Origin of the sequence: Pseudomonas sp. SK2 (genome assembly GCF_016772395.1) — a bacterium.
In the GTDB taxonomy this organism is placed as follows: Bacteria; Pseudomonadota; Gammaproteobacteria; order Pseudomonadales; family Pseudomonadaceae; genus Aquipseudomonas; species Aquipseudomonas taiwanensis.
Genome location: NZ_CP061944.1, coordinates 4,859,070 through 4,916,357, shown reverse-complemented (window position 1 = coordinate 4,916,357; position 57,288 = coordinate 4,859,070). Strand labels below are relative to the sequence as shown.

Annotated in this window: 53 protein-coding genes, 6 tRNA genes and 3 rRNA genes (2 of these 62 running past the window's edge); 52 read left to right on the top strand and 10 right to left on the bottom strand. The window is 59.0% G+C overall.

Features of this window, described 5'->3' with window-relative positions:
• The 9 genes from IF103_RS22255 to trpE all read left to right on the top strand — a co-directional run.
• Window positions 1-969, top strand: partial view of a PAS domain-containing sensor histidine kinase gene (locus tag IF103_RS22255; RefSeq protein ID WP_202675671.1) — the end only. The gene continues 1,419 nt to the left of window position 1, outside the view; only the last 969 of its 2,388 coding nucleotides appear in the window; its start codon lies beyond the left edge, outside the window; its stop codon occupies window positions 967-969.
• A 7-nt stretch (window positions 970-976) separates the two neighbouring features.
• Entirely contained in the window at window positions 977-1,609 is a 633-nt protein-coding gene (locus tag IF103_RS22250; RefSeq protein ID WP_177325270.1) for a response regulator, read from the top strand.
• 306 nt (window positions 1,610-1,915) lie between these two features.
• The gene (locus IF103_RS22245) at window positions 1,916-3,040 is read left to right on the top strand and encodes an ABC transporter ATP-binding protein (protein WP_023382665.1); all 1,125 of its coding nucleotides are present in this window, start codon (window positions 1,916-1,918) and stop codon (window positions 3,038-3,040) included.
• Window positions 3,041-3,080: 40 nt separating this feature from the next.
• Entirely contained in the window at window positions 3,081-4,115 is a 1,035-nt protein-coding gene (locus tag IF103_RS22240) for an ABC transporter substrate-binding protein (protein WP_023382664.1), read from the top strand.
• Between the two features lie 138 nt (window positions 4,116-4,253).
• Complete coding sequence (locus IF103_RS22235) at window positions 4,254-5,501, top strand: ABC transporter permease (protein WP_023382663.1); 1,248 nt, start codon at window positions 4,254-4,256, stop codon at window positions 5,499-5,501.
• A gap of 11 nt (window positions 5,502-5,512) precedes the next feature.
• Window positions 5,513-6,340: an ABC transporter permease gene (locus IF103_RS22230; RefSeq protein ID WP_023382662.1), complete on the top strand. Its 828-nt coding sequence runs from the start codon at window positions 5,513-5,515 to the stop codon at window positions 6,338-6,340.
• Window positions 6,341-6,472: 132 nt separating this feature from the next.
• Window positions 6,473-7,147, top strand: coding sequence for a ribulose-phosphate 3-epimerase (rpe, locus tag IF103_RS22225; protein ID WP_023382661.1), 675 nt, complete (start codon window positions 6,473-6,475; stop codon window positions 7,145-7,147).
• Complete coding sequence (locus IF103_RS22220; RefSeq protein WP_104883191.1) at window positions 7,144-7,962, top strand: phosphoglycolate phosphatase; 819 nt, start codon at window positions 7,144-7,146, stop codon at window positions 7,960-7,962. Before rpe ends, IF103_RS22220 begins: the two co-directional genes overlap by 4 nt.
• 70 nt (window positions 7,963-8,032) lie before the next feature.
• A complete protein-coding gene (gene trpE / locus IF103_RS22215; RefSeq protein ID WP_023382659.1) occupies window positions 8,033-9,514 on the top strand; it encodes an anthranilate synthase component I in 1,482 nt (493 codons plus the stop codon).
• A 99-nt stretch (window positions 9,515-9,613) separates the two neighbouring features.
• Here the strand turns inward: trpE and estP are convergent, their stop codons facing one another.
• Window positions 9,614-11,503 (bottom strand): esterase EstP, encoded by a 1,890-nt coding sequence (gene estP, locus IF103_RS22210; RefSeq protein WP_202675670.1) that lies wholly within the window; start codon window positions 11,501-11,503, stop codon window positions 9,614-9,616.
• A 381-nt stretch (window positions 11,504-11,884) separates the two neighbouring features.
• Here estP and IF103_RS22205 point away from each other — a divergent pair, with 381 nt between their 5' ends.
• From IF103_RS22205 to IF103_RS22190, 4 genes are all read left to right on the top strand, one after another.
• Entirely contained in the window at window positions 11,885-12,478 is a 594-nt protein-coding gene (locus tag IF103_RS22205; RefSeq protein WP_027907298.1) for an aminodeoxychorismate/anthranilate synthase component II, read from the top strand.
• A gap of 9 nt (window positions 12,479-12,487) precedes the next feature.
• Window positions 12,488-13,537, top strand: coding sequence for an anthranilate phosphoribosyltransferase (gene trpD, locus IF103_RS22200; protein WP_023382656.1), 1,050 nt, complete (start codon window positions 12,488-12,490; stop codon window positions 13,535-13,537).
• On the top strand, window positions 13,534-14,367 hold the full coding sequence (trpC, locus tag IF103_RS22195) for an indole-3-glycerol phosphate synthase TrpC (protein WP_023382655.1): 834 nt from the start codon (window positions 13,534-13,536) through the stop codon (window positions 14,365-14,367). The genes trpD and trpC overlap by 4 nt, the downstream gene beginning before the upstream one ends.
• Window positions 14,368-14,435: 68 nt before the next feature.
• A complete protein-coding gene (locus tag IF103_RS22190) occupies window positions 14,436-15,140 on the top strand; it encodes a lipoate--protein ligase family protein (RefSeq protein WP_027907297.1) in 705 nt (234 codons plus the stop codon).
• Here IF103_RS22190 and crp read toward each other — a convergent pair.
• Window positions 15,137-15,781, bottom strand: a complete 645-nt coding sequence (gene crp, locus IF103_RS22185; RefSeq protein WP_023382653.1) for a cAMP-activated global transcriptional regulator CRP — start codon at window positions 15,779-15,781, stop codon at window positions 15,137-15,139. The two genes, IF103_RS22190 and crp, sit on opposite strands and share 4 nt — an antisense overlap.
• A gap of 189 nt (window positions 15,782-15,970) precedes the next feature.
• Between crp and IF103_RS22180 the strand changes: the two genes are divergently transcribed.
• Window positions 15,971-16,393 carry an OsmC family protein gene (locus IF103_RS22180; RefSeq protein WP_004376171.1) on the top strand — a complete coding sequence of 141 codons (423 nt, stop codon included), beginning with the start codon at window positions 15,971-15,973 and terminating at the stop codon, window positions 16,391-16,393.
• Window positions 16,394-16,473: 80 nt separating this feature from the next.
• On the opposite strand, the gene IF103_RS22175 is transcribed toward IF103_RS22180, so the two are convergent.
• The 6 genes from IF103_RS22175 to hemJ form a co-directional block, all read right to left on the bottom strand.
• Window positions 16,474-17,514 carry a hypothetical protein gene (locus IF103_RS22175; protein WP_027907296.1) on the bottom strand — a complete coding sequence of 347 codons (1,041 nt, stop codon included), beginning with the start codon at window positions 17,512-17,514 and terminating at the stop codon, window positions 16,474-16,476.
• Window positions 17,515-17,524: 10 nt separating this feature from the next.
• On the bottom strand, window positions 17,525-18,172 hold the full coding sequence (gene coq7 / locus IF103_RS22170) for a 2-polyprenyl-3-methyl-6-methoxy-1,4-benzoquinone monooxygenase (RefSeq protein ID WP_023382651.1): 648 nt from the start codon (window positions 18,170-18,172) through the stop codon (window positions 17,525-17,527).
• A gap of 65 nt (window positions 18,173-18,237) precedes the next feature.
• A complete protein-coding gene (locus IF103_RS22165; RefSeq protein ID WP_104881176.1) occupies window positions 18,238-18,576 on the bottom strand; it encodes a histidine triad nucleotide-binding protein in 339 nt (112 codons plus the stop codon).
• 64 nt (window positions 18,577-18,640) lie between these two features.
• The gene (locus IF103_RS22160; RefSeq protein WP_027907295.1) at window positions 18,641-19,423 is read right to left on the bottom strand and encodes an SDR family NAD(P)-dependent oxidoreductase; all 783 of its coding nucleotides are present in this window, start codon (window positions 19,421-19,423) and stop codon (window positions 18,641-18,643) included.
• A gap of 67 nt (window positions 19,424-19,490) precedes the next feature.
• The gene (locus IF103_RS22155; protein WP_104883193.1) at window positions 19,491-20,447 is read right to left on the bottom strand and encodes an NAD(P)H-dependent flavin oxidoreductase; all 957 of its coding nucleotides are present in this window, start codon (window positions 20,445-20,447) and stop codon (window positions 19,491-19,493) included.
• A gap of 27 nt (window positions 20,448-20,474) precedes the next feature.
• Window positions 20,475-20,900 (bottom strand): protoporphyrinogen oxidase HemJ, encoded by a 426-nt coding sequence (gene hemJ, locus IF103_RS22150; protein ID WP_023382647.1) that lies wholly within the window; start codon window positions 20,898-20,900, stop codon window positions 20,475-20,477.
• A gap of 142 nt (window positions 20,901-21,042) precedes the next feature.
• On the opposite strand from hemJ, the gene argC reads away from it, so the two are divergent.
• Window positions 21,043-22,077, top strand: coding sequence for an N-acetyl-gamma-glutamyl-phosphate reductase (argC, locus tag IF103_RS22145; RefSeq protein WP_023382646.1), 1,035 nt, complete (start codon window positions 21,043-21,045; stop codon window positions 22,075-22,077).
• 145 nt (window positions 22,078-22,222) lie between these two features.
• On the top strand, window positions 22,223-22,573 hold the full coding sequence (erpA, locus tag IF103_RS22140; RefSeq protein WP_023382645.1) for an iron-sulfur cluster insertion protein ErpA: 351 nt from the start codon (window positions 22,223-22,225) through the stop codon (window positions 22,571-22,573).
• 57 nt (window positions 22,574-22,630) lie between these two features.
• Here the strand turns inward: erpA and IF103_RS22135 are convergent, their stop codons facing one another.
• Both IF103_RS22135 and IF103_RS22130 read right to left on the bottom strand, forming a co-directional pair.
• On the bottom strand, window positions 22,631-23,722 hold the full coding sequence (locus IF103_RS22135; protein ID WP_023382644.1) for an anhydro-N-acetylmuramic acid kinase: 1,092 nt from the start codon (window positions 23,720-23,722) through the stop codon (window positions 22,631-22,633).
• A gap of 4 nt (window positions 23,723-23,726) precedes the next feature.
• Window positions 23,727-25,148, bottom strand: coding sequence for a peptidoglycan DD-metalloendopeptidase family protein (locus tag IF103_RS22130; RefSeq protein ID WP_023382643.1), 1,422 nt, complete (start codon window positions 25,146-25,148; stop codon window positions 23,727-23,729).
• A 215-nt stretch (window positions 25,149-25,363) separates the two neighbouring features.
• On the opposite strand from IF103_RS22130, the gene tyrS reads away from it, so the two are divergent.
• The 36 genes from tyrS to rplP form a co-directional block, all read left to right on the top strand.
• Window positions 25,364-26,563 carry a tyrosine--tRNA ligase gene (tyrS, locus tag IF103_RS22125; RefSeq protein WP_023382642.1) on the top strand — a complete coding sequence of 400 codons (1,200 nt, stop codon included), beginning with the start codon at window positions 25,364-25,366 and terminating at the stop codon, window positions 26,561-26,563.
• 614 nt (window positions 26,564-27,177) lie between these two features.
• Window positions 27,178-28,714: ribosomal RNA gene (locus IF103_RS22120) — 16S ribosomal RNA — on the top strand.
• An 86-nt stretch (window positions 28,715-28,800) separates the two neighbouring features.
• Window positions 28,801-28,877 (top strand) — tRNA-Ile (locus IF103_RS22115).
• 26 nt (window positions 28,878-28,903) lie between these two features.
• Window positions 28,904-28,979 (top strand) — tRNA-Ala (locus IF103_RS22110).
• Between the two features lie 242 nt (window positions 28,980-29,221).
• Window positions 29,222-32,113 (top strand): 23S ribosomal RNA (locus IF103_RS22105).
• A 130-nt stretch (window positions 32,114-32,243) separates the two neighbouring features.
• Window positions 32,244-32,359 (top strand): 5S ribosomal RNA (gene rrf, locus IF103_RS22100).
• Together the 16S, 23S and 5S rRNA genes with 2 tRNA genes alongside form the textbook arrangement of a ribosomal RNA operon.
• 219 nt (window positions 32,360-32,578) lie before the next feature.
• Entirely contained in the window at window positions 32,579-33,538 is a 960-nt protein-coding gene (gene birA, locus IF103_RS22095; RefSeq protein ID WP_023382641.1) for a bifunctional biotin--[acetyl-CoA-carboxylase] ligase/biotin operon repressor BirA, read from the top strand.
• Window positions 33,528-34,277 (top strand): pantothenate kinase, encoded by a 750-nt coding sequence (locus IF103_RS22090; RefSeq protein ID WP_023382640.1) that lies wholly within the window; start codon window positions 33,528-33,530, stop codon window positions 34,275-34,277. Before birA ends, IF103_RS22090 begins: the two co-directional genes overlap by 11 nt.
• A gap of 7 nt (window positions 34,278-34,284) precedes the next feature.
• A complete protein-coding gene (locus tag IF103_RS22085) occupies window positions 34,285-34,710 on the top strand; it encodes a hypothetical protein (RefSeq protein WP_202675669.1) in 426 nt (141 codons plus the stop codon).
• A gap of 152 nt (window positions 34,711-34,862) precedes the next feature.
• Window positions 34,863-34,946, top strand: a tRNA-Tyr gene (locus IF103_RS22080).
• Between the two features lie 24 nt (window positions 34,947-34,970).
• Window positions 34,971-35,044, top strand: a tRNA-Gly gene (locus tag IF103_RS22075).
• Window positions 35,045-35,072: 28 nt separating this feature from the next.
• A tRNA-Thr gene (locus tag IF103_RS22070) sits at window positions 35,073-35,148 on the top strand.
• Window positions 35,149-35,228: 80 nt separating this feature from the next.
• On the top strand, window positions 35,229-36,422 hold the full coding sequence (gene tuf / locus IF103_RS22065; RefSeq protein WP_023382632.1) for an elongation factor Tu: 1,194 nt from the start codon (window positions 35,229-35,231) through the stop codon (window positions 36,420-36,422).
• Between the two features lie 54 nt (window positions 36,423-36,476).
• A tRNA-Trp gene (locus IF103_RS22060) sits at window positions 36,477-36,552 on the top strand.
• 44 nt (window positions 36,553-36,596) lie between these two features.
• A complete protein-coding gene (gene secE, locus IF103_RS22055) occupies window positions 36,597-36,965 on the top strand; it encodes a preprotein translocase subunit SecE (protein WP_008089117.1) in 369 nt (122 codons plus the stop codon).
• Between the two features lie 9 nt (window positions 36,966-36,974).
• Complete coding sequence (gene nusG, locus IF103_RS22050; protein ID WP_011531880.1) at window positions 36,975-37,508, top strand: transcription termination/antitermination protein NusG; 534 nt, start codon at window positions 36,975-36,977, stop codon at window positions 37,506-37,508.
• Window positions 37,509-37,627: 119 nt separating this feature from the next.
• Complete coding sequence (rplK, locus tag IF103_RS22045; protein ID WP_023382638.1) at window positions 37,628-38,059, top strand: 50S ribosomal protein L11; 432 nt, start codon at window positions 37,628-37,630, stop codon at window positions 38,057-38,059.
• On the top strand, window positions 38,059-38,754 hold the full coding sequence (gene rplA, locus IF103_RS22040) for a 50S ribosomal protein L1 (protein WP_023382637.1): 696 nt from the start codon (window positions 38,059-38,061) through the stop codon (window positions 38,752-38,754). Before rplK ends, rplA begins: the two co-directional genes overlap by 1 nt.
• A gap of 199 nt (window positions 38,755-38,953) precedes the next feature.
• Window positions 38,954-39,454, top strand: a complete 501-nt coding sequence (gene rplJ, locus IF103_RS22035) for a 50S ribosomal protein L10 (RefSeq protein ID WP_003257082.1) — start codon at window positions 38,954-38,956, stop codon at window positions 39,452-39,454.
• A 78-nt stretch (window positions 39,455-39,532) separates the two neighbouring features.
• Entirely contained in the window at window positions 39,533-39,901 is a 369-nt protein-coding gene (gene rplL, locus IF103_RS22030; RefSeq protein ID WP_011531883.1) for a 50S ribosomal protein L7/L12, read from the top strand.
• Between the two features lie 49 nt (window positions 39,902-39,950).
• Window positions 39,951-40,121, top strand: a complete 171-nt coding sequence (locus IF103_RS22025; protein WP_023382636.1) for a hypothetical protein — start codon at window positions 39,951-39,953, stop codon at window positions 40,119-40,121.
• On the top strand, window positions 40,121-44,194 hold the full coding sequence (gene rpoB / locus IF103_RS22020) for a DNA-directed RNA polymerase subunit beta (RefSeq protein WP_023382635.1): 4,074 nt from the start codon (window positions 40,121-40,123) through the stop codon (window positions 44,192-44,194). The genes IF103_RS22025 and rpoB overlap by 1 nt, the downstream gene beginning before the upstream one ends.
• Before the next feature lie 63 nt (window positions 44,195-44,257).
• A complete protein-coding gene (gene rpoC, locus IF103_RS22015) occupies window positions 44,258-48,457 on the top strand; it encodes a DNA-directed RNA polymerase subunit beta' (protein ID WP_023382634.1) in 4,200 nt (1,399 codons plus the stop codon).
• Window positions 48,458-48,668: 211 nt separating this feature from the next.
• Complete coding sequence (gene rpsL / locus IF103_RS22010; RefSeq protein ID WP_003186084.1) at window positions 48,669-49,040, top strand: 30S ribosomal protein S12; 372 nt, start codon at window positions 48,669-48,671, stop codon at window positions 49,038-49,040.
• 106 nt (window positions 49,041-49,146) lie between these two features.
• Entirely contained in the window at window positions 49,147-49,617 is a 471-nt protein-coding gene (gene rpsG / locus IF103_RS22005; protein ID WP_003246741.1) for a 30S ribosomal protein S7, read from the top strand.
• Window positions 49,618-49,647: 30 nt separating this feature from the next.
• Complete coding sequence (gene fusA, locus IF103_RS22000; protein WP_023382633.1) at window positions 49,648-51,792, top strand: elongation factor G; 2,145 nt, start codon at window positions 49,648-49,650, stop codon at window positions 51,790-51,792.
• Between the two features lie 30 nt (window positions 51,793-51,822).
• Window positions 51,823-53,016, top strand: coding sequence for an elongation factor Tu (tuf, locus tag IF103_RS21995; protein ID WP_023382632.1), 1,194 nt, complete (start codon window positions 51,823-51,825; stop codon window positions 53,014-53,016).
• 141 nt (window positions 53,017-53,157) lie between these two features.
• Entirely contained in the window at window positions 53,158-53,469 is a 312-nt protein-coding gene (gene rpsJ, locus IF103_RS21990; RefSeq protein WP_003186070.1) for a 30S ribosomal protein S10, read from the top strand.
• Window positions 53,470-53,549: 80 nt separating this feature from the next.
• Entirely contained in the window at window positions 53,550-54,185 is a 636-nt protein-coding gene (rplC, locus tag IF103_RS21985) for a 50S ribosomal protein L3 (RefSeq protein WP_023382631.1), read from the top strand.
• 12 nt (window positions 54,186-54,197) lie between these two features.
• A complete protein-coding gene (gene rplD / locus IF103_RS21980; protein WP_008089819.1) occupies window positions 54,198-54,800 on the top strand; it encodes a 50S ribosomal protein L4 in 603 nt (200 codons plus the stop codon).
• Window positions 54,797-55,096, top strand: coding sequence for a 50S ribosomal protein L23 (gene rplW / locus IF103_RS21975; protein ID WP_003255484.1), 300 nt, complete (start codon window positions 54,797-54,799; stop codon window positions 55,094-55,096). Before rplD ends, rplW begins: the two co-directional genes overlap by 4 nt.
• 14 nt (window positions 55,097-55,110) lie before the next feature.
• Entirely contained in the window at window positions 55,111-55,935 is an 825-nt protein-coding gene (gene rplB / locus IF103_RS21970) for a 50S ribosomal protein L2 (protein ID WP_023382630.1), read from the top strand.
• 16 nt (window positions 55,936-55,951) lie between these two features.
• Complete coding sequence (gene rpsS, locus IF103_RS21965) at window positions 55,952-56,227, top strand: 30S ribosomal protein S19 (protein WP_010486981.1); 276 nt, start codon at window positions 55,952-55,954, stop codon at window positions 56,225-56,227.
• A gap of 11 nt (window positions 56,228-56,238) precedes the next feature.
• Window positions 56,239-56,571, top strand: a complete 333-nt coding sequence (gene rplV / locus IF103_RS21960; protein WP_003103908.1) for a 50S ribosomal protein L22 — start codon at window positions 56,239-56,241, stop codon at window positions 56,569-56,571.
• A gap of 13 nt (window positions 56,572-56,584) precedes the next feature.
• Window positions 56,585-57,271, top strand: a complete 687-nt coding sequence (gene rpsC / locus IF103_RS21955) for a 30S ribosomal protein S3 (protein WP_003255481.1) — start codon at window positions 56,585-56,587, stop codon at window positions 57,269-57,271.
• A gap of 12 nt (window positions 57,272-57,283) precedes the next feature.
• On the top strand, window positions 57,284-57,288 hold the 5' portion of the coding sequence (gene rplP / locus IF103_RS21950) for a 50S ribosomal protein L16 (protein ID WP_003255479.1). It continues 409 nt past the right edge of the window; only the first 5 of its 414 coding nucleotides appear in the window; it begins with the start codon at window positions 57,284-57,286; its stop codon lies off the right edge, out of view.

Sequence of the window (57,288 nt, the reverse complement as noted above, 5' to 3'; positions counted from 1 at the left end):
GGCGACCTGGAGTTTCCCTACATCAGCGAGGGCAGCGAGGCGCTGGTGGGTTATACGCCCGCGCAGATCCAGCATCCGCAAATGGGCTTGCGTAACCTGGTCCATCCAGAAGACCGGGCGAATTATCATCAGGTGCAGGACCTGGCCATCGCCTCAGGGCAGGACTGGTCCTGGCAAGGGCGCATCCTGACCCGTGAGGGCGAAGAGCGTTGGGCTGACATCAAGGCCAGTGCCCGGCGCCTGGCCAGTGGTCGGGTGGTCTGGGACGGCATCGTCTGGGACATTTCCCAGAGCAAGCAGGCCCAACTGGCCCTGGCGCGGTCCCAGGAGCAACTGCGTGAGTTGTCGGCGCACCTGGAGAGCGTGCGTGAGGAAGAAAAGGCGCGTATCGCCCGGGAAGTGCACGACGAACTGGGGCAGATGCTCACCGTGCTCAAGCTGGAGTTGTCGATGTGCGAACTGGCCTATGCCGAACTGGACCCCGGCCTGAACGAGCGCCTTGCCAGCATGAAGCGCCTGATTGCCCAGTTGTTCCAGTTGGTGCGTGATGTCGCCACTGCCTTGCGGCCGCCCATTCTCGATGCCGGTATCGCCTCGGCCATCGAGTGGCAGGCCCGTCGCTTCGAAGCGCGCACGCAGATACCTTGCCTGGTGCAAGTGCCGGATAATCTGCCAGCATTGAGCGATGCCAAAGCCACCGGGCTGTTCCGCATCCTCCAGGAAGCCCTGACCAACGTCATGCGTCATGCCCAGGCGCACAGCGTGGAAATCGAACTGGTGCGCGAAGCAGGGCAGTTGCGCATGACGGTCAGTGACGATGGCGTGGGCTTTTGTCGCGACCAGGCCCGACCGACCTCGTTCGGTCTGGTGGGTGTGCGCGAGCGGGTGCTGATGCTCGGTGGCAGCATGACCCTGGACAGTGAACCGGGCGAGGGCACCAGCCTGAGCGTGGCCATTCCGTTGGAGTAGGAGAACGATCGTGATTCGAGTGTTGGTGGCCGAAGACCACACCATTGTCCGTGAAGGCATCAAGCAGCTCATTGGCCTGGCCAAGGACATGCAGGTGGCGGGGGAGGCCAGTAACGGCGAGCAATTGCTGGAAACCCTGCGCCATACCCCCTGCGAGGTGGTCTTGCTGGATATCTCCATGCCCGGTGTGAATGGCCTGGAAGCCATCCCGCGGATACGCGCGCTCAACGACGCCCCAGCGATTCTCATGCTGTCGATGCACGACGAAGCCCAGATGGCGGCGCGCGCGCTCAAGGCCGGTGCGGCGGGCTATGCCACCAAGGACAGTGACCCGGCCTTGCTGCTGACTGCCATACGCCGGGTGGCTGGAGGTGGGCGCTACATCGACCCGGCCCTGGCCGACCGCATGGTGTTCGAGGTTGGCCTGACCGAGACTCGGCCGTTGCACACGTTGCTCTCCGAGCGTGAGTTTTCCGTGTTCGAGCGCCTGGCTCAGGGGGCCAACGTCAATGACATCGCGCAGCAGCTGGCGCTTTCGAGCAAGACCATCAGTACCCATAAAGCGCGGCTGATGCAGAAGCTCAAGGTCAACTCGCTGGCAGAGCTGGTGAAGTACGCCATGGAGCACAAGCTGTTGTGACTGTTCTGGTTGCGACAGCAACGATCCGAGGTACGGCTGTGCACGCTGCAGGAGCGGTTTTACCGGCGAAAAGCGCCTGGCCTGCCGTGTTGTAGCGCTTGGGCTGGCGTCTTCGCGGGTGGACTCGCTGCCACACAGCGGTGGCATTTGGCCTTCGGGCTATCTCAATCCCGCCATCTTTGTAGGGCAATCCCTACAAGAAGTCTTCCATCCGGATGATGGCATTCTCTCAGTGCCCCCGATTTTCGGGGGCTTGCACCTTGTCTAGTCTGTATCCACGCAGTCATCCAACAAGAAGGTGCAGGCATGAGCGAGGCGAATTCGAACGCGGCCACCAGCGAGACGCTGGTCAGCTTCCGTGGTGTGCAAAAGAGCTACGACGGCGAGTCGCTGATCGTCAAAGACCTCAACCTGGACATCCGCAAGGGTGAGTTCCTGACCCTGCTGGGCCCTTCCGGTTCGGGCAAGACCACCAGCCTGATGATGCTGGCCGGCTTCGAAACCCCTACCGCAGGCGAGATCCAGCTGGCCGGTCGCTCGATCAACAACGTGCCGCCACACAAGCGCGACATTGGCATGGTGTTCCAGAACTACGCGCTGTTCCCGCACATGACCGTGGCCGAGAACCTGGCCTTCCCCCTGACCGTGCGCAACCTGAGCAAGACTGACATCAGCGAGCGGGTCAAGCGCGTGCTGAACATGGTCCAGCTCGATGCCTTCGCCAAGCGCTACCCCGGGCAGTTGTCCGGCGGCCAGCAGCAGCGCGTGGCATTGGCCCGGGCACTGGTGTTCGAACCGCAGTTGGTATTGATGGACGAACCGCTCGGGGCGCTGGACAAACAGCTGCGCGAACACATGCAGATGGAAATCAAGCACATCCACCAGCGGCTGGGTGTGACCGTGGTCTACGTGACTCACGATCAGGGCGAGGCGCTGACCATGTCTGACCGGGTAGCGGTGTTCCATCAGGGCGAGATCCAGCAGATCGCCGACCCTCGCACCCTGTATGAAGAACCCTGCAATACCTTCGTCGCCAACTTCATCGGCGAAAACAACCGCATCAACGGCACGTTACTGGGCAGCGATGGCAAGCGTTGCCAGGTGCAGCTCGGGCGTGGCGAGCGGGTCGAGGCGCTGGCGGTGAATGTCGGCCAGGCCGGCGAGCCGGTCACGCTGTCTATCCGTCCTGAACGCGTGCGCCTGAACGGCCACAGCGAACGCTGTGTCAACCGCTTCTCTGGCCGGGTGGCCGAATTCATCTATCTGGGCGACCACGTGCGTGTGCGCCTTGAGGTTTGCGGCAAGGCTGACTTTTTCGTCAAACAGCCGATTGCCGAACTCGACCCGGCGCTGGCCGTGGGCGATGTGGTACCGCTGGGCTGGGAGGTGGAGCACGCCCGCGCGCTCGATCCGATTGCCGAAGCCCATTGATGGAGTGTTTCACCAACCCTGTACTGTGGAGAGAATAAGAATGCGCAAGCAGTTGAAACTGACCGCCCTGGCCCTGGGGCTGTTCGCCGCCGGCCAGGCCATGGCGGCGGACCTGACCGTGGTGTCGTTCGGTGGTGCCAACAAGGCGGCCCAGGTCAAAGCGTTCTACGAGCCGTGGGAAAAGGCTGGCAACGGCAAGATCGTTGCGGGTGAGTACAACGGTGAAATGGCCAAGGTCAAAGCCATGGTCGACACCAACAGCGTGTCCTGGAACCTGGTGGAGGTGGAGTCGCCAGAGCTGGCCCGTGGCTGCGACGAGGGGATGTTCGAGGAGCTCGACCCTGCGCTGTTCGGCAACGAAAGCGACTACGTCAAGGGTGCCATCCAGCCTTGCGGTGTCGGTTTCTTCGTGTGGTCCACGGTACTGGCCTACAACGCCGACAAACTCAAGACCGCGCCGACCAGCTGGGCTGATTTCTGGGACACCAAGAAATTCCCAGGCAAGCGCGGCCTGCGCAAGGGCGCCAAGTACACCCTCGAGTTCGCCCTGATGGCCGACGGTGTTGCGCCGAAGGACGTCTATCAGGTGCTCGGTACCAAAGAGGGCGTGGACCGTGCCTTCAAGAAACTCGACCAGCTCAAGCCAAGCATCCAGTGGTGGGAAGCCGGCGCCCAGCCGCCGCAGTACCTGGCTTCGGGTGACGTGGTCATGAGCTCGGCCTACAACGGCCGTATCGCCGCGGTGCAGAAGGAAAGCAACCTGAAGGTGGTGTGGAACGGCGGTATCTACGACTTCGACGCCTGGGCCATTCCGAAGGGCGCCAAGAACGTCGAAGAAGCGAAGAAATTCATCGCCTTCAGCGTCCAGCCCGAGCAGCAGAAAACCTACTCCGAGAACATCGCCTACGGCCCTGCCAACTCCAAGGCGGTACCGCTGCTGGCCGATGCGGTGAAGAAAGACATGCCGACCACACCTGAAAACATCGCCAACCAGGTGCAGATCGACGTGGCCTTCTGGGCTGACAACAGCGAGCAGCTGGAGCAACGCTTCAACGCCTGGGCGGCGAAGAAGTAATCGACTTGGAGCCGCTGCGCGGCTCCTACAGGTCCGTAGGAGCCGGCTTGCCGGCGATGGGCTGCACCACAGCCTCAACCTGTCGCCGTTACCCGGCGGCGACAGCGCCCCCCGTTTTTCTGTTTCGCGGAGTTCGCCATGGCCATTGCAGTGCCCCTAAACGAAGGCGCAGGTCCAAGTCTCAAGCAGCGCCTCAAGCACGCCGAGCGGGTCAACCGCTGGAAGGCGCAGGCGTTGATCGCGCCGCTGGCGCTGTTTCTCCTGCTGGTGTTTCTGGTGCCGATTGCGGCGCTGCTGTACAAGAGCGTCGGCAACCCGGAAGTGGTGGGCGGCCTGCCGCGTACGGTCGAGGTGATCAGCCAGTGGGACGGCAAGAGTCTGCCTGGCGAGGACGTCTATAAGGCGCTGAGTCAGGACCTGGCCGAATCGCGCAAGAACCAGACATTGGGCGACCTCTCCAAGCGCCTGAACATGGAGCTGGCCGGCTACCGCAGCCTGTTGGCCAAGACTGCACGGGCACTGCCGTTCAAGGCCGAGCCTGCTTCCTATAAAGATGCCTTGCAGGCCCTCGACGAGCGTTGGGGCGACCCGGCCTACTGGCAGGCGATCCGTCGCAACACCAGTTCGGTCACCTCGTTCTACCTGCTGGCTTCGCTCGATCACCGTATCGATGACCTCGGTGAACTGGCCAAGGCCACCCCCGATCAAGCCATCTACCTGGATATTTTCGCCCGCACCCTGTGGATGGGTGTGGTGATCACCGCCATCTGCCTGGTGCTGGCCTACCCGCTGGCCTACCTGCTGGCCAACCTGCCGACCCGGCAAAGCAACCTGCTGATGATCCTGGTGCTGCTGCCGTTCTGGACCTCGATCCTGGTGCGGGTAGCGGCGTGGATCGTACTGCTGCAATCGGGCGGCCTGATCAACAGCGCGTTGATGGCGATGGGCATCATCGATGAGCCGTTGGAGCTGGTGTTCAACCGTACCGGTGTATACATCTCGATGGTTCACATCCTGCTGCCGTTCATGATCCTGCCGTTGTACAGCGTGATGAAGGGCATTTCGCCGAGCTACATGCGCGCGGCGATCTCGCTGGGTTGTCACCCGTTCGCCAGCTTCTGGCGTGTGTACTTCCCGCAGACCTACGCGGGTGTGGGCGCCGGCTGCCTGTTGGTGTTCATCCTGGCGATCGGCTACTACATCACCCCGGCGCTGCTGGGCAGCCCGAACGACCAGATGGTCAGCTACTTCGTGGCCTTCTATACCAACACCAGCATCAACTGGGGCATGGCCACCGCACTGGGCGGGCTGTTGCTGCTAGCGACCGTGCTGTTGTACCTGATCTATAGCTGGCTGGTCGGCGCCAGCCGTCTGCGCCTGAGCTGAGGAGCCTTGTCATGCTGAGCCCTTACATGTCGCCCGTGGAGCGGGTCTGGTTCTACAGCCTGCGCATTCTTTGCGGCCTGATCCTGCTGTTTTTGGTATTGCCGGTGCTGGTGATCGTGCCGTTGTCGTTCAACAGCGGCAGTTTCCTGGTCTACCCGCTGCAAGGCTTCTCGCTGCAGTGGTATCACGACTTCTTCGCCTCGGCCGAATGGATGCGCGCGCTGAAGAACAGCATCATCGTCGCCCCGGCGGCTACCGTGCTGGCCATGGTGTTCGGCACCTTGGCATCCATCGGCCTGACGCGTGGCGACTTCCCCGGCAAGTCGCTGGTGATGGCACTGGTGATTTCGCCGATGGTGGTGCCGGTGGTGATCATCGGTGTGGCCAGTTACCTGTTCTTCGCACCGCTGGGGATGGGCAACAGCTTCGTGTCGTTGATCCTGGTGCATGCGGTGCTGGGTGTGCCGTTCGTGATCATCACGGTATCGGCCACCCTGCAGGGCTTCAATTACAACCTGGTCCGGGCGGCAGCCAGCCTTGGCGCCTCGCCGCTGCTGACGTTCCGTCGTGTGACGCTGCCACTGATTGCGCCGGGCGTGATCTCGGGGGCGCTGTTCGCGTTCGCCACCTCGTTCGATGAGGTGGTGGTGACGCTGTTCCTGGCGGGCCCCGAGCAGGCGACCCTGCCGCGGCAGATGTTCAGCGGGATCCGCGAGAACCTGAGCCCGACCATTGCCGCGGCGGCGACCTTGCTGATTGCCTTCTCGGTAGTGTTGTTGCTGACCCTGGAGTGGTTGCGTGGGCGTAGCGAGAAGCTCAGAACTCAACAACCCGCCTGATCATGGGGTGGCGGTACCGACCTCTTCGCGGCGTTAGTTGTTAAGAGGTCGGTACAGGTTGATGCTAATCAGCCCCGATCCGTTTCCCTGAGTTACAATGCGCACCACCGTGATTCTGCCAACAGGTGCGCCATGCAGCCCTACGCTATTGCCCCCTCCATTCTTTCCGCCGATTTCGCCCGTCTGGGCGAGGACGTCGACAAGGTATTGGCCGCTGGGGCCGACATCGTTCACTTCGATGTCATGGACAACCACTACGTCCCCAACCTGACCATCGGCCCGATGGTCTGCAGCGCGCTGCGCAAGTACGGTGTGACCGCGCCGATCGACGTGCACCTGATGGTCAGCCCGGTCGACCGCATCATCGGCGATTTCATCGAGGCCGGCGCTACCTACATCACCTTCCACCCGGAAGCTTCCCAGCACATCGACCGTTCGCTGCAACTGATCAAGGACGGCGGCTGCAAGGCTGGACTGGTGTTCAACCCGGCCACCAGCCTGGACGCCCTGAAGTACGTGATGGACAAGATCGACATGGTCCTGCTGATGAGCGTCAACCCAGGCTTCGGCGGGCAGAAGTTCATCCCAGGCACCCTCGACAAACTGCGCGAGGCCCGTGCCCTGATCGACGCCAGTGGGCGTGATATCCGTCTGGAAATCGACGGTGGCGTCAACGTCAACAACATCCGTGAAATCGCCGCTGCTGGTGCCGATACCTTCGTTGCCGGCTCGGCGATCTTCAACGCCCCGGACTATGAGCAAGTCATCGCCACGATGCGCGCCGAACTGGCCCAGGCACGCCCATGAGCGGCTTCGAGCAGCTGTTCCCAGGGGCGCTGCCCAGGCTGGTGATGTTCGATCTGGACGGTACCTTGATCGACTCCGTCCCCGACCTGGCCGCCGCTGTGGATCGTATGCTGCTCGAACTCGGGCGACCGCCGGCTGGCCTCGATGCGGTGCGCCAATGGGTGGGCAATGGTGCCCAGGTCCTGGTGCGCCGTGCGCTGGCCGGCGATATCGAGCATGAGGGTGTGGATGAGGCACTGGCCGAGCAAGGGCTGGCGCTGTTCATGGACGCCTATGCCCAAAGCCATGAGCTGACGGAAATCTACCCCGGTGTGAAGGACACCCTGCGCTGGCTGCGCAAGCAGGGCGTGGAGATGGCGTTGATCACCAACAAGCCCGAGCGTTTCGTCGGCCCTCTGCTGGACCAGATGAAAATCGGTCGATATTTCCGCTGGATCATCGGCGGCGACACCTTGCCCCAGAAGAAGCCAGACCCAGCCGCGCTGTTGTTCGTCATGAAAATGGCCGGCGTTGCCCCCGAGCAGTCATTGTTCGTCGGCGACTCGCGCAGCGATGTGTTGGCGGCCAAGGCGGCAGGGGTGAAGTGTGTCGGCCTGACCTATGGCTACAACCACGGTCGGCCGATTCACGACGAATCACCCAATCTGGTGGTCGACGACCTGCGCGCCCTGCTGCCTGGTTGCGTAGACCCGGCCACTGGGATAACGTTGGCGGACCTTCAAGCCTCACAAGACAGAGAGTCCACCGTGGCGGTTACTGGCAAATTCTGGATGAAAGTCATCAAGGCCCTGGCCCGTTGGCGCTGGCGCGCCTGACTTCTGCCCACCGGCGCCTGCCGGTCCGTCCGCTTGCCCGAACCCATTGCTGCTTGCCACGAGGCTACCCATGACCCGCGAAGAATTCCTGCGCTTGGCCGCTGCCGGCTACAACCGCATCCCCTTGGCCTGTGAAACCCTGGCCGACTTCGATACGCCGCTGTCGATCTACCTGAAACTGGCTGACCAACCCAATTCCTACCTGCTCGAATCGGTGCAGGGCGGCGAGAAGTGGGGCCGTTACTCGATGATCGGTCTGCCGTCGCGCACCGTGATGCGTGTACATGGCTACCATGTGAGCATCCTGCAAGACGGCGTCGAAGTGGAAAACCACGATGTGGAAGACCCGCTGGCGTTCGTCGAAACCTTCAAGGACCGCTACAAAGTCGCCGACATCCCTGGCCTGCCGCGCTTCAATGGCGGCCTGGTCGGTTACTTCGGCTATGACTGCGTGCGCTATGTCGAGAAGCGTCTGGGCGCTTGCCCAAACCCAGATCCGCTGGGCGTGCCGGACATTCTGCTGATGGTGTCCGACGCCGTGGTGGTGTTCGACAACCTGGCGGGCAAGATGCATGCGATCGTGCTGGTCGACCCGACCGAGGAGCAGGCTTTCGAGCAGGGCCAGGCGCGCCTGCAGGGTTTGCTGGAAACCCTGCGTCAACCGATCACGCCACGCCGTGGCCTGGACTTGAGCGGCCCGCTGGCAGCCGAGCCGGAATTCCGCTCCAGCTATACCCGTGATGACTACGAGAACGCGGTTGGGCGGATCAAGGAATACATCCTGGCGGGCGACTGCATGCAGGTGGTGCCGTCGCAGCGGATGTCCATCGACTTCAAGGCCGCGCCGATCGACCTTTACCGTGCGCTGCGTTGCTTCAACCCGACGCCCTACATGTACTTCTTCAACTTTGGTGACTTCCATGTCGTTGGCAGCTCGCCCGAAGTGCTGGTGCGGGTAGAAGACAACCTGGTCACCGTGCGCCCGATTGCCGGCACTCGCCCGCGCGGCGCTACCGAAGAAGCCGACCGGGCGCTGGAAGACGACCTGCTGTCGGACGAGAAAGAGATCGCCGAGCACCTGATGCTGATCGACCTGGGTCGCAACGATGTGGGGCGCGTGTCCTCGACCGGTAGCGTTCGCCTGACCGAGAAGATGGTGATCGAACGCTACTCGAACGTGATGCACATCGTGTCCAATGTCACTGGTCAACTGCGCCAAGGCCTGACCGCCATGGATGCGCTGCGGGCGATCCTGCCGGCGGGCACCTTGTCGGGGGCGCCGAAAATTCGTGCGATGGAGATCATCGACGAACTCGAGCCGGTCAAGCGGGGTGTGTACGGAGGGGCGGTGGGCTACTTTGCCTGGAACGGCAATATGGACACAGCCATCGCCATTCGCACGGCGGTGATAAAGGACGGCGAGTTGCATGTGCAGGCTGGCGGGGGCATCGTTGCCGACTCGGTACCGGCACTGGAGTGGGAAGAAACCATCAACAAGCGCCGGGCGATGTTCCGGGCAGTGGCGCTGGCTGAGCAGACCTCTGCCAAGTAGTTCGTCGGCATCTGGGGCTGCTTTGCAGCCCTTTCGCAGTCTCCAAGCAGTTGAAGCGGCCTGATGTCGCAAAAGGGCCGCTAAGCGGCCCCCACCGTCCTAGAAGTCGACGCTGATCCCCAGGCTCATCCCTTGTTGCGTTAACTCATCGCTCTTGCGCCAGGTGTAGTTCCCTCGCAGATGCACCCCGGCCGTCAACTCATGGGTCAGTCCCACACTGGCCCGGGTGAGGTTACTGTTCGGCGTATACCCGGTCAGTGTGAACTCGTTCGCCGGCAAGCTGGTCAGGTGCATCGTCACCTCTTGCTGGTCATCCTCGAACTCATGCTCGCGCGCCACCTCGGCGAACAGCCGGGTGCTCGGCGATACCTGCACACTGCCCAACAACCCCAGCCCCAAGCGTCGTGAAGTACGTTCCTGGTCATCGAAGCCAAGCGCCGTCGAACGTCCGCTCTTCTCGTCGTAGCCGTCCACCTTCACCCGCGCATAGTCGGCGCTGAGGAAGGGTGACAGTTGCCAGGTGCTGCTGGCTGCTGCCAGGTTGTAGCCCAGGCGGCCGGTGACTGCCCAGGCCTCGCCATCGGTGTCGGCTTTCTCGCTACGGGCGTTCACCCCCAGGGCAAAGGTACGCTTGAGGTCGCGGTAGTCCAGGTGCCCCGCGCTCAAGGCGGTATCGGCCCACCAGCGGTCCTGTCTGAACTGGGCGAAGGCAGTGGCCAGGTAGCTGTCGAGCTTGTAATTGGAGTCCTGTGCACCTGCTTCCAGCTTTTGCCGATACACACCGCCCGCCAGCCCCAGTCGCCAAGCGTCATTCAACCGGTAGCTGCCGCCCAGCGTCAGGTTATAGCCATGGCCGTTACCGCTGGCAGCGCTGCCTTGCTCGTCGAAGTCCAGGTCCTGGGCACCGGTTGCAACGAACGGTTGCCATTGCCCTACGCCTTGCCAAGGCGTCTGCCACTGGTTGCGCAGCTCGTCCTGGTGTGCTCGGAGGCTGGAGTGAGCCATTTCTGGCAGCAGTGTCAGTTCCCATGGGGCGGAGAGAATCGAGTAGGCGTAGTCGGCGATCAGTAGCTGGCCCACAATGGTCGGATGGACTGAGTCGTTGAAAAGAAGCTTGGTTGGGTCGGGCGCTGTGCCGTTGGCGCCATACACGGGGTTTGCAACGCAATTGTTGCCGCTGTAGCAGGTGCCGATCAGGTTCTGTCCTGTGGCCAGGCCGAATTGGCTCGGGTCGGTGACGGCTTCTTGCAGTAGCACGGGAACATTCAGTGGGATGATCTCGGCGTCGATCTGCCCGAGCTGGCCGACCAGCGATTGGTTGAACACGCTCGACAGCTGTGACAGGGCGCCTTGCAAGGGCGATCCGCTGAAGTTCGGGGTCTGGCCGAGGTCTGGCAGTAGCCAGACCATGATGTAGCGTGCCCCTCCTTGCTGTAGCGCCTGGGCGCTGGCGGCCAGGCGTGCGCCGGCTGCCGCCGCGTCGGCGGGGGTGTTCACCAGGCCTTGGAGGAAGTCATTGCCGCCACCGGTCAGGTAGTAGAGCGCGTTGGGGTCTGCGCGCAGGCCATTGGCCAGGTAGCCAGGTCGTTGACGAATCACGGTGCCCGCTCCCAGGTTGCCAGGGGGAATGATCAATTGAGAGGTGCCGGTGATCGAATCCAGTATTTGCTGGGTCGTGTAGCCGCCAACCGCCCAGTTGTTACCATCCGGGCGAATTCCGAAGGAGGTGGAAGGGTTGAGGTCTGCTGGCGCTACCCCCAGTTGTCCTCCGAGGATCATCGGCGAGACGGGGGCGAAGTTGCCGTCGCCGTCACGGTTGGTGAAGCGCATGCCATCAGTGCCTCCCAGTAGATCGGGAAACTGGCCGGCATCGCTCAAGCTGTCGCCGAACACGATCATGGTGGAATATGGCGAAGGAGCTGCCAGGGCTTGGCTGCAGGCCAGCGCGAGCGTACAGAGGGTGAAGCGCAGGAAATGCGAACGTTGCATGGGTAGATATCCTTCTCATTGTTTTTATCGGAACAGCCCGATTGACCTTAACAAAGCAAAGGTCTTTTCTCACAAGTCCATTCGTTACCCCGTGTTTACGGGCATATTGCGCCAGGCGCCCCGGTAAGCTACTGTGCCGGGACGTATGAGCGAGACCTATCCTGTGTTGATCGTCAGCAAACTCTTGATGCGCGTAATCAAGGCCCACGCCCGTTGGCGTTGGCGCGCCTGACTTTATCTCCTGCCGGCAAGTCCGGCCCGCCCCCGTTTGTCTTCCTCTTTGTAACACCCGCCACCGCACGATGCGGCTGCATTTGCGCTTGTTCTGGCGTGTAGGAAGATTCGAATTCAAAAGTCAGTAGATTCAAGAGGTTCATCCCGATGTTACTGATGATCGACAATTACGACTCATTCACTTACAACGTTGTTCAGTACCTTGGCGAGCTGGGTGCCGAGGTAAAGGTCATTCGCAACGACGAAATGACCATCGCCGAGATCGAAGCCCTCAATCCGGAACGCATCGTCGTCTCGCCTGGTCCATGCACACCGAGCGAAGCGGGTGTGTCCATCGAGGCCATCCTGCATTTCGCCGGCAAGCTGCCAATCCTTGGCGTCTGCCTGGGGCACCAGTCCATCGGCCAGGCCTTCGGCGGCGATGTGGTGCGGGCGCGTCAGGTGATGCATGGCAAGACCAGCCCGGTGTTGCACCGCGACCTGGGTGTGTTCGCCGGCCTGAACAATCCGCTCACCGTGACCCGCTACCATTCCCTGGTGGTGAAGCGCGAAACCTTGCCTGACTGCCTGGAAGTGACCGCCTGGACCGCCCACGCAGATGGCGCGGTCGACGAGATCATGGGCTTGCGCCACAAGACGCTTAACATCGAAGGGGTGCAGTTCCACCCTGAATCGATCCTGACCGAGCAGGGCCACGAGCTGTTCGCCAACTTCCTCAAGCAGACCGGCGGCCGCCGCTAAGGACCGAACATGGATATCAAGAGCGCGTTGAGCCGTATCGTCGGCCACCTTGACCTCAGCACCGAAGAAATGCGCGATGTCATGCGCCAGATCATGACCGGCCAATGCAGCGAAGCGCAGATCGGCGCCTTCCTGATGGGCATGCGCATGAAGAGCGAGAGCATCGACGAGATTGTCGGTGCGGTCTCGGTGATGCGCGAACTGGCTGACAAGGTCGAGCTGCAAAGCCTCGATGGCGTGGTCGATATCGTCGGTACCGGCGGTGATGGCGCCAACATCTTCAACGTTTCCACCGCATCCTCCTTCGTCCTCGCGGCGGCGGGGTGCCCTGTGGCCAAGCACGGCAACCGTGCTGTCTCCGGCAAGAGCGGCAGCGCGGACCTGCTGGAGGCCGCCGGAGTCTACCTGGATCTGAATCCAACCCAGGTCGCCCGTTGCATCGACAGCCTGGGGATCGGCTTCATGTTCGCTCAGAGCCACCACAAGGCAATGAAGTTCGCGGCTGGCCCACGCCGTGACCTGGGGCTGCGTACCCTGTTCAATATGCTCGGCCCGCTTACGAATCCGGCCGGTGTGAAGCACCAGGTGGTCGGCGTGTTTACCCAGGCCCTGTGCCGTCCGTTGGCCGAAGTGCTGCAACGCCTGGGCAGCAAGCATGTGCTGGTGGTGCATTCGAAGGACGGTCTGGACGAGTTCAGCCTGGCCGCGCCGACCTTCGTGGCCGAACTGAAGAATGACCAGATCACCGAGTACTGGGTCGAACCGGAGGACCTCGGCATGAAGAGCCAGAGCCTGCATGGCCTGGCTGTCGAAGGCCCGGAGGCCTCGTTGGCGCTGATACGCGATGCCTTGGGTCGTCGCAAGACTGAGAACGGGCAGAAAGCCGCCGAAATGATCGTGCTCAATGCGGGCGCGGCGTTGTATGCCGCAGACCATGCAATGAGCCTCAAGTCGGGTGTGGAACTGGCCCATGACGTGCTGCACACCGGGCTGGCCTGGGAGAAGCTGCAGGAGCTGGGTGCCTTTACGGCGGTATTCAAGGTGGAGAACGAAGCATGAGTGTGCCGACGGTGCTGGAAAGGATCATCGCCCGCAAATTCCAGGAAGTGGCCGAGCGCAGCGCGCGCGTAAGCTTTGCCGAACTGGAGCGTCTGGCCAAGTCGGCCGATGCGCCCCGAGGTTTTGCCAATGCCCTGATCGAGCAGGCCAAGCGCAAGCAGGCGGCGGTCATTGCCGAAATCAAGAAGGCCTCGCCGAGCAAGGGTGTGATCCGCGAGGACTTCGTGCCGGCGGACATTGCCGTCAGCTACGAAAAGGGTGGGGCGACCTGCCTGTCGGTGCTGACCGATGTGGACTACTTCCAAGGCGCCGACGAATACCTGCAGCAAGCTCGCGCCGCCGTTTCGCTGCCGGTGATCCGTAAGGACTTCATGGTCGACCCGTACCAGATCGTCGAGGCTCGTGCCTTGGGCGCCGACTGCGTGCTGCTGATCGTGTCGGCGCTGGACGACGTGAAGATGGCTGAGCTGGCCGCCACGGCCAAGGAGGTCGGCCTGGATGTCCTGGTCGAAGTGCATGACGGCGACGAGCTGGAGCGTGCACTGAAGACGCTCGATACGCCGTTGGTGGGGGTCAACAACCGTAACCTGCACACCTTCGAGGTGAGCCTGGAGACCACCCTCGACTTGTTGCCGCGCATCCCACGTGATCGCCTGGCCATTACCGAAAGCGGCATTCTCAACCGTGCTGACGTCGAGCTGATGGAAATCAACGAGGTCTACACCTTCCTGGTGGGGGAGGCGTTCATGCGTGCCGAGCAACCAGGGTTGGAGCTGCAGCGGTTGTTCTTCCCTGATCAGGTCAAGAAGACTGTTCAGCAACTGGACTGATCGAAACGAAGCCGGCGTATTGCCGGCTTTTTTGTAGGCCTGCCATGGCTGCTAACAAAGGTGAAAGGATGACCGATCAACCCCTGGCACTGACTGTCGAACAAGGCCTGCACGCCGAGCAGGAACTGCTGGCGGCCGTCTGCCGCGGCGAGCGTGACGCTGGCGTGCTGTTCTGGCGCCCCACCGATCATGCCCTGGTGATGCCACGGCGCATGAGCCGGCTGGAAAACTTCGAGGCTGCATGCGCCGAGTTGGCGATTGCCGGATGGCCTGTGCTGCTGCGGGAAACCGGTGGTGAGCCGGTGCCACAGTCCCACGCGACGGTGAATGTCGCGCTGGTCTACGTCGCGCCGCGCAGCGAAGGCGACCATGGGCGAATCGAGCATGCCTACGAGCGCCTGTGCCTGCCTTTGTGCGATGTGCTGCGCGAATGGGGTGGCGTGGCTTCGGTGGGCGAAATCGACGGTGCTTTCTGCGACGGGCGTTTCAACGTCAACCTCAACGGCCGCAAACTGGTCGGCACCGCTCAGCGCTGGCGCCAGGGACTGGGTGGCAAGCGGGCCGTGGTGCTGGTCCATGGAGCCCTGCTGCTGGACAACGAGCGGGAGTCGATGGTCGCGGCCGTCAACCGTTTCAACGAATGTTGCGACCTGGAGCAGCGCTGCCGCGCCGACAGCCATATCGCTCTGCATGAAGTGGTGCCCGAAGCGCCCTGGTTCGAGCGCTTGTCGCAAGCCTATGCTGATGAGCTGGCGAAACTGCCCAGGGACTAGCGTGTTCCGTAGACCACCATGGTCTTGCCCTTGACCTGCACCAGGCTGCGTTCCTCGAGGTCCTTCAGGACGCGGCCGACCATCTCCCGCGAACAGCCGACGATGCGACCGATCTCCTGACGGGTGATCTTGATCTGCATGCCATCCGGATGGGTCATGGCGTCGGGTTGCTTGCACAGGTCAAGCAGGCAGCGCGCCACTCGGCCTGTCACATCGAAGAAGGCCAGGTCGCCAACCTTGCGCGTGGTGTTGCGCAGGCGTTGGGCCATCTGGCTGCCCAGGGCATAGAGGATGTCCGGGTCGTGGCGCGACAGTTCGCGGAACTTGTCGTAGCTGATCTCCGCCACCTCGCATTCGGTCTTGGCGCGAACCCAGGCGCTGCGCTGCTGATCGCTACCCACGGGCTCGAACAGGCCCAACTCGCCAAAGAAGTCGCCACTGTTGAGGTACGCGATGATCATCTCGTGACCTTCGTCGTCTTCGATCAGGATGGTGACCGACCCTTTGATGATGAACGACAGCGTCTCGGCCCGATCACCCGCGCAAATGATGTTGCTCTTGGCGACATAACGGCGGCGTTGGCAGTGGACCAGCAGTTTATCGATGTTCTTGATCTTGGCGGGTAGGGCTGAGGCAACCATCACGAAATCCTGTTCGATGTGAGGTATGAGCTTTTTCTAGGATGCCTGACGGTTGACGCCAGTCATTTGGCGCCAGCTTATCAGACACTGTGGGATGTTTCGGCACAATTGCGACACGTCTTGATCTTTTCCGACAGCCACACAAGGTCTAAGCTGACACCCTTTTCCGATATTTAGGAGTCCGGATAGATGAAGGCACGCATCCAGTGGGCCGGTGAAGCGATGTTCCTCGGCGAGTCCGGGAGCGGCCATGTCGTGGTGATGGACGGTCCGCCCGAAGCGGGTGGTCGCAATCTGGGCGTGCGCCCGATGGAAATGCTCCTGCTGGGCCTCGGTGGCTGCAGCAGCTTCGACGTAGTGAGCATTCTGAAAAAGTCGCGCCAGGCAGTGGAAAGCTGCGAAGCGTTCCTGGAGGCAGAGCGCGCCAGTGAAGACCCGAAAGTGTTCACCAAGATCCACATGAACTTCGTGGTGAAGGGGCGTGGTCTGAAAGAAGCCCAGGTAAAACGGGCTGTCGAACTGTCGGCGGAGAAATACTGCTCGGCATCGATCATGCTGGAGCGTGCAGGCGTTGAGATCACCCACGGTTACGAGATCGTAGAGCTGGGTTGATTTTCACCCTTTGGGCTGCTTTGCAGCCCATCGCCGGCAAGGAGGGTGCAAGCCTGTAAGGGCGGGCTTGCCGGCAGTCGTCAATTTCGCAGTGCTGGCAGGGCAGTCAGCAACCATTGCGGCAAGCGCCCCCGGACGGCCTGGCTCAGTTGTTCTCGCCGTTTCTGATACGCCAGACCCAGGCCGATCACTCCCAGCCCGATCAAGGTCAGTACTACCGGGAATAACAGGGATTCGGCAAACACGTCGTACGACAAGTAACCCAGGTATGCCGCCACGCCAAGCGCGCCGAACACCATGAAGACCGGTCGGCGCAGCAGCACCGCCATGCCCATCAGCCCAAGGTTGATCACACAGTACATCGCCCTGCCCAGTTCGCTCCCGCTGTCCAGCAATGTCAGCCCGCCCCAGAATGCCGCCAGCCCGGCCAGATAACCCCAGTGGGCATAATCCTGGCGGGTGCGTCCGTCCAGAATCAACACCGCCAGCAGCAGCCCAAGGCCAAACCACAGTGATACCGTGCGGCGTTGCTCCCAGCTCAAAGGCGAGCCGTAGAACCATTCGCTCAGGTCCATCGACATGAACCACAAGGCCAAGGCGATCGGCATGACGATGAACGGGTAGGGGATCAGGCGCAGCATGAGCAGCCCTGCCAGCACCGTGGCGGCCTCCATCAACAGCCAACCGCCTTGCACATAGCGGTAGTACTGGTGGTAATCCGTTTGCGTGTCGCCCATGGGCCACCACCCCGCCATACGCTCGATGGCGAAGACGGCCAGCGGCACGATGCTTACCGCGACCGCGGCCAGCACCCCGGCAGCGATGGGTTGATGGCGTCGTTGCAGGCCGAGCGCGAAGAGGGTCATTAGCACGATGTACAGCATGGCGATGGCCAGCAGGGCGCCGTCGCCAATACGCATCCAGGCTTCGGTCAGCAACCAGCCCATGGCACCCATGATCAGCAGGGCGCCGAAATAGAACGCCACGTGGGCCAGTTGCAGCGTGCCGCGTGGGACCGGAGGCTGTTGCAGGAATGCCAGCAGGGCCTGGTCCTGGCCCGGCTGGAGGATGCCGGCTTGCACGGCGCGCGCCAGGTCCTTGGCGTCGATGCGGTCCGTCATGGTATTGGCCCTAGATGCGATAGGTGCTCTTGGTCATGACTTTGGCCAGCAGGCTCATGCCAAAGCGCACAGGTGCGGGGAAACGGTAACCACCGGCTTCGAGGGCCGATTCGGCATGTTGCTCTTCGTCGACGCGCATCTGTTCGAGAATGGCGCGCGATTTCTCGTCCTCTTGCGGGATCTGTTCCAGATGCTCGTCCAGATGCTTGCACACCTGATGCTCGGTGGCAGCTACGAAGCCCAGGCTGACCTTGTCGCTGACCAGGCCGGCGAGTGCGCCAATGCCGAACGACATGCCATAGAACAATGGGTTGAGCACGCTCGGGTGGCTGCCCAGTTGGCGGATGCGCTGTTCGCACCAGGCCAGGTGGTCGACTTCTTCCTCGGCGGCATGCTCCATGGCCTTGCGTACCTGCGGCAGCTTGGCCGTCAGGGCCTGGCCCTGGTACAGCGCCTGGGCGCACACCTCACCGGTATGGTTGACCCGCATCAGGCCGGCGATGTGACGAGCCTGGCTTTCATCCAGTTCGACATCTGGCTGGACGATGGCCGGGGAGGGTCGGGAAGGTTGGCCGCTGAAAGGCAGCAAGGTGCGCATGGCGGTATCGGCCTGCAGCAACAAGCGGTCGAGCGGCGAGTAGTGACGTTCGGTAGCCATCGGGCACCTCCGCTAGAGTGTGCCCGACAGTTTACCGCAATCGGATCAGGGTCGCTTGCCCTGGATCAGCCCGGAGGCCAGTGCATCTGGCGTTGGCCAAGCACATGCATGTGGATGTGGTAGACGGTCTGTCCACCCAGTTCGTTGCAGTTCATGACCACGCGGAAGCCGTCTTCACAGCCAAGTTCCTTGGCCAGGCGCTGGGCGGTGAACAGGATGTGGCCGGCCAGGCCCTTGTCGTCTTCGGTCAGGTCGTTCAGGGTGCGGATGTGTTTCTTCGGGATAACCAGAAAATGCACTGGCGCCTGGGGGGCGATATCGTGGAACGCCAGAACCTGGTCGTCCTCATAGATGATCTTCGCCGGGATCTCCCGGTTGATGATTCTGGTGAATAAGTCGTCCACAGCTCTTGCTCCATGGTGAGGTTCCGGGCCGAGTTTACTCAGCCGGGCGCCGCTCGCCCAGTGGCTATTCCATGCCGATCGGGCAGTAGCGCCGATGCAGCACTCCTGCGAGCTTGCGTACCAGCCAGCGCGGCAGCAGGCGTGGGACGAAGGCCAGCCAGCGGTTGCGTCGGCCAGGGGTGATCAGCGCGCGGTTCTTGTCGAGGGCTCTTACGGTGTAAAGCGCAACTTCTTCGGGCGTCAGGCAACGGGATTTGCCTTCGAGCCTCGGGATGGGGCGCCTGGACGAACGCACGGGACCAGGATTGAGTACCGAGACCTTGATGCCCGTGCGCCTGAGCTCTTCGCGCAGTGCCTCGGAAAAACTCAGTACATAGGCCTTGCTGGCGGCATAAGTCGCCATCCAAGGGCCGGGGGCCGCGCTGGCCAGTCCCGCGACGTTGAGAATCTGCCCGCCACCTTGCACCGCCATCAGGTTGCCAATCGCGTGGCACAAGCGACTCATGGCCAGGATGTTGACCTCCAGCAGATCTTGCTCGTCGGCCCATTCATGGGCGAGAAATGGCCCATAGCTGCGCAGCCCGGCGCAGTTCACCAGCAGGTCGATGCGCCGCTCGCCTTCCTCAAGCTCTAATACGAAACCTGACAGTCGCAAGGGTTGGCTGAGGTCGCAGGCGCGGAACAGCACCTCGACGCCGAAGCGCTGGGTGAGCTCGATGGCGACCGGCTCAAGGGTCTCGCGCTGGCGCGCTACCAGGATCAAATTGCGACCGCGCCGCGCCAGGGCTTCCGCCAGGGCCAGGCCCAGGCCGCTGGAAGCACCAGTAATCATGGCGTAACGGGTCATGCAAGGCTCCTGGGGGCTGAAGAGGGCGCCTAGTGTACAGCTTGGTCAGGCAAGGTGTTGCCTTTTGCTACAGGGCCTTGTCACGCAGCGCCAGGCTGTGGTCCAGAGCCGCCCGGTACTCGCCGTGCAGGCGCTCGATCAGTGCCGCTGCACCAGGCACGTCCTGAATATCACCCACGCCCTGGCCAGCAGACCATACCGTCTTCCATGCCTTGGCTTCGTCGTCGATCGGCTTGAGCTTGCCTTGTTCGTGGCCGCGCTCGAGGGTGGCCATGTCGTACCCCGCCTGCTGCAGGCTTTGGCGCAGGAAGCTGGCAGGAATGCCGGACACCGCTGGGGTGTGCACGATATCCGCGGCACGGGCATCGAGCAGCATCTGTTTGTATAGTGGCTGCGCCTGGCTTTCGGCCGTGGCGATGAAGCGGGTGCCCATGTAGGCAAGGTCTGCCCCCAATAGCTGGGCGGCGAGGATCTGATGGCCATGATTGATGCAGCCTGCCAGCAGCACGGTCTTGTCGAAGAATTGGCGGATCTCCGCGACCAGCGCGAAGGGGCTCCAGGTGCCGGCATGACCGCCAGCCCCGGCGGCTACCGCGATCAGGCCATCGACGCCAGCCTCGGCGGCCTTTTCGGCATGGCGCCGTGTGGTGACGTCATGGAACACCACGCCGCCATAGCCGTGCACGGCATCCACCACCTCCTTCACCGCACCAAGACTCGTGATGACGATCGGCACTCGGTGCTCGACGCACAAAGCCAGGTCAGCCTGCAAGCGAGGGTTGGTAGGGTGGACGATAAGGTTGACGGCGTAGGGCGCTGGCGCGGCCATTGCTTGCAAAGCCTGCTCGATCTCTTCGAGCCAGCGCTTGAATCCGGCACTGTCGCGCTGGTTCAGGGCTGGGAAGCTACCCACCACGCCATTGGCACAGCAAGCCAGGACCAGGCGCGGGTTGGAGATCAGGAACATCGGCGCTGCGACCACCGGGAGGCGCAGGCGTTGCTCAAGCGAGGCAGGCAAAGGCATGGAGGGCTCCTGCGGGCAGGTTTGTCGTCAGAACGGTTTGACCACCACGAGAATCACGATGCCTAACAGGAACAACACAGGGACCTCGTTGAACCAGCGATAGTAAACATGGCTGCGGGTATTGCTGCCGCTGGCGAAGCGTTTGCGCTGGGCGCCGCAGATATGATGGTAGCCGGTCAGCAGGATCACCAGGGTGAGCTTGGCGTGCAGCCAGCCTTGGCTGAGCCAGCCCGGAGTGAGGTAGAGCATCCAGGCGCCGAACACGTACGTGGCGATCATCGCCGGGTTCATGATGCCCCGATACAGCTTGCGCTCCATGGTGATGAAGCGTTCCTGGCTGATGCTGTCCTGGCTCTGGGCGTGGTAGACGAACAATCTTGGCAGGTAGAACAGGCCGGCAAACCAGCAGACCACGCTGATGATGTGCAGTGCCTTGATCCATAGATAAAGCATGGAGGGAGTTCCTTCAGGTTTTCACGGTCGTCAGATAGTAGAGCTCAAGCGCCCAAAGGGGCACCCCAAGAGTTGTTACAGGCGGCGTGCCCCCCTATCATCGTGCGCTTTCCAGTCGGCTCGTTGATAAGGGGCAAGCGTTATGATCAAGGTCGGTATCGTCGGCGGCACGGGTTACACCGGCGTCGAACTGTTGCGTCTGCTGGCACAGCATCCACAGGCCGAGGTGGCGGTCATCACTTCGCGCTCCGAGGCGGGCGTGGCGGTTGCCGACATGTATCCGAACCTGCGTGGCCACTACGATGGCCTGTCCTTCAGTGTGCCGGACAGCAAGACGCTGGGTGCCTGCGACGTCGTGTTCTTCGCCACCCCCCATGGCGTTGCACACGCCCTGGCCGGCGAGTTGCTGGCTGCCGGCACCAAGGTGATCGACCTGTCCGCCGACTTCCGCCTGCAGGATGCCGTGGAATGGGGCAAGTGGTATGGCCAGCCGCATGGTGCACCCGAGCTGCTCAAGGATGCGGTATACGGCTTGCCTGAAGTCAACCGTGAGAAGATTCGCCAGGCGCGTCTGATTGCAGTGCCGGGCTGCTACCCGACCGCTACCCAACTGGGCTTCCTGCCGCTGCTCGAAGCTGGGCTGGCCGATCCGTCGCGATTGATCGCCGACTGCAAATCGGGCGTTAGCGGTGCCGGCCGTGGCGCTGCCGTAGGCTCACTGTTCTGCGAGGCTGGTGAGAGCATGAAGGCCTATGCGGTCAAGGGGCACCGTCACCTGCCGGAAATCAGCCAGGGCCTGCGCCTGGCGGCCGGGAAAGACATCGGCCTGACCTTCGTGCCGCACCTGACGCCAATGATCCGCGGCATTCACGCAACCCTGTACGCGAACGTCGTCGACACCTCGGTCGACCTGCAAGCGTTGTTCGAGAAGCGTTATGCCGATGAACCGTTCGTCGACGTGATGCCAGCCGGCAGCCACCCGGAAACCCGCAGCGTGCGAGGCGCCAACGTCTGCCGTATTGCGGTTCACCGTCCGCAGGGCGGCGACCTGGTGGTGGTGCTGTCGGTCATCGACAACCTGGTCAAGGGCGCATCCGGCCAGGCTGTCCAGAACCTGAACATCCTGTTCGGCCTGGACGAGCGCATGGGGCTGTCCCACGCCGGCCTGCTGCCGTAAGCGCAAGCTCGTTCCTGAGGCCCGCCTTGTGCGGGCCTTTTTGTTGGGCGCGACTAAAGCAGCACAATTCTTGACCGATTTTCTCGGAGAAGCGGATAATGCGCACCATCGAGTTTTATGGCGGCAGTGCGCCGGGAGAATCAACATGAGCGTCGAAACCTTCACCCCCACCGCGTTGGAGTTCACTCACGGGGCTGCGCAAAAGGTGAAGACCCTGGTTTCCGAGGAAGGCAACGATCGCCTGAAGTTGCGTGTATTCGTGACGGGTGGCGGCTGCTCGGGCTTCCAGTACGGTTTCACCTTCGATGAAGATGTGGCCGAGGATGACACCATCGTCGAGCGCGAAGGCGTTTCCCTGGTCGTCGACCCAATGAGCTTCCAGTACCTGGCGGGTGCCGAGGTGGACTACCAGGAAGGCCTGGAAGGCTCGCGCTTCGTGATCAAGAACCCCAACGCTACTACCACCTGTGGCTGTGGCTCCTCGTTCTCGATCTGAGCTTCGGCCATACGAAAACGCCGCGCAATTGCGCGGCGTTTTGCTTTCTGCAGGGGACTAAGCCGGGTAGATCGCACCCAATATGCGCAGCCCTTGTGCCGCCGTGACGCTGGGGCGGTTGGCAGGAATACCCTCCAAGCAACAATGGGCCAGCCAGGCGAAGGCCATCGCTTCGACCCAGTCCGGGTCCACACCATGGGCGGCTGTGCTGCTGACCTTGGCGTCGGGCAGCAAGGTAGCCAGTCGCGCCATCAGTGCTCTGTTGTGGGCCCCGCCGCCGCAAACCAGCAGGGCTTCTGTGCTCTGTTGGGCATTGCGAAGCGACTCGATGATGCTGCGGCAGGTCAGTTCCAGTAGCGTGGCTTGCACATCTTCATCGCGGTACTGGGGCAGGCGAGTCAGGTGGCCATCGAGCCACTGCAGGTTGAACACCTCACGGCCAGTGCTTTTCGGGCCGCTGCCGGCGAAGAACGGATCGCTGAGCAGTGCGCTGAGCAGGTCAACCTGCACCTGTCCGCTCGCAGCCCAAGCGCCATCGGCATCATAGGAAGGCCCGCGCTTGCGCTCGATCCAGGCATCCATCAACACGTTGCCTGGGCCACAGTCGAAACCGTGCACCGGGCTGTCGACCTCGATCAGGCTGAGGTTGCTGAAACCGCCCACGTTGAGCACTGCCAAGCGCTGGCCGAGGTGGCCGAACAAGGTTTCATGGAATGCAGGCACCAGCGGGGCGCCTTGACCGCCGGCAGCGACGTCACGACGGCGAAAGTCACCTACCACGCTGATACCGGTCAGTTCGGCGAGTAGGGCTGGGTTGCCGATTTGTACCGTGAAGCCACGAGAGGGTTCATGGCGAATGGTCTGGCCGTGGCTGCCGATGGCGCGGATTGCAGCAGCCTCGAGCCCTTGCTGGGCCAGTACATGACGGATGCCCTGTGCGGCGAGGCTGGCCCAGCGGTTTTCTGCGAGGGCAGCGCGTGCGATCTCGTCAGGGCCGCTGGCACAGAGGCTCAGCAGCTCCTGGCGCAGGTCTGAGGGCATCGGAAGGTAGTGGGTAGCGAGCAGGCGGGGCTGCTCGCGTTGTTCGATCAGGGCGATGTCCAGGCCATCGAGACTGGTGCCGGACATTACCCCCAGATAAAGCGCCATGGGCTCAGCGCTTGTTGGCTGCGAGCAGCGTGGCCTTTTCCTGATCCATGCGTGCGATCAGGGGTTGGCTTTGCTGCAGGAAGCGCTGGCGCTCGGCTTTGGCGATCGGGTCAGCCATTGGCACTTTCTGGCTCAATGGGTCGACGTGCACGCCATTGACCTGGAACTCGTAATGCAGGTGCGGTCCGGTCGACAGGCCGGTGGTACCGATGTAGCCGATGATCTGGCCCTGTTTGACCTGGCTGCCGGTCTTGATGCCCTTGGCGAAGCCTTGCATATGGCCGTAGAGGGTTTTGTAGCGGTTGCCGTGGGCGATGATCACGGTGTTGCCGTAACCGCCACGACGCCCGGCCAGCTCGATGCGACCGTCACCGGCAGCCTTGATCGGCGTGCCGCGAGGGGCTGCGTAGTCGACGCCTTTGTGCGCACGGATCTTGTTCAGGATCGGGTGCTTGCGCCCGGCGGAAAAGCGCGAGCTGATGCGGGCGAAGTCAACTGGGGTACGGATGAACGCCTTGCGCAGGCTGTTGCCGTCGGCGGTGTAGTAGCTGGTATTGCCCTGCTTGTTGGTGTAGCGCACGGCGGTGTAGGTCTTGCCGCGGTTGGTGAAGCGAGCGGACAGGATGTTGCCGGTGCCGATGACCTTGCCATCCATGACCTTCTGTTCGTAGACCACGTCGAATTCGTCACCTGGACGGATGTCCTGGGCGAAGTCGATGTCGTAGCCAAGTACTCGCGCCATGTCCATGGTCATGCTGTGGGACAGGCCGGCGCGCTGGGCGGAAGCAGAGAGCGAGCTCTTGATCACGCCATGGGCGTAGGCGGTGCGCACGATCGGTTTACTGATCTCGCGGTCGAAGGTATAGCCCTTGGCGGTCTTGCTCAGGCGAATGGTTTCCAGGTTGCTGACCTTGCTGTGCAGGCTGGCCAGTTGGCCATCCTTGTCCAGTTCGAACTGTAGGACCTGGCCATGCTTGAGTTGCGTGAACTGCTTGGCTTGCTTGTTGCTGGCCAGCAGGTCATGGACCGCGTTCGCCGGCAGGCCGACCTTGGCGAACAGGGTGGACAGGGTATCGCCACGGGCCACGGTGACTTCGCGGTGGGCAGGGTCCTTGGCTGCGGTTTCCGGCTGGCCCTCCGGGGCTTGCTGGGAGGCTGTCTGTTCGGTGCTCGGCTCGGCGTTTTCGATCTGGGCGAAGGGGGAGCCTTGATCGCCTTCGGACTGGACCAGCGGTGCGCTGCTGGTTTCGTCCTTCAATTGCTCGGCAGGGCTCTCCAGTTCGAGGGAGAGCGTGGTCTTCTTGGCTTCGACCTCACTGGAGGGGAACACCAGCAAGGCCAGGCTGAGCAGGGCGGCAATGCCGCTGGCGGCCAACAGATGGCTTTTCGGATAAAGCGGAGGCGCTTTAGGCGTTTTGTTGGTCATAGGTAAGGTGGCTTTGAAGAAAAATGAATATGGAAAAGATGAATGACATGATGAAGATGAAATAACTGTATAAAATATAACCAAATCCATTTTCGCGCAAGGGCGCATAGACGCCGGAAGGCTTCACCCGGGTCACATTCCTTTGCGAAACTTGTATTTGATGGCCGATCTTGTATGGTTGGCTCCCCTTGAATCTGAGCCTTGCGGGTCTGTCTATGAAGTCGGTTGAAGAGCAGCTGGCGCTTATCAAGCGCGGTGCGGAAGAAGTGTTGGTCGAGTCGGAACTGGTGGAGAAGCTCAAGCGCGGCCAGCCTCTGCGTATCAAGGCAGGCTTCGATCCGACTGCCCCGGACCTGCATTTGGGGCACACGGTGCTGATCAACAAGCTGCGCCAGTTCCAGGACCTTGGGCACCAGGTCATCTTCCTGATCGGTGATTTCACCGGGATGATCGGCGATCCGAGCGGCAAGAGCGCGACTCGTCCACCGCTGACGCGCGAGCAAGTACTGGAAAACGCTGAGACCTACAAGCAGCAGGTGTTCAAGATCCTCGACCCGGCCAAGACCGAAGTCGCATTCAACTCCACCTGGATGGACAAGCTGACGCCGGCAGACTTCATTCGCCTGGCCTCGCAGTACACCGTTGCGCGCATGCTCGAGCGCGACGACTTCGACAAGCGCTACACCACCAACCAGCCGATTGCCATCCACGAGTTCCTCTACCCACTGGTGCAGGGCTATGACTCCGTGGCGTTGAGGGCTGACGTCGAGCTGGGTGGTACCGACCAGAAGTTCAACCTGCTGATGGGGCGTGAGCTGCAGCGGGCCTATGGCCAGGAAGCGCAGAACATCGTGACCATGCCGTTGCTCGAAGGGCTCGATGGCGTGAAGAAGATGTCCAAGTCGCTGGGCAACTACGTGGGCATCCAGGAAGCGCCGGGTGTGATGTACAGCAAGCTGGTATCGATTCCGGATACGTTGATGTGGCGTTACTTCGAGCTGCTGAGCTTCCGTTCGATGGAAGAAATCGATCAGTTCCGGACTGATGTTGCCAATGGTGCGAACCCGCGGGACATCAAGATCAAGCTGGCGGAAGAAATCGTTGCGCGTTTCCATGGTGAAGAGGCGGCTGCCAATGCTCACCGTGCGGCGGGTAACCGCATGAAGGAAGGTGAGCTGCCGGAAGATCTACCGGAGGTCGAGGTGAGTGCAACTGAAGACCTGCCGATTGCCGCGGTGCTGAACCGGGCTGGTCTGGTCAAGAACTCGGCTCAGGCGCGGGATCTGCTCGGTGCCGGAGCAGTGAAGGTCGATGGCGCGGTGGTTGAGCGAGATTTCATGTTTGCAATTGGCGCGACTCATGTGTGCCAGGCCGGCAAGAAGGCATTTGCGCGGGTTACCCTCAAGGCTGAGTGATCGCTTGCAGGTGTTGCAGCTATATAGAAGCGGGGGGGGGCAACAGGCCTCCCCGCTTTTTTATGGCGCGTCCCTAACGGCCGACCGCCTCAACACCGAGCGGCCAACGGCGTGCGGCCCCGTTTCACAATTATTTCTGTTTAATGGAATTTAGGGGTTGACCACTTCTCGAATCCCCTTATAATGCGCCCCACTTCCGACGCAGTCGAAACGAAAAACTCCTTGTTAATCAACAGGTTGAGCGTTTAGAAAGCAATCGGAAGCGCTGAAAGAGGTGGTTGACAGCGTTTTAAAACGCTGTATTATTCGCCTCCCGCTACGAGAGATCGCAGCGAGTCAAGTGTTTGAAGCTAAACGAGTTTCTCGCAAAAAACTTCAAAATAAACGCTTGACAGCAAATGAGGAAAGCGTAGAATGCGCGCCTCGGTTGAGACGAAACGCTCTTAGCCAAACGCTCTTTAACAAATCGAATCAAGCAATTCGTGTGGGTGCTTGTGAGTACGGACTGATAGTCACAAAGATTATCAGCATCACAAGTGGCCATGCGAGAAATCACATAGTCATTTGAGATTGCTGAGCCAAGTTTAGGGTTTCTTAAAAACCCAAGCAGTATTGAACTGAAGAGTTTGATCATGGCTCAGATTGAACGCTGGCGGCAGGCCTAACACATGCAAGTCGAGCGGATGACGGGAGCTTGCTCCTTGATTCAGCGGCGGACGGGTGAGTAATGCCTAGGAATCTGCCTGGTAGTGGGGGACAACGTTTCGAAAGGAACGCTAATACCGCATACGTCCTACGGGAGAAAGCAGGGGACCTTCGGGCCTTGCGCTATCAGATGAGCCTAGGTCGGATTAGCTAGTTGGTGAGGTAATGGCTCACCAAGGCGACGATCCGTAACTGGTCTGAGAGGATGATCAGTCACACTGGAACTGAGACACGGTCCAGACTCCTACGGGAGGCAGCAGTGGGGAATATTGGACAATGGGCGAAAGCCTGATCCAGCCATGCCGCGTGTGTGAAGAAGGTCTTCGGATTGTAAAGCACTTTAAGTTGGGAGGAAGGGCAGTAAGCTAATACCTTGCTGTTTTGACGTTACCGACAGAATAAGCACCGGCTAACTCTGTGCCAGCAGCCGCGGTAATACAGAGGGTGCAAGCGTTAATCGGAATTACTGGGCGTAAAGCGCGCGTAGGTGGTTCGTTAAGTTGGATGTGAAAGCCCCGGGCTCAACCTGGGAACTGCATCCAAAACTGGCGAGCTAGAGTACGGTAGAGGGTGGTGGAATTTCCTGTGTAGCGGTGAAATGCGTAGATATAGGAAGGAACACCAGTGGCGAAGGCGACCACCTGGACTGATACTGACACTGAGGTGCGAAAGCGTGGGGAGCAAACAGGATTAGATACCCTGGTAGTCCACGCCGTAAACGATGTCAACTAGCCGTTGGAATCCTTGAGATTTTAGTGGCGCAGCTAACGCATTAAGTTGACCGCCTGGGGAGTACGGCCGCAAGGTTAAAACTCAAATGAATTGACGGGGGCCCGCACAAGCGGTGGAGCATGTGGTTTAATTCGAAGCAACGCGAAGAACCTTACCAGGCCTTGACATGCAGAGAACTTTCCAGAGATGGATTGGTGCCTTCGGGAACTCTGACACAGGTGCTGCATGGCTGTCGTCAGCTCGTGTCGTGAGATGTTGGGTTAAGTCCCGTAACGAGCGCAACCCTTGTCCTTAGTTACCAGCACGTTATGGTGGGCACTCTAAGGAGACTGCCGGTGACAAACCGGAGGAAGGTGGGGATGACGTCAAGTCATCATGGCCCTTACGGCCTGGGCTACACACGTGCTACAATGGTCGGTACAGAGGGTTGCCAAGCCGCGAGGTGGAGCTAATCTCACAAAACCGATCGTAGTCCGGATCGCAGTCTGCAACTCGACTGCGTGAAGTCGGAATCGCTAGTAATCGCGAATCAGAATGTCGCGGTGAATACGTTCCCGGGCCTTGTACACACCGCCCGTCACACCATGGGAGTGGGTTGCACCAGAAGTAGCTAGTCTAACCTTCGGGAGGACGGTTACCACGGTGTGATTCATGACTGGGGTGAAGTCGTAACAAGGTAGCCGTAGGGGAACCTGCGGCTGGATCACCTCCTTAATCGACGACATCAGCCTGCTGATGAGCTCCCACACGAATTGCTTGATTCTTTGTATAAAGACGATGCTGTAACGCGACCCTGTTATAGGTCTGTAGCTCAGTTGGTTAGAGCGCACCCCTGATAAGGGTGAGGTCGGCAGTTCAAATCTGCCCAGACCTACCAATTACTTGGTGCGGCCTAGAACACACGGGGCCATAGCTCAGCTGGGAGAGCGCCTGCCTTGCACGCAGGAGGTCAGCGGTTCGATCCCGCTTGGCTCCACCACTCTTTCAGGTTGTACAGCTGCTCAGAACTTAGAAATGAACATTCAGATCGAATGTTGATTTCTGACTTTTGTCAGATCGTTCTTTAAAAATTCGGATATGTGATAGATAGACTGGCACGCACTTTCACTGGTGTGATGTCAGGCTAAGGTAAAATTTGTGAGTTCTGCTCTTAATTGAGCAACATGCGAATTTTCGGCGAATGTCGTCTTCACAGTATAACCAGATTGCTTGGGGTTATATGGTCAAGTGAAGAAGCGCATACGGTGGATGCCTTGGCAGTCAGAGGCGATGAAAGACGTGGTAGCCTGCGATAAGCTTTGGGGAGTCGGCAAACAGACTGTGATCCAGAGATCTCTGAATGGGGGAACCCAGCCAGCACAAGCTGGTTATCTTGTACTGAATACATAGGTGCAAGAGGCGAACCAGGGGAACTGAAACATCTAAGTACCCTGAGGAAAAGAAATCAACCGAGATTCCCTTAGTAGTGGCGAGCGAACGGGGACCAGCCCTTAAGTTGATTTGAGATTAGTGGAACGCTCTGGAAAGTGCGGCCATAGTGGGTGATAGCCCCGTACACGAAAATCTCTTGTCAATGAAATCGAGTAGGACGGAGCACGAGAAACTTTGTCTGAACATGGGGGGACCATCCTCCAAGGCTAAATACTACTGACTGACCGATAGTGAACCAGTACCGTGAGGGAAAGGCGAAAAGAACCCCGGAGAGGGGAGTGAAATAGAACCTGAAACCGTATGCGTACAAGCAGTGGGAGCCTACTTTGTTAGGTGACTGCGTACCTTTTGTATAATGGGTCAGCGACTTATATTCAGTGGCGAGCTTAACCGAATAGGGGAGGCGTAGCGAAAGCGAGTCTTAATAGGGCGTTTAGTCGCTGGGTATAGACCCGAAACCGGGCGATCTATCCATGGGCAGGTTGAAGGTTAGGTAACACTGACTGGAGGACCGAACCGACTACCGTTGAAAAGTTAGCGGATGACCTGTGGATCGGAGTGAAAGGCTAATCAAGCTCGGAGATAGCTGGTTCTCCTCGAAAGCTATTTAGGTAGCGCCTCATGTATCACTCCAGGGGGTAGAGCACTGTTTCGGCTAGGGGGTCATCCCGACTTACCAAACCGATGCAAACTCCGAATACCTGGAAGTGCCGAGCATGGGAGACACACGGCGGGTGCTAACGTCCGTCGTGAAAAGGGAAACAACCCAGACCGTCAGCTAAGGTCCCAAAGTCATGGTTAAGTGGGAAACGATGTGGGAAGGCTTAGACAGCTAGGAGGTTGGCTTAGAAGCAGCCATCCTTTAAAGAAAGCGTAATAGCTCACTAGTCGAGTCGGCCTGCGCGGAAGATGTAACGGGGCTCAAACCATGCACCGAAGCTACGGGTGTCATCTTTGATGACGCGGTAGAGGAGCGTTCTGTAAGCCTGTGAAGGTGAGTTGAGAAGCTTGCTGGAGGTATCAGAAGTGCGAATGCTGACATGAGTAACGACAATGGGAGTGAAAAACTCCCACGCCGAAAGACCAAGGTTTCCTGCGCAACGTTAATCGACGCAGGGTTAGTCGGTCCCTAAGGCGAGGCTGAAAAGCGTAGTCGATGGAAAACAGGTTAATATTCCTGTACTTCCAGTTATTGCGATGGAGGGACGGAGAAGGCTAGGCCAGCTTGGCGTTGGTTGTCCAAGTTTAAGGTGGTAGGCTGAGATCTTAGGCAAATCCGGGATCTTAAGGCCGAGAGCTGATGACGAGTTGCCTTTAGGCGACGAAGTGGTTGATGCCATGCTTCCAAGAAAAGCTCCTAAGCTTCAGATAACTGGGAACCGTACCCCAAACCGACACAGGTGGTCGGGTAGAGAATACCAAGGCGCTTGAGAGAACTCGGGTGAAGGAACTAGGCAAAATGGCACCGTAACTTCGGGAGAAGGTGCGCCGACGAGGGTGAAGGACTTGCTCCGTAAGCCCATGTCGGTCGAAGATACCAGGCCGCTGCGACTGTTTATTAAAAACACAGCACTCTGCAAACACGAAAGTGGACGTATAGGGTGTGACGCCTGCCCGGTGCCGGAAGGTTAATTGATGGGGTTAGCGCAAGCGAAGCTCTTGATCGAAGCCCCGGTAAACGGCGGCCGTAACTATAACGGTCCTAAGGTAGCGAAATTCCTTGTCGGGTAAGTTCCGACCTGCACGAATGGCGTAACGATGGCGGCGCTGTCTCCACCCGAGACTCAGTGAAATTGAAATCGCTGTGAAGATGCAGTGTATCCGCGGCTAGACGGAAAGACCCCGTGAACCTTTACTATAGCTTTGCACTGGACTTTGAATTTGCTTGTGTAGGATAGGTGGGAGGCTTTGAAGTGGGGACGCCAGTTCTCATGGAGCCATTCTTGAAATACCACCCTGGCAACTTTGAGGTTCTAACTCAGGTCCGTTATCCGGATCGAGGACAGTGTATGGTGGGTAGTTTGACTGGGGCGGTCTCCTCCCAAAGAGTAACGGAGGAGTACGAAGGTGCGCTCAGACCGGTCGGAAATCGGTCGCAGAGTATAAAGGCAAAAGCGCGCTTGACTGCGAGACAAACACGTCGAGCAGGTACGAAAGTAGGTCTTAGTGATCCGGTGGTTCTGTATGGAAGGGCCATCGCTCAACGGATAAAAGGTACTCCGGGGATAACAGGCTGATACCGCCCAAGAGTTCATATCGACGGCGGTGTTTGGCACCTCGATGTCGGCTCATCACATCCTGGGGCTGAAGCCGGTCCCAAGGGTATGGCTGTTCGCCATTTAAAGTGGTACGCGAGCTGGGTTTAGAACGTCGTGAGACAGTTCGGTCCCTATCTGCCGTGGACGTTTGAGATTTGAGAGGGGCTGCTCCTAGTACGAGAGGACCGGAGTGGACGAACCTCTGGTGTTCCGGTTGTCACGCCAGTGGCATTGCCGGGTAGCTATGTTCGGAAGAGATAACCGCTGAAAGCATCTAAGCGGGAAACTTGCCTCAAGATGAGATCTCACTGGAACCTTGAGTTCCCTAAAGGGCCGTCGAAGACTACGACGTTGATAGGTTGGGTGTGTAAGCGCTGTGAGGCGTTGAGCTAACCAATACTAATTGCCCGTGAGGCTTGACCATATAACACCCAAGCAATTTGCTGACGCAGATTGCGGTGGTGAAGACGAAACGACCGAAAGTTCGCAAGACCACAAATTCACATATCCGAATTGGCCAAGAGTGTTTACACGACATTCTGGCAACAGAATTTCTTGACGACCATAGAGCATTGGAACCACCTGATCCCATCCCGAACTCAGTAGTGAAACGATGCATCGCCGATGGTAGTGTGGGGTTTCCCCATGTGAGAGTAGGTCATCGTCAAGATTCATTTCGCAAAACCCCTATCTGCGCGAGCAGGTAGGGGTTTTGTCTTTCTGGCGCAGGCTAGCCGTGCCATGGGCCGCAGTTCGTCTTAGCGTATCAGCCGCGCAGCCCCCTTCATGCCCCATTCATGAGCGTATGGCCGCTATATCGGGGCCCTTTTCCTATGCAAGCCCATTACCCATAGCTATCATGCCAGCCTTATTCCAAGTCGAGACTGGCATGCTGAAGTTGTTGAATCTCCTCAAGGATGGCCGGTTCCATTCCGGAGAAGCCTTGGGTGCAGCCCTCGGGGTGAGTCGTAGTGCCGTCTGGAAACAGCTACAGCACCTCGAAAGTGAACTGAACCTCACTATCCACAAGGTTCGTGGACGCGGCTATCAACTCGCCGCGCCCTTGGCGTTGCTCGAGGAGCAAGCGATCGCCGAGTTTTCCCAGGGGGAACAATGGCCGGTATTCATCCATGACACCATCGACTCCACCAATGCCGAAGGCTTGAGGCTCGCCACACAGGGGCAGGTTGCCCCCTTCGTGGTGCTCGCTGAGCGCCAAAGTGCTGGCCGAGGGCGGCGTGGGCGCCAGTGGGTAAGTCCGTTTGCCGAAAACCTTTACTACAGCCTGGTGCTGCGTATCGATGGTGGGATGCGGCAACTTGAAGGGTTGAGTCTGGTCGTCGGCTTGGCGGTCATGCGGACACTGCAGGCATTCGGCGTGAAAGAGGTGGGGCTGAAATGGCCTAATGACGTGCTGGTCAGGGGGCAGAAGATTACTGGCATCCTGCTTGAGTTGGTCGGCGATCCCGCTGATGTCTGCCACGTGGTGCTTGGAGTTGGTATCAATGTGAACATGCAGGTCAACGAACAGGTTGACCAGGCCTGGACCTCGATGCGGCGGGAGCTTGGTGCAAGTATTGACCGAAATCGCCTGGTGTCGGCCCTTACCCAGCAACTACAGCATGAGTTGTCGCGCCACCGTCGATACGGTTTTGCAGCATTCCAGGAAGAGTGGGAGCAGGCACATCTATGGCAAGGGCATAATGTATCGTTGATTGCTGGCACCACCCGGATCGATGGCGTGGTGTTAGGCGTGGACGGGCAGGGCGGTTTGCGCCTTGAAGTCGATGGTGTGGAAAAGAGCTTCAGTGGCGGAGAGCTCAGTTTGAGGTTGCGTGATGATTCTTGAGCTCGATTGCGGAAACAGTTTCATAAAGTGGCGGGTCATACACACGACTGACGCCACTATCGTAGGGGGTGGCATCGTCGACTCCGACCAGGCCCTGGTTGAGCAAGTGGCGGCGTTGGCATCTGCTCATTTGTCTGGCTGTCGCATGGTCAGTGTGCGCAGTGAGGACGAAACTGAAGCGCTTTGCGTCCTTCTTGCCCAGGCGTTTTCGGTTGAAGTGCAGGTCGCCCAGCCAGCGCAGGAAATGTCCGGTGTGCGTAATGGCTACGAAGATTACCAGCGCTTGGGCATGGATCGCTGGCTGGCTGCACTGGGTGCTTTTCACCTGGCCAAGGGGGCCTGCTTGGTCATCGACCTTGGTACCGCAGCGAAAGCCGACTTCGTCGCTGCTGATGGTGAGCATCTTGGCGGCTACATCTGCCCCGGTATGCCACTGATGCGCAGTCAACTGCGCACCCATACCCGTCGCATTCGATACGACGATGCATCGGCAGAGCGGGCGCTGACCAGTCTGGCGCCAGGGCGCTCCACCGTTGAAGCGGTCGAGCGCGGTTGCGTGCTCATGCTCCAGGGTTTTGCGCGCACCCAGCTCGAGCAGGCGCGTAGTTTGTGGGGGGATGATTTCGCGGTATTTCTCACAGGCGGGGATGCCCCGCTGGTAAGAGATGCCGTGCCTCAGGCGCGAGTCGTGCCTGACCTGGTGTTCGTCGGTCTGGCCATGGCCTGCCCATTGGATTGAGGTGCCTATGCGTTGGTTGTTTCTGTTGTTGGTGGTGCTTAACGTCGTCTATTACGTATGGCACCAGCAGGAAGCCCCGCTGAAGGTCAAGGAAGTCGCCCCCCTGTCGCTGTACAAGGGAAATCAGCAAGAGATCCGTCTACTGCGGGAGGCGGGGATCAATGCACCGGCCAAGCGGCGAGATGAGTGTCTTGTGGTGGGAGGCCTGGCGACTCAAGAGGAGCTTGATGAGCTGCGCCAGCGTCTGTTGAGTCTTGATATCAGCGCCGTGCCGGTGTCTGGGCAGCTGCCTGGCGCGGAGGGTCGTTGGCTCAAGGTCAGTCCGCAAAGCGAGCGTTTGCTGGACCCTGTGGTCCTCTCGACACTTTCCAACGATTTCAAAGACTTAAAACATAAAATTATTTTCTGCCAGGGTATTGCAACTGGCGAATAGCTTGATAGAATGGCGCCCGCTTCACAGGGAACACCACCAAGGTGGCGGAACTGGAAGCAGTGTCAAAGCAGCTAAGTTTCGGATTTGATTGAAAAAATTTGAAAAAACGCTTGACACTAGGACGGCAGACAAATAGAATGCCGGCCACATCTGGAGGGATTCCCGAGCGGTCAAAGGGGACGGACTGTAAATCCGTTGCGAGAGCTTCGAAGGTTCGAATCCTTCTCCCTCCACCAGTTTTAGCGAGAGCTGCAAGCTCCGCGGGTATAGTTTAGTGGTAGAACCTCAGCCTTCCAAGCTGATGATGCGGGTTCGATTCCCGCTACCCGCTCCAAGTTTGCTGGTTTTGCACAAAGTGTTTCGCTCTTGTAGCTCAGTTGGTAGAGCACACCCTTGGTAAGGGTGAGGTCAGCGGTTCAAGTCCGCTCAAGAGCTCCATATAAACAAGGCAGATATGAAAATATCTGCCTTTGTTTTATCAGCGGTGTGACTATTTTCTTCTGCGGAGGATTGTATCGATGGCTAAGGAAAAGTTTGATCGTTCCCTACCACACGTGAACGTTGGCACTATCGGCCACGTTGACCATGGTAAAACCACTCTGACCGCAGCTCTGACTCGCGTCTGCTCCGAAGTTTTCGGTTCGGCAGTCGTTGAGTTCGACAAGATCGACTCGGCTCCGGAAGAAAAAGCGCGCGGTATCACCATCAACACCGCTCACGTCGAGTACAACTCGAACATTCGTCACTACGCTCACGTTGACTGCCCAGGTCACGCTGACTACGTGAAGAACATGATCACCGGTGCTGCCCAGATGGACGGCGCGATCCTGGTTTGCTCGGCCGCCGATGGTCCGATGCCACAAACCCGTGAGCACATCCTGCTGTCCCGTCAGGTTGGCGTTCCGTACATCGTGGTCTTCCTGAACAAGGCTGACCTGGTAGACGACGCTGAGCTGCTGGAACTGGTCGAGATGGAAGTTCGCGACCTGCTGTCCACCTACGACTTCCCAGGCGACGACACTCCGATCATCATCGGTTCGGCTCGTATGGCGCTGGAAGGCAAAGACGACAACGAAATGGGCACTACCGCTGTCAAGAAGCTGGTAGAAACTCTGGATGCCTACATTCCTGAGCCAGTTCGTGCCGTTGACCAGCCGTTCCTGATGCCGATCGAAGACGTATTCTCGATCTCGGGTCGTGGTACCGTTGTTACCGGTCGTATCGAGCGTGGTATCGTTCGCGTTCAAGACCCGCTGGAAATCGTTGGCCTGCGTGAAACTTCGACCACCACCTGCACCGGTGTCGAGATGTTCCGCAAGCTGCTGGACGAAGGTCGTGCTGGCGAGAACTGCGGCGTTCTGCTGCGTGGTACCAAGCGTGACGACGTTGAGCGTGGCCAGGTTCTGGTCAAGCCAGGTTCGGTCAAGCCGCACACCAAGTTCACCGCAGAAGTCTATGTTCTGTCGAAGGAAGAAGGCGGTCGTCACACTCCGTTCTTCAAAGGCTACCGTCCTCAGTTCTACTTCCGTACCACTGACGTGACCGGTAACTGCGAACTGCCGGAAGGCGTTGAAATGGTAATGCCAGGTGACAACATTCAGATGACTGTCACCCTGATCAAGACCATCGCAATGGAAGACGGTCTGCGCTTCGCTATCCGTGAAGGCGGTCGTACCGTCGGCGCCGGCGTCGTAGCAAAAATTATTGAATAAGTAGTTGATTTACTTGATCGGGCCGGTATAATGGCCGGCCTGATACAGCGTTATAGGTCAGTAGCTCAATTGGCAGAGCGACGGTCTCCAAAACCGTAGGTTGGGGGTTCGATTCCCTCCTGACCTGCCATTCACCTCGGTGTGATTGGCTTTCTTCTCACAGGATCCTCCCCGATGACGCCCAAGACTGAAGCCCAAGAATCGCGTTTTGATCTGTTCAAGTGGCTGGCTGTAGTGGCTTTGGTAGTCGTTGGCGTTGTGGGTAATCAGTATTACTCCGCCTCTCCAATCCTGTATCGCGTCCTTGCACTTCTCGCCCTGGCTGCTGTCGCAGGCTTCGTTGCTCTGCAGACTGCGAAGGGTAAGTCGTTCTTTGCGCTGGCGAAGGAAGCTCGTACCGAGATTCGTAAAGTCGTGTGGCCGACCCGCCAGGAAACCACCCAGACCACTCTGATTGTCGTGGCTGTCGTGTTGGTTATGGCACTGCTGCTGTGGGGTCTTGATTCCCTGCTCGGCTGGGCGGTCTCCTTGATCGTTGGCTAAAGGTGTCCCGTGGCTAAGCGTTGGTATGTTGTGCATGCTTACTCGGGTTACGAGAAGCATGTGATGCGGTCGCTGATCGAGCGCGTCAAGCTGGCTGGCATGGAAGACGAATTCGGCGAGATCCTGGTCCCGACCGAAGAAGTCGTTGAGATGCGCAACGGCCAGAAGCGCAAAAGTGAGCGCAAATTCTTCCCTGGCTACGTTCTGGTCCAGATGGAGATGAACGAAGGGACTTGGCACTTGGTCAAGGACACCCCTCGTGTGATGGGCTTTATCGGTGGTACCGCAGATAAGCCTGCGCCGATCACTGATAAAGAAGCTGAAGCTATCCTGCGTCGCGTGGCTGACGGTAGTGATAAGCCGAAGCCGAAGACGCTCTTCGAGCCGGGTGAAGTGGTTCGAGTCATTGATGGTCCGTTTGCTGACTTCAATGGTAGCGTCGAAGAGGTTAACTACGAAAAGAGTCGCCTCCAGGTGGCGGTGCTCATTTTCGGTCGCTCTACTCCGGTGGAGCTCGAGTTCAGCCAGGTCGAAAAGGTCTAGGCGGACAACGCATCCCATACCCCGCAGCCCTGTGTGCTGCGGGGTTTTGTCGTCACTGGGATAAAACGCAAGTCATCCGGGGAGCCATCTGGCGTTCGTACCCGATATTGGAGTAGCTCATGGCTAAGAAGATTCAGGCTTACATCAAGCTGCAAGTTAAGGCCGGCCAGGCCAACCCAAGCCCACCCGTTGGTCCAGCACTGGGTCAACACGGTGTGAACATCATGGAATTCTGCAAGGCCTTCAACGCCCGTACTCAGGGTCAAGAGCCAGGTCTGCCGACTCCAGTGATCATCACTGTTTACAGTGACCGTAGCTTCACTTTCGAAACCAAGAGCACCCCTGCTTCGGTTCTGCTGAAGAAGGCTGCTGGCCTGACCAGCGGTTCGGCTCGTCCGAACACTGTCAAGGTTGGTACCGTCAACCGTGCTCAGCTGGAAGAGATCGCCAAGACCAAGCAGGCTGATCTGACCGCTGCTGACCTGGACGCAGCTGTACGCACCATCGCTGGCTCTGCCCGCAGCATGGGTCTGAACGTGGAGGGTGTGTAATGGCTAAGCTGACCAAGCGCCAAAAGGCCATTGCTTCGAAAGTCGAAGCTGGCAAAGTTTACAACTTCGAAGAAGCAGCAGTGCTGCTGGCCGAACTGTCCACCGTGAAGTTCAGCGAGTCCTTCGACGTTGCCGTCAACCTCGGCGTTGACCCGCGTAAATCCGACCAGGTCGTTCGTAGCGCTACCGTGCTGCCACACGGCACTGGCAAGACCGTACGTGTTGCCGTCTTCACCCAGGGTCCTGCTGCTGAAGCCGCTCTGGCTGCTGGCGCTGACCGCGTAGGTATGGACGATCTGGCTGCCGAAATGAAAGGCGGCGACCTGAACTATGACGTCGTCATCGCATCGCCTGATGCAATGCGCGTTGTAGGTCAGCTGGGTCAGGTTCTGGGTCCGCGCGGCCTGATGCCTAACCCGAAAGTTGGTACCGTGACGCCAGACGTCGCTTCGGCTGTCAAAAACGCCAAGGCTGGTCAGGTTCGCTACCGTACCGACAAAAACGGTATCATCCACACCTCCGTTGGCAAGGTCGGCTTCGAAGCTGGCAAGCTGAAGGAAAACGTTGAGGCACTGATCGCTGATCTGAAGCGTATCAAGCCTGCTTCTTCGAAAGGTATCTACGTCAAACGCGTTACCCTGAGCACCACCATGGGCCCAGGCCTGGTCATCGACCAGAGCTCGCTGAACGCGTAAGACCGATGGTGGCGCGATTCGTCGCGCCACCAGCAAAAAATTGGGGTCCCTGCCTGGCGGGGGCTATCCAAGACCGTAGGCGGCGCAAGCCTTAAACCACAAGCCTACGCAGATGGTGCTCCCGATTCGTTACCGAATCAGACACCAAAACGACATCCGGCTTCGGCCAGATGAAACGGTAAAAACCAGGAGTAAACCCGTGGCAATTAAACTCGAAGACAAGAAGGCCATCGTCGCTGAAGTCAACGAGGCTGCCAAAGTCGCTCTGTCCGCTGTCGTGGCTGATGCCCGTGGTGTGACTGTAGGCGCAATGACCGGACTCCGTAAAGAGGCCCGCGAAGCTGGCGTTTACGTACGTGTCGTACGTAACACCCTGCTCAAGCGCGCTGTTGAAGGCACCGAATTCTCGATCCTCAACGACGCGTTCAAAGGCCCGACCCTGATTGCTTTCTCCAACGAACACCCGGGCGCTGCTGCTCGTCTGTTCAAAGAGTTCGCCAAGGGTCAGGACAAGTTCGAGATCAAGGCAGCTGCGTTTGACGGCAAGTTCCTTGCCGCTAACCAGATCGACGTGCTGGCAACCCTGCCAACTCGCGACGAGGCTATCGCACAGCTGATGAGCGTAATCCAAGGTGCAACCAGCAAGCTGGCTCGTACCCTGGCAGCTCTGCGCGACCAGAAAGAAGCTGCTGCTGCCTAAGGCACGCGCAACTCTTTCAAAATCATACGTTTAATTTGATGGCTGCGTAGGCTGTCACCCCAATACAGGATTTAAGTCATGTCTCTGACTAACGAACAAATCATCGAAGCGATCGGCCAGAAAACTGTTCTGGAAATTGTTGAACTGATCAAAGCGATGGAAGAAACCTTCGGCGTTACCGCTGCTGCCGCTGTTGCCGCTGGCCCAGCTGTTGCTGCCGCTGCTGCTGAAGAGCAGACCGAGTTCAACGTCGTTCTGACCGAAGCTGGCGACAAGAAAGTAAACGTGATCAAGGCCGTTCGTGAACTGACCGGTCTGGGCCTGAAAGAAGCCAAAGAGAAAGTCGACGGCGCTCCTCAGGTTATCGCTGAAGGCGTTTCGAAAGAAGCCGCTGAAGACGCGAAGAAGAAGCTGGAAGAAGCTGGCGCTAAAGTCGAGCTGAAGTAATCTCGACCTTGCGACTCCAGCCGGAGCGTTGAGCGAAGGCTGATGGCTGGTGGCTTATGCCACCGGCCTTTTTCCGTTATTGGTGGCCGATCAGGTCGGCCCCGATAACTGGCTGCAAGACACCCATGTGGGTGGCGCAAACCAAGAGGTTTGCACGATTTTCTGGCTGCTCCCGCCGGGAGAAGCCAAACAAGCAGGTGACCAAGCTGGGGAACGCTGATGGCTTACTCATACACTGAGAAAAAACGTATCCGCAAGGACTTTAGCAAGTTGCCGGACGTCATGGATGTGCCTTACCTCCTGGCCATCCAGCTGGATTCGTATCGCGAATTCCTGCAAGCGGGAGCATCCAAGGATCAGTTCCGCGACGTCGGCCTGCACGCGGCCTTCAAATCGGTATTCCCGATCATCAGCTACTCCGGCAATGCTGCCCTGGAGTACGTAGGCTATCGCCTGGGCGAACCAGCCTTCGATGTGAAGGAATGTGTCCTGCGTGGCGTGACCTTCGCGGTCCCACTGCGGGTCAAGGTGCGCCTGATCATCTTCGACAAGGAATCGTCGAACAAAGCGATCAAGGACATCAAAGAGCAAGAAGTCTACATGGGTGAAATCCCCCTGATGACTGAGAACGGTACCTTCGTTATCAACGGTACCGAGCGTGTGATCGTTTCCCAGCTGCACCGTTCGCCTGGTGTGTTCTTCGACCACGACCGTGGCAAGACGCACAGCTCCGGCAAGCTGCTGTACTCCGCTCGCATCATCCCTTACCGTGGTTCGTGGCTGGACTTCGAGTTCGACCCGAAAGACTGCGTGTTCGTCCGTATCGACCGTCGCCGCAAACTGCCGGCCTCGGTACTGCTGCGCGCCCTGGGTTACAGCACCGAAGAGGTTCTGAACACCTTCTACACCACCAACGTATTCCACGTATCCGGCGAGAAGCTGAGCCTGGAACTGGTACCGCAGCGTCTGCGTGGTGAAGTCGCGGTGATGGATATCCACGACGGTAGCGGCAAGGTCATCGTCGAGCAGGGCCGTCGTATCACTGCGCGCCACATCAACCAGCTCGAGAAGGCTGGGGTCAACCAGCTGGACGTACCGCTGGAATATGTCCTGGGCCGTACTACCGCCAAGGCCATCGTGCACCCGGCAACCGGTGAAATCCTCGCCGAGTGCAACACCGAGCTGACCACCGAGCTGATGATCAAGATCGCCAAGGCTCAGGTCGTCCGCATCGAAACGCTGTATACCAACGACATCGACTGCGGTCCGTTCATCTCCGACACCCTGAAGATCGACACCACCAGCAACCAGCTGGAAGCTCTGGTGGAGATCTACCGCATGATGCGCCCAGGCGAGCCGCCAACCAAGGATGCTGCCGAGACCCTGTTCAACAACCTGTTCTTCAGCGCCGAGCGTTACGACCTGTCCGCCGTAGGCCGCATGAAGTTCAACCGTCGTATCGGTCGCACCGAGATCGAAGGTTCGGGCGTGCTGAGCAAGGAAGACATCGTCGAGGTCCTCAAGACCCTGGTCGACATCCGTAACGGCAAAGGCATCGTCGACGACATCGACCACCTGGGTAACCGTCGCGTTCGCTGCGTCGGCGAGATGGCCGAGAACCAGTTCCGTGTTGGCCTGGTGCGCGTGGAGCGCGCGGTCAAGGAACGTCTGTCGATGGCTGAAAGCGAAGGCCTGATGCCGCAAGACCTGATCAACGCCAAGCCGGTAGCGGCGGCGGTGAAAGAGTTCTTCGGTTCCAGCCAGCTGTCGCAGTTCATGGACCAGAACAACCCGCTCTCCGAGATCACCCACAAGCGTCGTGTCTCTGCACTCGGCCCAGGCGGTCTGACCCGTGAGCGCGCTGGCTTCGAAGTCCGTGACGTACACCCGACCCACTACGGCCGTGTGTGCCCGATCGAGACTCCTGAAGGTCCGAACATCGGTCTGATCAACTCCCTGGCAGCCTATGCCCGCACCAACCAGTACGGTTTCCTGGAAAGCCCGTACCGCGTGGTGAAGGAAGGCGTGGTCAGCGATGACATCGTGTTCCTGTCGGCGATCGAAGAAGCGGATCACGTCATTGCACAGGCTTCGGCCGCAATGAACGAGAAGAAGCAGCTGATCGACGAGCTTGTAGCGGTCCGTCACCTGAACGAATTCACCGTCAAGGCGCCGGAAGACGTCACCCTGATGGACGTTTCGCCGAAGCAGGTTGTTTCCGTCGCTGCCTCGCTGATTCCGTTCCTCGAGCACGACGACGCCAACCGTGCACTGATGGGTTCGAACATGCAGCGTCAGGCTGTACCGACCCTGCGTGCCGACAAGCCGCTGGTAGGTACCGGCATGGAGCGCAACGTCGCCCGTGACTCCGGTGTCTGCGTGGTAGCTCGCCGTGGTGGTGTGATCGACTCGGTCGACGCCAGCCGTATCGTCGTTCGCGTAGCCGACGACGAAGTCGAAACCGGCGAAGCAGGTGTGGATATCTACAACCTGACCAAATACACCCGTTCCAACCAGAACACCTGCATCAACCAGCGTCCGCTGGTCAGCAAGGGTGATGTGGTTGCGCGTGGTGACATCATGGCCGACGGCCCGTCCACCGACATGGGTGAACTGGCACTGGGTCAGAACATGCGCATCGCGTTCATGGCGTGGAACGGCTTCAACTTCGAAGACTCCATCTGCCTGTCCGAGCGTGTTGTTCAGGAAGACCGTTTCACCACCATCCACATCCAGGAACTGACCTGTGTGGCGCGTGACACCAAGCTTGGCCCAGAGGAAATCACCGCGGACATCCCGAACGTCGGTGAAGCCGCCCTGAACAAACTGGACGAAGCCGGTATTGTCTACGTCGGTGCCGAAGTCGGCGCTGGTGACATCCTGGTCGGCAAGGTCACTCCGAAAGGCGAGACCCAGCTGACTCCGGAAGAGAAGCTGCTGCGCGCGATCTTCGGTGAGAAAGCCAGCGACGTCAAAGACACCTCCCTGCGCGTGCCGACCGGCACCAAGGGTACCGTCATCGACGTTCAGGTCTTCACCCGTGATGGCGTAGAGCGCGACAGCCGTGCCCTGGCCATCGAGAAGATGCAACTGGACGAGATCCGCAAGGACCTCAACGAAGAGTTCCGCATCGTCGAAGGCGCAACCTTCGAGCGTCTGCGTGCTGCCCTGAACGGCCAGGTGGTCGACGGTGGCGCGGGCCTGAAGAAAGGCACCGTGATCACTGACGAAGTGCTGGACGGTCTGGAGCATGGGCAGTGGTTCAAGCTGCGCATGGCTGAAGATGCACTGAACGAGCAGCTGGAAAAAGCTCAGCAGTACATCGTCGATCGCCGTCGTCTGCTGGACGACAAGTTCGAAGACAAGAAGCGCAAGCTGCAGCAGGGCGATGACCTGGCTCCGGGCGTTCTGAAGATCGTCAAGGTCTACCTGGCAATCCGCCGTCGCATCCAGCCGGGTGACAAGATGGCCGGTCGTCACGGTAACAAGGGTGTTGTCTCGGTGATCATGCCGGTCGAAGACATGCCGCACGACGCCAACGGTACTCCGGTCGACGTCGTACTGAACCCGCTGGGCGTACCTTCGCGTATGAACGTCGGTCAGATCCTTGAAACCCACCTGGGCCTCGCGGCCAAAGGTCTGGGCGAGAAGATCGACCGCATGATCGAAGAACAGCGCAAGGCCGCTGAACTGCGTACCTTCCTGACCGAGATCTACAACGAGATTGGCGGTCGTCAGGAAAACCTGGACGAGTTCTCTGACGAAGAGATCCTTACCCTGGCGAACAACCTGAAGAAGGGCGTGCCCATGGCCACTCCAGTCTTCGACGGTGCCAAGGAGCATGAGATCAAGGCCATGCTGAAACTGGCCGACCTGCCAGAGAGCGGCCAGATGGTGCTGTTCGATGGCCGTACCGGCAACAAGTTCGAGCGTCCAGTGACCGTTGGTTACATGTACATGCTCAAGCTGAACCACTTGGTGGACGACAAGATGCACGCGCGTTCCACTGGTTCGTACAGCCTGGTTACCCAGCAGCCGCTGGGTGGTAAGGCGCAGTTCGGTGGTCAGCGTTTCGGGGAGATGGAAGTGTGGGCGCTGGAAGCGTACGGCGCGGCATACACCCTGCAAGAAATGCTCACAGTGAAGTCGGACGACGTGAACGGCCGTACCAAGATGTACAAGAACATCGTGGATGGCGATCACCGTATGGAGCCGGGCATGCCCGAGTCCTTCAACGTGTTGATCAAAGAGATCCGTTCGCTCGGTATCGATATCGATCTGGAAACCGAATAACACGTGACGCGAAGGGGAGTGGGCAGCTAATGCCCGCTCCCTGCTCCGCCAGGAGGAAAGGCCTTGAAAGACCTACTGAATTTGCTGAAAAACCAGGGTCAAGTCGAAGAGTTCGACGCCATCCGCATCGGTCTGGCGTCGCCTGAAATGATCCGTTCGTGGTCGTTCGGTGAAGTTAAGAAGCCGGAAACCATCAACTACCGTACGTTCAAGCCTGAGCGTGACGGCCTGTTCTGCGCCAAGATCTTTGGCCCAGTCAAGGACTACGAGTGCCTGTGCGGTAAGTACAAGCGCCTGAAGCACCGCGGTGTCATCTGCGAGAAGTGCGGCGTTGAAGTCGCCCTGGCCAAGGTTCGTCGTGAGCGCATGGCCCACATCGAACTGGCTTCGCCGGTTGCCCACATCTGGTTCCTGAAGTCGCTGCCGTCCCGGATCGGCCTGCTGATGGACATGACCCTGCGTGATATCGAGCGTGTTCTCTACTTCGAGAGCTATGTCGTTATCGACCCAGGCATGACCACCCTTGAAAAAGGCCAGCTGCTGAACGACGAGCAGTATTTCGAAGCGCTGGAAGAGTTCGGCGATGACTTCGATGCCCGCATGGGTGCCGAGGCTGTCCGCGAACTGCTGCACGCTATCGACCTGGAGCACGAGATCGGCCGCCTGCGCGAAGAGATTCCGCAGACCAACTCGGAAACCAAGATCAAGAAGCTGTCCAAGCGCCTGAAGCTGATGGAAGCTTTCCAGGGTTCGGGCAACCTGCCTGAGTGGATGGTCTTGACCGTCCTGCCAGTGCTGCCGCCGGACCTGCGCCCGCTGGTTCCGCTGGATGGCGGCCGCTTCGCGACCTCCGACCTGAACGACCTGTATCGTCGGGTGATCAACCGTAACAACCGTCTGAAGCGCCTGCTCGATCTGTCGGCGCCGGACATCATCGTGCGCAACGAGAAGCGCATGCTGCAGGAAGCGGTCGACGCCCTGCTGGACAACGGCCGTCGCGGTCGCGCCATCACTGGCTCGAACAAGCGTCCGCTGAAGTCGCTGGCCGACATGATCAAAGGTAAGCAAGGTCGCTTCCGTCAGAACCTGCTCGGTAAGCGTGTGGACTACTCTGGCCGTTCGGTAATTACCGTAGGTCCGACCCTGCGTCTGCACCAGTGCGGTCTGCCGAAGAAGATGGCTCTGGAGCTGTTCAAGCCGTTCATTTTCGGCAAGCTGGAAATGCGTGGTCTGGCGACCACCATCAAGGCTGCCAAGAAGATGGTCGAGCGCGAACTGCCAGAGGTGTGGGACGTTCTCGCCGAAGTGATTCGCGAACACCCCGTCCTGCTCAACCGTGCACCGACCCTGCACCGTCTGGGTATCCAGGCCTTCGAACCGGTTCTGATCGAAGGTAAGGCTATCCAGCTGCACCCGCTGGTCTGCGCCGCGTACAACGCCGACTTCGACGGTGACCAGATGGCCGTTCACGTGCCGCTGACCCTGGAAGCCCAGCTCGAAGCGCGCGCACTGATGATGTCGACCAACAACATCCTGTCGCCAGCCAACGGTGAGCCGATCATCGTTCCGTCGCAGGACGTTGTACTGGGTCTGTACTACATGACCCGTGAAGCCATCAACGCCAAGGGCGAAGGTCGCGTGTTCGCTGACCTGCAGGAAGTCGACCGCGTATTCCGCGCCGGCGAAGCTGCCCTGCACGCGAAAATCAAGGTTCGTATCAACGAAACCGTGAAAGAGCGTGATGGCTCGGTGGTCAAGAACACCCGCATCGTCGACACCACTGTCGGCCGTGCGCTGCTGTTCCAGGTTGTACCGGCAGGTCTGCCGTACGACGTGGTCAACCAGCCGATGAAGAAAAAGGCGATCTCCAAGCTGATCAACCAGTGCTATCGCGTGGTTGGTCTGAAAGAGACCGTGATCTTCGCTGACCAACTGATGTACACCGGTTTCGCCTACTCGACCATCTCCGGCGTTTCCATCGGTGTTAACGACTTCGTTATCCCGGACGAGAAAGCCCGCATCATCGGTACCGCTACCGACGAAGTGAAGGAGATCGAGAGCCAGTACGCGTCCGGCCTGGTAACCCAGGGCGAGAAGTACAACAAGGTCATCGACTTGTGGTCGAAGGCGAACGACGAAGTGTCCAAGGCGATGATGGCCAACCTCTCGAAAGAGAAGGTCATCGACCGCGAGGGCAAGGAAGTCGAGCAAGAGTCCTTCAACTCGATGTACATGATGGCAGACTCCGGTGCGCGTGGTTCGGCCGCCCAGATCCGTCAGCTGGCCGGTATGCGTGGTCTGATGGCCAAGCCGGACGGCTCCATCATCGAGACGCCGATCACCGCGAACTTCCGTGAAGGTCTGAGCGTTCTGCAGTACTTCATCTCGACCCACGGTGCTCGTAAGGGTCTGGCGGATACTGCACTGAAGACCGCGAACTCCGGTTACCTGACTCGTCGTCTGGTAGACGTTGCCCAGGATCTGGTTGTGACCGAGATCGACTGCGGCACCGACCAGGGCCTGCTGATGACTCCGCACATCGAAGGCGGCGACGTTGTAGAGCCGCTGGGCGAGCGCGTATTGGGTCGTGTGATTGCCCGTGACGTGTTCAAGCCAGGCACCGAGGACGTCATCGTTCCGGCCGGTACCCTGGTCGACGAGAAGTGGGTCGAGTTCATCGAGCTGAACAGCATCGACGAAGTCGTCGTTCGTTCGCCGATCAACTGTGAAACCCGCTACGGCATCTGTGCCAAGTGCTACGGTCGCGACCTGGCGCGTGGTCACCTGGTCAACATCGGTGAAGCTGTCGGCGTTATCGCCGCTCAGTCGATCGGTGAGCCGGGTACCCAGCTGACCATGCGTACGTTCCACATCGGTGGTGCTGCAAGCCGTACTTCGGCTGCCGACAGCGTACAGGTGAAGAACGGCGGTATGGTGCGTCTGCACAACCTGAAGCAGGTTGAGCGTGCCGATGGCAACCTGGTCGCGGTATCGCGTTCCGGCGAGCTGGCCATTGCCGACGAGTTCGGTCGTGAGCGTGAGCGCTACAAGCTGCCTTACGGTGCTGTGATTTCGGTCAAGGAAGGTGACAAGGTCGAAGCTGGCGCCATCGTCGCCAAGTGGGACCCGCACACCCACCCGATCGTCACCGAGCTGAAAGGTACCGTGACGTTCGTAGGCATGGAGGAAGGCATCACCATCAAGCGTCAGACTGACGAATTGACCGGCCTGACCAACATCGAAGTCATGGACGTCAAGGATCGCCCTGCCGCAGGCAAGGAAATCCGTCCGGCCATCAAGATGGTCGACGCCTCTGGCAAGGATCTGTACCTGCCAGGTACCGACGTACCTGCTCAGTACTTCCTGCCGGCCAACGCCTTGGTTGGTGTGGCTGACGGCGCCCAGATCGGTGTTGGTGACGTTATCGCGCGTATCCCGCAAGAAACGTCCAAGACCCGTGACATCACCGGTGGTCTGCCGCGCGTTGCCGACCTGTTCGAAGCGCGCCGTCCGAAAGAAGCCTCGATTCTGGCAGAAGTCAGCGGCACCATCGCCTTCGGTAAAGAGACCAAGGGCAAGCGTCGTCTGGTCATTACCCCGACCGACGGTAGCGAGCCGTACGAAGAGCTGATTCCGAAGTGGCGCCACCTGAACGTCTTCGAAGGCGAACAGGTAAACCGCGGCGAAGTTATCTCCGACGGTCCGAGCGATCCGCACGACATCCTGCGTCTGCTGGGTGTGAGCGCGCTGGCGAAGTACATCGTCAACGAGATTCAGGACGTTTACCGTCTGCAGGGCGTGAAGATCAACGACAAGCACATCGAGACCATCCTGCGTCAGATGCTGCGCAAGGTCGAGATCTCCGAGTCGGGCGATTCCAGCTTCATCAAGGGCGACCAGATGGAACTGACCCAGGTACTGGTCGAGAACGAGCGTCTCGCCAGCGAGGACAAGTTCATCTCGAAGTTCACCCGCGTGCTGCTGGGTATCACCAAGGCGTCGCTGTCGACCGAGTCGTTCATCTCCGCGGCTTCCTTCCAGGAAACTACCCGCGTACTGACCGAAGCGGCGGTAACCGGCAAGCGCGATTACCTGCGCGGCCTGAAAGAGAACGTGGTCGTGGGTCGTCTGATCCCGGCTGGTACCGGTCTGGCGTACCACAGCGAGCGTAAGCGTCGCCGTGATGCCGACAAGCCGCTGCGTGTAAGCGCCAGTGAGGTGGAAGCCGCACTGACCGAAGCGCTGAACTCCAGCGGTAACTAAGTACAGGGCAGGGCCCCGGCAGTTCCTGAAGGTCATCGGTGACAGGATTTGTTACCGATGACCGGGCGGGGAGGGCCGGGGCCTCGTCTTGACTGGGTGCAAGATCCTCTTTAGACTTTTGTACCCTTAAATTTGGTGAGGCTCCGTCTCGCCAATTTTTGGCTTTTCTTGCAAGACAATAGCGTCGCAAGACAATCAGTGGAGCTAGTAGATGGCAACTATCAACCAGCTGGTACGTCAGCCGCGTAAGCGTATCGTCGAGAAATCCGACGTTCCTGCGCTGCAGAACTGCCCGCAACGTCGTGGCGTGTGCACCCGCGTGTACACCACCACGCCGAAAAAACCTAACTCGGCACTGCGTAAAGTATGCCGTGTGCGTCTGACCAACGGTTTCGAGGTTTCCTCGTACATCGGTGGTGAAGGCCACAACCTGCAAGAGCACAGCGTCGTTCTGATCCGTGGCGGCCGTGTAAAAGACTTGCCAGGTGTTCGTTACCACACCGTTCGCGGCTCTCTGGATACTTCGGGCGTCAAAGGCCGTAACCAGGGTCGTTCGAAGTACGGTACCAAGCGTCCGAAGTAATCGGCCGTTTGCAGACATCCAATTTTTTGAGTCGATAAGAGTAAGGTCGGGCAGGGGTCGAAGACCCACGTCCCGGGCTAACCTGAAGACCGTTTGAGGGCTTATCATGCCAAGACGTCGTGTAGCAGCAAAACGTGAGATCCTGGACGATCCGAAGTACGGATCCCAGATCCTCGCCAAGTTCATGAACCACGTGATGGAAAGCGGCAAGAAGGCCGTAGCCGAGCGCATCGTTTACGGTGCTCTGGATACCGTCAAAGCACGCAAGAACAGCGATCCCCTGGAAATCTTCGAGAAAGCTCTCGACGCCATCGCTCCGCTGGTCGAAGTAAAGTCCCGCCGTGTCGGCGGTGCCACTTACCAGGTTCCGGTTGAAGTTCGTCCGTCCCGTCGTAACGCTCTGGCAATGCGCTGGCTCGTAGACTACGCCCGCAAGCGCGGCGAGAAGTCGATGGCTCTGCGCCTGGCTGGCGAGCTGCTGGATGCTGCTGAAGGCAAGGGTGCTGCAGTCAAGAAGCGTGAAGACGTGCACCGTATGGCTGAAGCCAACAAGGCGTTCTCGCACTACCGCTTCTAATTCAAGCATCAATCTTTTTGCGAGGGCTTTATGGCTCGTACTACAGCAATTAACCGCTACCGTAACATCGGTATCTGCGCGCACGTTGACGCGGGCAAGACTACCACTACCGAGCGGATCCTGTTCTACACAGGCCTGAGCCACAAGATGGGCGAGGTGCATGATGGCGCCGCGACCACCGACTGGATGGTTCAGGAGCAGGAGCGCGGTATCACCATTACCTCCGCTGCTGTTACCACTTTCTGGAAAGGCTCCCGTGGTCAGTACGACAACTACCGCGTAAACGTCATCGATACCCCCGGCCACGTAGACTTCACCATTGAAGTAGAGCGTTCGCTGCGCGTACTCGACGGCGCGGTCGTCGTGTTCTGCGGTACCTCCGGCGTTGAGCCGCAGTCCGAAACCGTATGGCGTCAGGCCAACAAGTACGGCGTTCCACGTGTTGTCTACGTGAACAAGATGGACCGTGCTGGTGCCAACTTCCTGCGCGTTGTCGGCCAGATCAAGAACCGCCTGGGTCACACCCCGGTTCCAATCCAGCTGGCTATCGGTGCTGAAGACAACTTCCAGGGTCAGGTTGACCTGATCAAGATGAAAGCCATCTACTGGAACGAAGACGACAAGGGCACCACCTATCGCGAGGAAGAGATTCCTGCCGATATGCTGGAGCTGGCTGAAGAGTGGCGCGCCAACATGGTCGAGTCCGCTGCTGAAGCCAACGAAGAGCTGATGAACAAGTACCTCGAAGAAGGTGACCTGTCCGTCGAAGAGATCAAGGCTGGTCTGCGCGCCCGTACTCTGGCGAGCGAGATCGTGCCTGCGGTCTGCGGTTCTTCGTTCAAGAACAAGGGTGTTCCCCTGGTTCTCGACGCCGTTATCGACTTCCTGCCGGCTCCGACCGAGATCCCTGCTATCCAGGGTATCAACCCGGACGACGCCGACCTGGCCAAAGATGACCCGGCTGTTCGTCATGACGAGCGTCACGCTGACGACAACGAGCCGTTCTCGGCTCTGGCGTTCAAGATCGCTACCGACCCGTTCGTAGGTACTCTGACCTTCGTTCGCGTCTACTCGGGCGTTCTGAACTCCGGTGACTCGGTCATCAACTCGGTCAAAGGCAAGAAAGAGCGCGTTGGTCGTATGGTGCAGATGCACGCCAACCAGCGTGAAGAGATCAAGGAAGTTCGCGCTGGCGACATCGCGGCCCTGATCGGCATGAAAGACGTTACCACTGGTGAAACCCTGTGCGACGCTGACAAGCCAATCATCCTTGAGCGCATGGACTTCCCAGAGCCAGTGATTTCGCTGTCTGTTGAGCCGAAGACCAAGCAAGACCAGGAAAAAATGGGTATCGCACTGGGCAAGCTGGCTCAGGAAGACCCGTCGTTCCGTGTCAAGACCGACGAAGAGACTGGCCAGACCATCATCTCCGGTATGGGTGAGCTGCACCTGGACATCATCGTTGACCGCATGAAGCGCGAATTCAACGTTGAAGCCAACATTGGTAAGCCTCAGGTTTCGTACCGCGAGAAGATCACCAAGTCCGGCGTCGAGATCGAAGGCAAGTTCGTTCGTCAGTCCGGCGGTCGTGGTCAGTTCGGTCACTGCTGGATCCGCTTCTCCGAGCCGGATCAGGACGAAAAGGGCAACATCACCGAAGGCCTGGTCTTCACCAACGAAGTCGTTGGCGGTGTGGTTCCGAAGGAATACATCCCGGCGATCCAGAAGGGTATCGAAGAGCAGATGAAGAACGGCGTTGTCGCCGGCTATCCTCTGATCGGCCTGAAGGCTACCGTGTTCGACGGTTCGTACCACGACGTCGACTCCAACGAGATGGCGTTCAAGATCGCGGCCTCCATGGCGACCAAGCAGCTGGCCCAGAAGGGTGGCGGTGTTGTGCTTGAGCCGATCATGAAGGTTGAGGTAGTAACCCCTGAGGATTACATGGGTGACGTGATGGGTGACCTGAACCGTCGTCGTGGTCTGATCCAGGGTATGGATGACTCGGTCTCCGGCAAGGTTATCCGTGCAGAAGTCCCACTGGGAGAGATGTTCGGTTATGCGACCGACGTTCGTTCCATGTCTCAGGGTCGCGCAAGCTACTCCATGGAATTCTCCAAGTACTCCGAAGCTCCGTCGAACATCGTCGAAGCACTCGTTAAAAAACAAGGCTAATCCAGCCCTTTAGGCAAGAGGTTCACTGTCGTGGCTAAAGAAAAATTTGATCGTTCCCTTCCCCACGTTAACGTCGGCACCATCGGCCACGTTGACCACGGTAAGACCACTCTGACCGCAGCTCTGACTCGCGTCTGCTCCGAAGTTTTCGGTTCGGCAGTCGTTGAGTTCGACAAGATCGACTCGGCTCCGGAAGAAAAAGCGCGCGGTATCACCATCAACACCGCTCACGTCGAGTACAACTCGAACATTCGTCACTACGCTCACGTTGACTGCCCAGGTCACGCTGACTACGTGAAGAACATGATCACCGGTGCTGCCCAGATGGACGGCGCGATCCTGGTTTGCTCGGCCGCCGATGGTCCGATGCCACAAACCCGTGAGCACATCCTGCTGTCCCGTCAGGTTGGCGTTCCGTACATCGTGGTCTTCCTGAACAAGGCTGACCTGGTAGACGACGCTGAGCTGCTGGAACTGGTCGAGATGGAAGTTCGCGACCTGCTGTCCACCTACGACTTCCCAGGCGACGACACTCCGATCATCATCGGTTCGGCTCGTATGGCGCTGGAAGGCAAAGACGACAACGAAATGGGCACTACCGCTGTCAAGAAGCTGGTAGAAACTCTGGATGCCTACATTCCTGAGCCAGTTCGTGCCGTTGACCAGCCGTTCCTGATGCCGATCGAAGACGTATTCTCGATCTCGGGTCGTGGTACCGTTGTTACCGGTCGTATCGAGCGTGGTATCGTTCGCGTTCAAGACCCGCTGGAAATCGTTGGCCTGCGTGAAACTTCGACCACCACCTGCACCGGTGTCGAGATGTTCCGCAAGCTGCTGGACGAAGGTCGTGCTGGCGAGAACTGCGGCGTTCTGCTGCGTGGTACCAAGCGTGACGACGTTGAGCGTGGCCAGGTTCTGGTCAAGCCAGGTTCGGTCAAGCCGCACACCAAGTTCACCGCAGAAGTCTATGTTCTGTCGAAGGAAGAAGGCGGTCGTCACACTCCGTTCTTCAAAGGCTACCGTCCTCAGTTCTACTTCCGTACCACTGACGTGACCGGTAACTGCGAACTGCCGGAAGGCGTTGAAATGGTAATGCCAGGTGACAACATTCAGATGACTGTCACCCTGATCAAGACCATCGCAATGGAAGACGGTCTGCGCTTCGCTATCCGTGAAGGCGGTCGTACCGTCGGCGCCGGCGTCGTAGCCAAAATCATCGAGTAATCACTCGGTCGATTGAAAAAGCCCCCGCTCAGCGGGGGCTTTTTTTATTGGGTTGACACTAAATGGGGGCGTCTATAGAATCACGCCTCCTTTTAACGGGCGTAGTGCGCCCGATGGGAACAGCCTGGAGTCTGAAATCCAATGCAAAATCAGCAAATCCGTATCAGGTTGAAGGCTTTCGACCATCGCCTGATCGACCAATCCACCCAGGAAATCGTGGAAACCGCGAAACGTACTGGTGCACAAGTGCGTGGTCCAATTCCACTGCCTACCCGCAAAGAGCGTTTCACCGTTCTGGTCTCCCCGCACGTCAACAAAGACGCGCGTGATCAGTACGAGATTCGCACTCATAAGCGTGTTCTGGACATCGTCCAGCCAACGGATAAAACCGTTGATGCGCTGATGAAGCTTGATCTCGCGGCAGGCGTGGAAGTGCAGATCAGCCTCGGCTAAGACTTCGGTCTGGTCGTGTAACGCTCTGAAATGGGCGGCCATAGCGGGTGAAAGCCCCGTACACTCATGAGGTTTACAACATGACTATTGGTGTAGTCGGTCGCAAGTGCGGTATGACCCGCATTTTCACCGAAGAAGGTGTCTCCATTCCGGTCACGGTCATTGAGATCGAGCCGAATCGCGTCACCCAGTTCAAAACTGAAGAAACCGATGGCTACCGTGCAGTGCAAGTCACTGTCGGCGAGCGTCGTGCTTCGCGCGTGACTGCCGCTCAGGCAGGTCACTTCGCTAAAGCGAACGTTGCCGCTGGTCGCGGTGTCTGGGAGTTCCGTCTTGAAGAAGGCGAGTTCCAGGCTGGCGACTCGATCAAAGCTGAACTCTTCGCTGCAGGCCAGCTGGTAGACGTTACTGGTCAGTCCAAAGGTAAAGGCTTCGCCGGTACCATCAAGCGCTGGAACTTCCGTGGTCAGGACAACACCCACGGTAACTCCGTGTCGCACCGTGTCCCAGGCTCCATCGGCCAGTGCCAGACTCCTGGTCGTGTGTTCAAGGGCAAGAAAATGTCCGGTCACATGGGCGCCGAGCGCGTGACTGTTCAGTCCCTGGAAGTAGTGCGTGTAGACGCTGAGCGCAATCTGCTGCTGGTCAAGGGTGCCGTTCCGGGCGCTACTGGCGGCGACGTGATTGTTCGTCCAGCTGTCAAGGCTCGCGGTTAAGGGGAAACTGACATGCAACTCAATGTAAATGACGCTCAGGCGATCGAAGTTTCCGAACTGACCTTCGGTGGCGAATTCAACGAGACGCTGGTACACCAAGCAGTCGTGGCCTACATGGCCGGCGGCCGTCAGGGCACCAAGCAGCAGAAGACCCGTTCCGACGTGGCTGGTGGCGGTAAGCGCCCATGGCGTCAGAAGGGTACTGGCCGTGCTCGTGCTGGTACCACTCGTGGTCCGATCTGGCGTGGCGGTGGTGTTACCTTCGCAGCTCGTCCTCAGGATCACTCGCAGAAGCTCAACAAGAAGATGTATCGCGCAGCTCTGCGCTCCATCCTCGCTGAGCTGGTGCGTAGCGACCGTCTGGTCGTGGTTCAGGACTTCGCTGTTGAAGCCCCGAAAACCAAAGACCTGCTGAACAAGCTGAACGGCATGGGTCTGAACGACGTACTGATCGTTTCGGACGCTGTTGATCAGAACCTGTACCTGGCTGCTCGCAACCTGCCGCACGTAGATGTACGTGACGTTCAAGGTTCCGACCCGGTCAGTCTGATCGCATACGAGAAAGTGTTGATCACTGTCTCGGCCGTGAAGAAATTCGAGGAGCTGCTGGGATGAACCAGGAACGCGTATTTAAAGTCCTCCTTGGCCCGCACGTTTCCGAGAAGGCTACCGTTCTGGCTGAGAAAAAAGGCCAGTTCGTATTCAAGGTTGCTACCGATGCAACCAAGCTGGAAATCAAGAAAGCTGTCGAAGGCCTGTTCAACGTAAAAGTTGAAAACGTGTCGACCGTTAACGTTCTGGGTAAAACCAAGCGTACCGCACGTGGTCTGGGCAAGCGTAATGACTGGAAGAAGGCGATCGTCTCCCTTCAGCCAGGCCAAGATCTCGATTTCAGCAGCAGTGCTGAGTAAGGAAGGGGTGCATCATGGCAATCGTTAAATGCAAACCGACTTCCCCTGGCCGCCGTTTCGTGGTCAAGGTGGTCAACCAGGAGCTGCACAAAGGCGCTCCTCACGCACCGCTGATCGAGAAAAAATCGAAGTCTGGTGGTCGTAACAACAATGGCCGCATCACCACTCGTCACGTTGGTGGTGGTCACAAGCAGCATTACCGTCTGGTCGACTTCCGTCGCAACGACAAAGATGGCATTCCAGCCACTGTCGAGCGTATCGAATACGATCCGAACCGTACTGCTCACATCGCCCTGCTGTGCTACGCAGACGGCGAGCGTCGCTACATCATCGCCCCTAAAGGCGTGAGCGCTGGCGACCAGCTGATCGCAGGTGCCCTGGCCCCAATCAAGGCCGGTAACTCCCTGCAACTGCGCAACATCCCAGTAGGTAGCACCGTTCACGGCGTCGAACTGAAGCCGGGTAAAGGTGCTCAGATCGCTCGTTCCGCTGGTGCTTCGGCTCAGCTGATCGCTCGTGAAGGCGTCTACGTGACTCTGCGTCTGCGCTCCGGTGAGATGCGCAAAGTACTGGCTGAGTGCCGTGCGACCCTGGGCGAAGTCTCGAACTCCGAGCACAGCCTGCGCTCGCTGGGTAAAGCTGGTGCCAAACGCTGGCGCGGCGTTCGCCCAACCGTTCGTGGTGTTGCCATGAACCCGGTTGACCACCCACATGGTGGTGGTGAAGGTCGTACCTCCGGTGGTCGTCATCCGGTATCGCCATGGGGCTTCCCAACCAAGGGTGCTAAGACTCGTGGTAATAAGCGTACCGACAACATGATCGTCCGTCGTCGCAAGTAACTAGAGGGATACGACAGTGCCACGTTCTCTGAAAAAAGGTCCTTTTATCGATCTTCACCTTCTGAAGAAGATCGAAGTGGCGGTGGAGAAGAACGATCGCAAGCCAGTTAAAACCTGGTCGCGCCGTTCGATGATCCTGCCACAAATGGTCGGTCTGACCATCGCGGTACACAACGGTCGTCAACACGTCCCAGTTCTGGTGAACGAAGACATGGTCGGCCACAAACTGGGCGAGTTCGCCGGTACCCGCACCTATCGCGGGCACGTGGCTGACAAGAAAGCCAAGCGTTAAGGGGTAAGGAAATGGAAGTAGCCGCTAAGTTGTCGGGCGCTCGCATCTCCGCCCAGAAAGCCCGCTTGGTCGCCGACCAGATCCGCGGGAAGAAGGTGGGCGAAGCGCTCAACCTGTTGGCCTTCAGCAGCAAAAAAGCCGCTGAAATCATGAAGAAAGTCCTCGAGTCGGCCGTTGCCAACGCCGAACACAACGAAGGCGCAGACGTTGATGACCTGAAGGTCTCCACCGTCTTCGTCAACGAAGGGCGTTCGCTGAAGCGCATCATGCCACGTGCCAAAGGCCGTGCTGATCGCATCGTCAAGCGGTCTTGCCATATCACTGTCAAGGTTGCGGACAAGTAACGGAGTCGATCAGATGGGTCAGAAAGTACATCCCACTGGCATTCGCCTGGGAATCGTCAAGGAGCACACCTCCGTCTGGTACGCAGACGGTGCTACTTACGCAGATTACCTGTTGAAGGATCTGAAAACGCGTGAGTACCTCCAGGACAAACTAAAAAGCGCGTCCGTAAGCCGTATCGATATTCATCGTCCGGCTCAAACTGCACGCATCACCATCCACACCGCTCGTCCCGGTATCGTTATCGGTAAGAAAGGTGAAGATGTCGAGAAGCTGCGTCAGGACCTGACCAAGCAGATGGGTGTGCCTGTGCACATCAACATCGAAGAGATCCGCAAGCCGGAACTCGACGCTATGCTGGTTGCGCAGAGCGTAGCTCAGCAGCTGGAGCGCCGCGTAATGTTCCGTCGCGCCATGAAGCGCGCCGTTCAGAACGCCATGCGTATTGGTGCCAAGGGCATCAAGATCCAGGTGAGCGGTCGTCTCGGCGGTGCTGAGATTGCTCGTACCGAGTGGTATCGCGAAGGTCGTGTGCCTCTGCACACCCTGCGTGCCGATATCGACTACAACACCTACGAAGCTCACACCACCTACGGTGTGATCGGTGTGAAGGTTTGGATCTTCAAAGGCGAAGTTATTGGTGGTCGCCAAGAAGAACTGAAACCACAAGCACCAGCGCCTCGTAAAAAAGCTGCTAAGTAAGGGGTACGCCAAATGTT

Bases quoted from the DNA above. Each gene is read 5' to 3' on its own strand.
- IF103_RS22245 (WP_023382665.1), top strand. From the start codon at position 1,916: ATGAGCGAGGCGAATTCGAACGCGGCCACCAGCGAGACGCTGGTCAGC.
- IF103_RS22240 (WP_023382664.1), top strand. From the start codon at position 3,081: ATGCGCAAGCAGTTGAAACTGACCGCCCTGGCCCTGGGGCTGTTCGCC.
- IF103_RS22235 (WP_023382663.1), top strand. From the start codon at position 4,254: ATGGCCATTGCAGTGCCCCTAAACGAAGGCGCAGGTCCAAGTCTCAAG.
- IF103_RS22230 (WP_023382662.1), top strand. From the start codon at position 5,513: ATGCTGAGCCCTTACATGTCGCCCGTGGAGCGGGTCTGGTTCTACAGC.
- rpe (WP_023382661.1), top strand. From the start codon at position 6,473: ATGCAGCCCTACGCTATTGCCCCCTCCATTCTTTCCGCCGATTTCGCC.
- IF103_RS22220 (WP_104883191.1), top strand. From the start codon at position 7,144: ATGAGCGGCTTCGAGCAGCTGTTCCCAGGGGCGCTGCCCAGGCTGGTG.
- trpE (WP_023382659.1), top strand. From the start codon at position 8,033: ATGACCCGCGAAGAATTCCTGCGCTTGGCCGCTGCCGGCTACAACCGC.
- estP (WP_202675670.1), bottom strand. From the start codon at position 11,503: ATGCAACGTTCGCATTTCCTGCGCTTCACCCTCTGTACGCTCGCGCTG.
- IF103_RS22205 (WP_027907298.1), top strand. From the start codon at position 11,885: ATGTTACTGATGATCGACAATTACGACTCATTCACTTACAACGTTGTT.
- trpD (WP_023382656.1), top strand. From the start codon at position 12,488: ATGGATATCAAGAGCGCGTTGAGCCGTATCGTCGGCCACCTTGACCTC.
- trpC (WP_023382655.1), top strand. From the start codon at position 13,534: ATGAGTGTGCCGACGGTGCTGGAAAGGATCATCGCCCGCAAATTCCAG.
- IF103_RS22190 (WP_027907297.1), top strand. From the start codon at position 14,436: ATGACCGATCAACCCCTGGCACTGACTGTCGAACAAGGCCTGCACGCC.
- crp (WP_023382653.1), bottom strand. From the start codon at position 15,781: ATGGTTGCCTCAGCCCTACCCGCCAAGATCAAGAACATCGATAAACTG.
- IF103_RS22180 (WP_004376171.1), top strand. From the start codon at position 15,971: ATGAAGGCACGCATCCAGTGGGCCGGTGAAGCGATGTTCCTCGGCGAG.
- IF103_RS22175 (WP_027907296.1), bottom strand. From the start codon at position 17,514: ATGACGGACCGCATCGACGCCAAGGACCTGGCGCGCGCCGTGCAAGCC.
- coq7 (WP_023382651.1), bottom strand. From the start codon at position 18,172: ATGGCTACCGAACGTCACTACTCGCCGCTCGACCGCTTGTTGCTGCAG.
- IF103_RS22160 (WP_027907295.1), bottom strand. From the start codon at position 19,423: ATGACCCGTTACGCCATGATTACTGGTGCTTCCAGCGGCCTGGGCCTG.
- IF103_RS22155 (WP_104883193.1), bottom strand. From the start codon at position 20,447: ATGCCTTTGCCTGCCTCGCTTGAGCAACGCCTGCGCCTCCCGGTGGTC.
- hemJ (WP_023382647.1), bottom strand. From the start codon at position 20,900: ATGCTTTATCTATGGATCAAGGCACTGCACATCATCAGCGTGGTCTGC.
- argC (WP_023382646.1), top strand. From the start codon at position 21,043: ATGATCAAGGTCGGTATCGTCGGCGGCACGGGTTACACCGGCGTCGAA.
- erpA (WP_023382645.1), top strand. From the start codon at position 22,223: ATGAGCGTCGAAACCTTCACCCCCACCGCGTTGGAGTTCACTCACGGG.
- IF103_RS22135 (WP_023382644.1), bottom strand. From the start codon at position 23,722: ATGGCGCTTTATCTGGGGGTAATGTCCGGCACCAGTCTCGATGGCCTG.
- IF103_RS22130 (WP_023382643.1), bottom strand. From the start codon at position 25,148: ATGACCAACAAAACGCCTAAAGCGCCTCCGCTTTATCCGAAAAGCCAT.
- tyrS (WP_023382642.1), top strand. From the start codon at position 25,364: ATGAAGTCGGTTGAAGAGCAGCTGGCGCTTATCAAGCGCGGTGCGGAA.
- birA (WP_023382641.1), top strand. From the start codon at position 32,579: ATGCTGAAGTTGTTGAATCTCCTCAAGGATGGCCGGTTCCATTCCGGA.
- IF103_RS22090 (WP_023382640.1), top strand. From the start codon at position 33,528: ATGATTCTTGAGCTCGATTGCGGAAACAGTTTCATAAAGTGGCGGGTC.
- IF103_RS22085 (WP_202675669.1), top strand. From the start codon at position 34,285: ATGCGTTGGTTGTTTCTGTTGTTGGTGGTGCTTAACGTCGTCTATTAC.
- tuf (WP_023382632.1), top strand. From the start codon at position 35,229: ATGGCTAAGGAAAAGTTTGATCGTTCCCTACCACACGTGAACGTTGGC.
- secE (WP_008089117.1), top strand. From the start codon at position 36,597: ATGACGCCCAAGACTGAAGCCCAAGAATCGCGTTTTGATCTGTTCAAG.
- rplK (WP_023382638.1), top strand. From the start codon at position 37,628: ATGGCTAAGAAGATTCAGGCTTACATCAAGCTGCAAGTTAAGGCCGGC.
- rplA (WP_023382637.1), top strand. From the start codon at position 38,059: ATGGCTAAGCTGACCAAGCGCCAAAAGGCCATTGCTTCGAAAGTCGAA.
- rplL (WP_011531883.1), top strand. From the start codon at position 39,533: ATGTCTCTGACTAACGAACAAATCATCGAAGCGATCGGCCAGAAAACT.
- rpoB (WP_023382635.1), top strand. From the start codon at position 40,121: ATGGCTTACTCATACACTGAGAAAAAACGTATCCGCAAGGACTTTAGC.
- rpsL (WP_003186084.1), top strand. From the start codon at position 48,669: ATGGCAACTATCAACCAGCTGGTACGTCAGCCGCGTAAGCGTATCGTC.
- rpsG (WP_003246741.1), top strand. From the start codon at position 49,147: ATGCCAAGACGTCGTGTAGCAGCAAAACGTGAGATCCTGGACGATCCG.
- fusA (WP_023382633.1), top strand. From the start codon at position 49,648: ATGGCTCGTACTACAGCAATTAACCGCTACCGTAACATCGGTATCTGC.
- rpsJ (WP_003186070.1), top strand. From the start codon at position 53,158: ATGCAAAATCAGCAAATCCGTATCAGGTTGAAGGCTTTCGACCATCGC.
- rplC (WP_023382631.1), top strand. From the start codon at position 53,550: ATGACTATTGGTGTAGTCGGTCGCAAGTGCGGTATGACCCGCATTTTC.
- rplD (WP_008089819.1), top strand. From the start codon at position 54,198: ATGCAACTCAATGTAAATGACGCTCAGGCGATCGAAGTTTCCGAACTG.
- rplW (WP_003255484.1), top strand. From the start codon at position 54,797: ATGAACCAGGAACGCGTATTTAAAGTCCTCCTTGGCCCGCACGTTTCC.
- rplB (WP_023382630.1), top strand. From the start codon at position 55,111: ATGGCAATCGTTAAATGCAAACCGACTTCCCCTGGCCGCCGTTTCGTG.
- rplV (WP_003103908.1), top strand. From the start codon at position 56,239: ATGGAAGTAGCCGCTAAGTTGTCGGGCGCTCGCATCTCCGCCCAGAAA.
- rpsC (WP_003255481.1), top strand. From the start codon at position 56,585: ATGGGTCAGAAAGTACATCCCACTGGCATTCGCCTGGGAATCGTCAAG.